Genomic DNA, 57,671 nt, shown 5'->3' on the forward strand with positions numbered 1-57,671 from the left:
ATCAATGTTTTATTCAAACTAATAAAACTAGACATACCTGACCTCTTATCAAACGACCCCAAAGAAAAAAAGACGCCGTTAAAAGAATACTAAACACAGCACAATCAAATTTAGTAGAAAAAAATAGAAAATTATATTAACTAAATTAAATAAAGTATTAAAATAAATCTAAAAAAAAGGTGATAATATGGGATTACTCGATAAAGTAGTAGGACATGCAGAAATAGGTGGAGACACAGCAATCGTAGAAGAATACCTCGCTCCAGGCGAAGAAATTATCCAATCATTTCATTTCATAAGAGATGCAGTCATATTAACCAATTACGGAATATATGATATTGATGTACAAGGATTAAGCGGTAAAAAAGTGCAAGTTAAATTTTATCCTAAAAAAACAATTAAAACCATTTCTTTTGAAACAGCAGGATCTCTTGATTTTGATGCAGATATCAAAATAGGAGTAAGTAACAATCCAATTGTTTTAATGGAAGGTGGAGCAATGAATGTACCAATATCATTTAAAGTTCCAAAATCCCAAGCTGAAGAAGCAAAACAAATCATACACTTAGTAAAAGAACACTATTTATTATAAGCTAATTACTAGCTTATACTCTTTTTTAATTTTAAATAACACAAGAGGATTTGAATTTAATTACTTTAAGTAATGCATTCGTTAAATTTAGACAAATAATATCATCACAATCATAATGAACCTGACAATCCATTTCCATTGATTACTTTGTTTTTGATGAATTATAAAAATGTTTATCCTCAATAGTTAAGAATTAACTCTTAATGGAGCATATCCCGTCCCACAAGAAAAAGGAGAGAAATAAAATCAAATTGACTTATTCAAACTACCAAATCTGTAAAATTACAGTTATAACTGCAATACACTACATATACAAACCTAAAAATGATATACAAAAAACAAACAGAATGCAGAATGAAAAATATTCAAAACCAAATAATTTCAGCCAACACTCCAAATTAAAAAAAAGATATGGAAGTAATTATCTTATTACTTCAACAATCATATCTAAGTTTTCAGATTGTAGGATATCTACTTTTTTACCAGATGCTCCAACAATCTCTTTTTTGATATTTAACATGTCTTGGGAAACTACAATCTCACCAATTGCAAGTTCATGATTAGCATCTAAAACATCCCCAATTTTATTGATTGGAGTGGATTTTAAATATCCAATGATTTTACCCGCATCCCCTTTGAATTTAGGTCCAATTTGAGACATGTCCGGTTCTACTTCAATGATTTTTTCATGAACTTCAGGTTTTCCAGAGCCAATAGCTAATTTATTGATTTTTAAAGTTCCTTTCAGATCATCTTCAAATTCATTGAATATGACCGCCAAACCTTCATCTGAAGTATAAACATTTACTTCAGAAAGTTCTGCATTCAATGGTATTTTTGAAGCTGATTTAAATCTTCTAACTTCATCAATTAACTCAACAGTGGTTTCGCCTTTCCTTTCCATTTCTTCGTTGATTAACTCCTCATGTACTTCAGGCCATAAAGTAGTGTGAATTGATTCATCTGAGAAGTATTGGTAAACTTCTTCTGTAAAGAACGGTGCAATTGGAGCCAATAATTTTAAAGAAGTTTCAACAACTGTTTTTAAAGTGTATTTTGCAGTTCTTCTTGATTCGTCTGAAACATCAGAGTATAATCTGTACTTTACAGCTTCAATATATTCATCACAGAAATCATGCCAGAAGAATCTTTCAATAGAAGTTATAGTTTCAGCAAAGTTATATTCTGCAAATGCCTTATCAACAGTTTTATTTAATTTGTTTAATTTTGACAACATCCATAAATCCAATGGGTTGAAGCTGTCTTTAACTTCATCATATGTAATTTCCTCGTCAAATATCTGCATGCTAATAAACCTAAATGCATTCCAGAATTTTCTAAGGAATCTGTAACCATGCTTGATGTCCTTCCAATCAAATATTACATCAGACCCCGGAACACTGTTAGCGGCCCAGGTTCTTAAAGAATCGGCGCCGTATTTTTCAATGACCTCTTCAGGTCCGACTACAAACTCAGGCCTTGATTTACTCATTTTGTTTCCGTCTTCACCAAAAACCATTCCATTGATTACAATATCATCAAACGGTTTTTCTCCAGTTAAAGCTAAGCATCTAAGAGTAGTGTAAAATGCCCATGTACGGATAATGTCGTGACCTTGTGGACGTATGTTTGATGGGAAGTGATTTGCATAATCCTCATCAGGCCATCCTGCAATAGACAATGGTGAAATAGATGAGTCCATCCAAGTATCCAGAACATCCTCTTCAGGGATAAATTCCTCACATCCGCATTTGCATGGATGCTTAGGTTTATCGGATGTTGGATCTACTGGCAAATCTTCTGATTCTGGTAAAATTACCTCCCCACAATCTTTACAATACCAAACAGGAATTGGAGTTGCAAATATTCTCTGTCTTGAAATGCACCAGTCCCATTCCATGGAATCCGCCCAGTTCATCATACGGGATTTCATGTGTTCAGGCACCCAGTTCATTTCATCTGCCGCAACCTTGGTTTTTTCGATTAGTTCGCGAACTGCTACAAACCACTGTTTCTTAACAAGAATCTCGATAGGAGTTTTGCATCTCCAGCATTGACCTACATTTTGATCCACTTGTTCTTGTTTAACTAAGTAACCTTCACTATCCAAGTCTTCAATAGTTTGCTTTTTACAAGCCTGCAAGTCCATTCCTTCATATCTTCCAGCAGCTGCAGTTAATGTGCCTGTTTCGTCAATAGCATTGATAATTTCTAAATCGTATTTTTGAACCCAGCTTACATCTGTTTTATCCCCAAAAGTACAAATCATTACTGCACCGGTACCGAATTCAGGATCCACTTCCCCATCTGCAATAATTTTTACTTTTTGATGAGATAGGGGAACTTCAACATATTTATCCAAAAGATGAGTGTATCTTTCATCTTCTGGGTGAATTACAACTGCCACACATGCGGACATTAATTCCGGACGAGTAGTTGCAATTAAAATGCCCTCATCTTTAGGGTTCGCTTGCTTGCCTGAAGCTTGTGAGGATACAATTCCATCATATACGTCCCCAGTAGCTGGCGGGAAGTTAACATAGTTTAAAAATGTAGTATTATCCGAATATTCAACTTCAGCAAATGCAATGGCTGTCTCACAGCGAGGACACCAATTTACAGGGTGAATTCCTTGATAAATTAATCCATCTTCATACATTTTTAAAAATGAATATTGGGTTTTTCTCATGTACTCAGGAGTCATTGTAACAAACTCACGAGTCCAATCTTGGGAATAACCCATTGCCCTCATTTGCGCTTTCATTTTTGAAATATTACCAATAGTTAAATCAACACAATACTCTCTGAATTTAGTTCTTGAAACATCATTTTTCTTGATGCCATGAGTTTCTTCAACTTTCACTTCAGTCGGAAGACCGTGACAATCCCATCCTTGTGTAAATAGAACATCCGCACCTTTTTGTCTTCTATATCTTGCGTTCATATCAATGTAAACCCAGTTTAAAACATGACCTAAATGAATTGAGCCTGTTGGGTATGGTGGGGGAGTATCAATAATGTATCTAGGACGTGAACCCTCTCCAATGTATTTGTAGATGTTTTCATCTGCCCATTTTTCCTCCCATATCTTCTCTTTTTTAAAATCATAGTCTTTAGGAATTTCTTCATTTGACATATATTTTCTCCTAATTAATCTAAGTAAGAATAATATTATTAGGTATGTAGCTTATTATTTAAAAAGATTTATAGATAACTATATTATATAATAAAATTAGAATAATAATATTATGAATTAAAAAAGGATTGTGTGAGAAATGGAATTACTATGGTTTTATATTGCAGTTGTATTAGCTGTAAGTGATGTATTGCACACCACTTTAATGTGGAAAGTATTAAATAACTTCTACATACTATTAGGTGGTTTAATTCAACAATCCACCCATTCTACATGGCAAACTTGGCTTTCCCATGAAGCGATGGAAGCTGGATTTCATTTTATAGTATTGTCAATAGTTTTCTTAAATCCGGTTATTGGAATACTAGGAGCACTAGTCCACTTTACAATTGATGTAACCCATACTGTCTTTATACGAGATATGGGTGAATTAGAACATAGAGCTCTTCACTTTGTAATTGAGTCTCTATTTTTCATTTTAATATATGGATTATAATAAATTAATTAATGGAGTTATTGAATGCCAGTTATAACATTTAAATATAAAGATTTAAGAGATTTAGGTATCAACATGGAAAAAGATGAATTAATAGACACTTTACCAATGATGTCCAGTGATATTGAGGACTTTGATGATGAAGAAATCAAAGTAGAATTCTTCCCAAACCGTCCGGACAATTTATCTGTTGAGGGAGTGGCTAGATCTTTTAAAGGTTTTATTGGTCAGGAAGTAGGATTAGCAAAATATGAAACAATCCATTCAAATGAAGAGGTAATTGTTGAAAACGAAGTTGCCGAAATCAGACCATACATTGCTTTTGCTAAAATCGACAATGTTGATTTTGCTGGTGATAAACTCAAATATATTATGGATTTCCAAGAAAACCTTCACTGGGTTATTGGAAGAGATAGGAAAAAAGTAGCTATCGGCATTCATAATGCGGATGTTGTTGAAGCTCCATTCAGATATATTGCTACACCAAAAGATGAAAATGCTTTTGTTCCGCTGGAAAAAGACTTGGAAATGACTCCTGAAGCAATTTTAAAAGAGCATGAAAAAGGTAAAGATTATGCCCATTTAATTGACGAATTTGACAAATACCCATTAATTCTGGATAAAAACAACAATGTCTTATCTATGCCTCCGATTATTAACGGAGAATTAACAAAACTCCATGAGAGCACAAAAAACATTATTGTCGATGTAACTGGAACTGATGAGAAAGCGGTTAATCAAACATTAAACATCATTTGCTCTTCATTTGCTGAAGTTGGAGGTCAAATCAAAAGCATGGAAGTTAAATATGATGATAAAATAATTGTTAGTCCGGATTTGACTCCACAAGAAATGAACATTCATGTTGATACTGCAAATGAATTAATCGGCGGAACTAATTTAACTGCCAAAGATATTGAAGGTTTGCTTAAAAAAGCTCGTTTTGATGCTGAAATATTAAATGATAATGAAGTTAAAGCCATTATCCCCCCTTACAGAATAGATATTTTACATGAAGTTGATATTGTTGAAAATATTGCGGTGCAATACCGCATTAATGATGTTGTAGCAAAATTGCCTGACATCAATACTGTTGCTTATGAAAACAATTGGTTTAAATCAGAAAGCAGCATTCGTGATGTGATGGTTGGCTTAGGTTTCCAGGAAGTAATGAGTCTAATGCTTACAAGCGAAGAATCACATTACAGAAACATGAATCAGGAAGAAAAACCTCATGTGCAAGTTGCAAAACCAATTACAATTGATAGAACCATGATTAGAACTAGCCTAATCAATAGTTTAATGGAATTTTTAGAAGACAACAAACATGAGGATCTGCCTCAAAAAATATTCGAAATTGGGGACGTTTTATACTTAGATGAAAGTAAAGAAAATAAAACCGTTTCTTCCAAAAAATTAGCTGGAGTAATTTGTCACTCAACTGCCAACTTTACCGAAATAAAATCTGTTGTAACTAGTGTTTTATCTAACCTTGGTTACTCAATGGAAATTAGGGATAGTGAAAATAAGACCTTCATTAGCGGTAGAGTGGCCGATGTTGAAGGTGGTGCAGGCAACCTTTCTGTTAAAGGTTTCTTTGGTGAGGTATCCCCTGAAGTAATCAGTAATTTCACCCTTGATTATCCTGTTATTGCATTTGAAATTGAATTTTTAAATTAAAATTCTTTTTCAATACCATAATTTTCGCATTTGTGTTTCAATATAAGAGTAATTATCCCCAGTTGGAGAAGCATCATAATTATTGAAAGCAAATATCATAATTAACAATACAATTATAATTACTACTAAAATTATCACCCCTCTTCTCAATTAAATCACCAATACATTGAAAAAATAGCATCAATCTACAAGTTTAGCTAAGGAGTCAATTTATATTTTCTCTATTTTTACGTTTTTCCTCATTTTCACATACAACTACACCACATTCCTTAAGTTCGCGCAAAACTTTAGAAACATGATTTGTTCTAATTCCAATATCCTCTGCCAAATCTGTTGGAATTTTCTTACCATCACTTAAGGATTTAACCGATTTTTCCCTGTAGGATGAACTAATTACATAACCATATGCTTTAAGTGTTTCATCATCCATAAAAATAACCTCATTATCCACATATTAATAATATATTATTCCCCAAGTACTATTAAACTTATGGTTCCATTACTTCTAGACCCATCAAGTTATATAAAAAAAATACAGACTACCAGTTTCCCAAATCCATTTTAAAATTATGCTTTCACTTGAAGAGAGTAAAAATGACTTTAAATATGATGAATCATTATTATCAATGATTTCATGATTACACTGATATTTATATCACCCAATACAAATTTTAAATCATTCAACAACCCACATTCCTTTTCATTAACCGTAATAGCTGAATTTTAAAGATCATATGTTAAAAGTAGCCAATAAATAAAAAAAAAAGAAAAAGAATTTAATCGCAGTTATCTCTACGCCAGTATCCGTAAATAAGCATTCCCATAATGGAAATAATACTTAATACCACAAGACCTGATGTATCGGTGATTTCTTTTGAAATCTTGCTTTGAGGTACGACTTCATATGCTTCCCCTTCTTTAGATACTTCACCTTCACTTGCATCTCCTGCATCAATATCCCCATTTGTCAAGGCACTTTCACCATTATCAGATGAATCCCGATAACTGCCAGATGCATTAGTTCCATAAACTCCTGATTTATCAGAATTTGCATAATGTGCACTGTTGGAAGTTCCATTCCCCCCATTGCCTTTAGCAACACCAGAACTTGAACTTGTGGAAGTTTGCGGATTAGAACCTGATGATCCTTTTTTTCCACCAGTATGGTCTGTGGTAGAAGAGTCTTTATTTTCACCAGTTTTGCCAGAAGCAACTTTATATTTAAAAGTTACAGGTTTTCCACCAATATTAACTTCAATATCATATTCCCTATCAGGATCTAAATTTGCATCGATTGTGGCTTTGCCATTTACAAATTTCGCAGTGTAGGTATTACCATCAACATTTACTGTAGTATCAAATGTTCCAAACTCCTTTACAGGCTGGCCTTTAGTATCATACATCTGAAGACCTATACCGTTTTTAACAGATACTGTTCCCATTTTCATAATGCCCGCCAAAAGCATAGGGCAGACAAAGGTATTCTCATCATCAGTAGAATCGAACCAATTTTCTCCAAGTTTGAATGTCGGCAATTCAGGATTATTTTTAGCTTGATAACCTTCATTATGTGCTAAAACATTATATTTAACTTCCAATCTAGCAGAACTATCTTCTTTGGAAGTTCTGAAGTTCTCTCCAAAAAGTAAACCATTACCAGATTCAAAAGCACCTAATTCATAATCTGTGTCTTTTCGATTGTGGATAAATGAATTTGCATTTATAACATCATATGAAGATTTTGAATTAATATAAATGCCATTTGGATTTTCATAAGCCTGATTGTGTTTAATTACATTTCCATAAGATATATTGAACAATGAAATTCCATTAAAATTATTATGATGAACAGCATTATTAGTTATTTCACAATGATAAATATTTGAAGATTCAATTCCTGATCTTTTATTGTGAGAAATATCGTTTTTTGAGATTAACGAGTTATAAACATTCTGAAGTTGAATTCCATTTGCTGTTGCTTTTGAAATATTGTTATTTATTATAGTAATGTCTTGGGAGGTTTTAATTAAAATGCAATTTTTACCACCCGCAATTACATTATTATTGATTGTTACATTTCTAGCTGAATCAACAATTATTCCGCAATCGCTATTTGAAGAGACAATGGTAATTCCCGATAAAACACTGCCTGCACCAGCAGATGTGAAGTAAAATCCAAAGGAACTAGTGATTCCTAATTTTCTTGCACTGTCACTTAGCTGACTTGAAGTATAAACTTTAGAATTGCAATTAGATACAATATTCAGCTTTTTATCCACAATTAAAGACATGTCATTATAATTGGAATCTGTAAACTCGAATGTATCCCCATCACTAGCTCCATCAAACATACTTTGAACATCATCATTTGACAAATCAGAAGTAACTTGATAGTGGGTATCAAAACCGGCAATTGCATTATTGGTTTTACTTTCATCAGCTGCTGCGCTAACTGCCGAAATTAGAAATAAACTAATTAGACATATGAACAAAATTATTGAAAATCTCTTATCCATATTTTTACTCTCCAATATGTAATTGTAATCAATACATGCCATTCAGTTATATTATTATATGAAATTAATTGACTATTGATAATGAACTATCCAATTTAAAGGCATAATCATACACTTAAATTAACGAGTTAACCGAACATGAATATTGATTATACAATAGAATATCATAGCAATAATATATAAACTTTATTAAAAAAATCAAAAAATATGGATTTAAAAGTGTTTAAATTATGTTTTACAAATATTAACAGTGTTATATAGAAATTTTAAGACATTTTAATTTAAATATAATGAAAAATACACTATATCATAAGTTGCTTAATCTTAATTTTATGAATTTCTAAGCAATGGTTAAAATTTAAATAAAAGAGTGAAATAATGAATAGAAAGAATTTTATTCTAGCTATTTTATTAGTATATGTTGTAATATTAAGTTTAAATTCTGTATTTGCTGAAGAAATTACAGAAGATGTTCAGTTACATCAAACTAATGACATAGCAACAATAAGTCAAAGCGACGATGATATGTTATCATCACAACAAACTATTACAGCAGGTTCAAATAGCTCTGTAATCCAAGAAAAAATCAACGGTATGCACGATGGTGACACATTATCATTCGAAAGTGGAACATATAATGACATCTGCATTTACATTGACAAAAATATTACAGTAAACGGCAATGGAGCAAAATTAGTAGGATACGATACCCCTTCCAAAAATAACACACCTGAACTCATTTGGGGAAACACCAGTGGTGGAGGATATTCTATTAAAAACTTTGCAACATTATACATTTTAAAGACAACCGGAGTGACTATTAATGGATTAACTATTGTCGGAGGTGCAAACAGCTCTTCGAATTATTTAAATACTTTAGTATATGCCTATCAGGCAAAGAATTTGACTTTTGAAAATAATACCCTGGACGGATCCTCCTGGGGATTATATTTCCAATTTTGTGAAGATGGAATTGTGAAAAAAAATACTGTTAAAAATCAGGCAGTAACAGGATTTTTAAATTTCGGATCTGCCAAAACTTTAATTGAACAAAATAAAGTCTCCAATGCCATAAACCACGGTATTGATGTGAGACATGGTACTGGACCAAATGTGAAAGTTATAAATAATACAGTAATTGGTTCTAAAGAAGGAATTTACTTAATGCATTCAAAAGGACACACAGCATCTTATAATACATTGATTAACTGTACCATAAGTTCTATTACTTGTTATGGATCATCAAACATAAATATCTATAACAACACTATGAAAAAATCCCGAATTGGAGTATTGTTAGGTGGGGGATACAACAATATCGCCATTGGTGAAAATGAATTTGATTTAGATAACCTGCCAATGCCTCCAACCTTTGTATATTATGTTGCAGAAGCAAAATCTGATTATCAAGACACTGCAGATATAATGGGTACCTATTCTGACAGTTCAAGTTACAGTCCAACTTACACTGAATACAGTGAAATTAAAGCTCCTGCAGGAATCGGCATTGATTATGCTACAATTTTAGAAAAGACTGGAACTATATACACCGTTCCAATTGGAACATCCAGTGCTGAGATTCAAACCATAATCGGCTCAATGAATGACAAAGACACATTAGAATTCGAAGCAAATGGAATTTATGAAAACATTTCCATCTACACTGATAAAAACATTAAAATAATCGGCAACAATGCAACTTTAATTGGATATAACAATATCAGCTTAAATTACATTCCTGAAAAAGTAAGGGCAAGCACTAACAATGGAGGATATTCAGTTGCATACCGTGCAGTATTATATGTATTAAATAACACCAATGCAGTTGTCAGCAATTTGAATATCATTGCATTATACCCAGGATATGATACAACAAAGGTAACACCAAAAACAGATGAATATAAGACTTCCGGCCTTTATGCTGAGTCTACAGTTAATTTAACAATTACAGGTTGTGATATCAAAGGCGCATCCTGGGGTATTTTCCAACAACATTGTAACCACAGCATTATTACAAACAATAATGTACATGACCAATACACAACAGGCATAATGAACTTTGGTTCCCCTTACAGTACCATTGCAGGCAATACAATTACTAATGCCATAAACCATGGCATTGATGTAAGGCACGGAACCGGACCCAATGCAACCATATTTAACAACATCGTCTCAGGTTCCAAAGAAGGAATTTACTTAATGCACTCAAGAGGACATGCTGTATACAACAACACCATTTTAAACTCTAAAATTGCTTCCATCACATGTTATGGCTCAGGCAATGAATGTTTATTTAATAATACATTAAAAGGAAGCAGAATTGGTATTTTACTTGGTGGAGGATATTACAATGTAACAATCGGTGCAAACACATATAACTTAGACTCATTACCATACCCTCCTACTTTTGCAACTTATCTTGCAAAAGCAGAAAACAAATATCAATCTGAGGATAATGTAGTGAGAACCTACTCCGATAAAGAAACTGTAACTATCGATGCGGCTGATGTGACTGTTGGTTATAAGAAAGGAACTCTTGAAATTACACTGATTGATCAAAACAACAAAGCGATTCCAAAACAAACTGTGATTGTTACAATTAACGGAGTTAACTACACAACCGCCACTAATGCCAATGGTATTGCAACAGTCAATTTAAGTTTAACCGCCGGCACTTATGAAGCAGCAATTAGATATGAAGGTAATGACAATTATGCATCTGCAAGTAGAAATGCTTCAATTACCGTGAAAGATGATAGAGCTGCATCTGCTTTAACTGCCGTTAGCAAAACTGTTCATTTAAAATCTATTGCTTCAGGTTACAAATATACTGTAACCCTTAATGATGCTAATGGAAAGGTTTTGACCAATAAAGTTATTACCATAGTATTCAACGGTAAAACCTATAAGGGAACAACCAACTCAGAAGGTGTTGCTACCGTAACCTTAAAAGCTATTTCAACCGGATTTAAAAAAGCCTTTGTTACTTTCTCTGGAGACAATGCCAATAAAGCTGTAAGTAAAACAACAACTATTAAAATCACCAAAGAAGCAAGCAAAATAACTGCCAAAAAGAAAACATTCAAAGTAAAAACTAAAAATAAAAAATATACAATTGTTCTGAAATCAAAAACCGGTGCGAAAATTGCTAAAGCAAAAGTTGCCATCAAAGTTAAAGGTAAAATTTACTATGCTAAAACCAATTCTAAAGGTAAAGCTACCTTTAAAATTAACAAATTAACTAAAAAAGGTAAATTTGAAGCTAAAATTACTTTTAAAGGCAATAAATACTATAGCAAAGTAACCAAACAGATTAAGATTAAAACAAAATAAGAAGAGATTTAAATAATCTCTTTTTCTCTTTTTTTTAAAAAATTAATAATATTTTTTTCTGCGGTCAACTGCAGCATAAATAATAAACAATCCAATGATTATCAATACTACCTGTGGAAATATAGCTGCAACAATCGCCGGGATTACCCCCAATGTTACAAGCAACCATAAAATACCATAAAGGACTACTAAAGCACCGAAAACGATCGCCAGTTTATAGGTTAAATCTATTATGTCTGGAATATCAAACATAGACATGTTATCACCTATAATTCTTTTGTACCCTCTTTGGTTCCAACAATTACTTTATCAACCATTTGTGAGAAGATTCCATTTTCAACTACTCCAGGAATTGAGTTCAAATCAATCTCTAAGCAATCCGGAGATTCTATTTTATCAAATTTAGCATCTATTACAAAATTACCATTATCAGTTATTACAGGCCCGTCTTTTCTTTGCGCCATTCTTATCTCACAATTTGCACCCATATCCTCTAAGGTTTGAATTACCATACGAGATGCATCAGGCAGGACTTCCACAGGTACTGGAAATGATCCAAGCTCTTCCACACATTTTGATTCATCAACAATTACTATGAATTCCTCTGCAGCATAATCCACTATCTTTTCTTTTGTGTGAGCCGCGCCTCCACCTTTAATTAAATTAAACTCAGGATCTACTTCATCAGCACCATCTACTGATAAATCAATATCATGTTCTTCCAAAGTGGTTACTGGAATATTCCACTGTTTAGCAATTAATAATGATTGAAATGATGTTGGAATTCCCATTACATTAATTCCTTCTTCTTTGATTCTCATGCCTACTTTTTCAATAAAGTAATGAGTTGTAGAACCTGTACCAAGTCCTAAAACCATTCCATCACAAACATATTCAGCAGCCTTATAACCTGCATTTTTCTTACTAGAATCATTACTACCAGCATTTTTCATTTATACCACAAATCCTAAAGTTAACTTATTAAGTTTATAACCTTTTTTACATTTTCCTTCATGTTTGCCATCATTTTTTAAAACAAGGCATTTATCATTTTCCACCAAACCATCAGGGAAACATAAATCATGAAATTCGCAAATCTCTTCACAATTTGGAGAATTATATGTGAACGTTGAACCTTCAAATATATTTTTTGAATTGGTAAGTAAACCAATTGATGCTTTTTCCACTTCTACAGGCACTACCTTACCTTCACCATGTATAAGACATTTTTGTTCGTTATCACGAACATCAGTGACCACATATTTTCGATTTAACTCCAATTTGCTTACACAAGATGATTTAAATCTACATTCTTCACATTCGGGTGCTGGACCTAAAAATAGAAATTCTTGGCCTTCTTTTGCAATTTCTATACCAATTAATGTAATCATTCAATCACTCCAGTCTTTTGAGCTAAATCATAAGCCGCCTCTTCAGAGATTCCGTTATCTCCAAGTATTGTGTATCTGGCAGGCCTGATTTTATGAGCCATCATTAATGCTTCAATAATGTCCTCATCAGCAATACCCACTTCACGGGCAGTAGTTGGAGCTTTTACACCCTCAAGTGCTTTTTTTATCGCTCTCCAATCCCCACTATGAAGATACATCATCATTATTGTGCCTATACCACATTGCTCCCCGTGCAATGCAGGTTTATCTAAAATCTTATCTAGAGCATGGGAGAATAAATGCTCGGATCCGCTTGCAGGTCTTGATGAGCCAGCAATGCTGATTGCCATTCCGCCACTGAATAATGACTTCATCACAATTCTTGCACTAGGTTCGAGATTGGGTTTAATATTAGCTATATTGTCAGTGATTAAATGAGCAGACATTATTGATAATGCTGCTGCAGATTCACTAAACGACTCATGTTTAAGTCTATGGGCCAGTTCCCAATCTTTAATAGCTGTAAAGTTCGAGATTAAATCTGCACAACCTGCAGAAAGTAATCTGAATGGAGACTGTGCAATAACTTCTGAATCAGCAATGACCGCTATTGGCGAGTGTGCACTAGCGGATATTGAGGTTTTTGGATTTTTTATTGATGCCAAAGGAGATACGATGCCGTCATGAGAAGCTGTTGTTGGCATAGATACAAAATATACATCCTGATTATATGAAGATATTTTAGCCACATCAATAACTTTTCCTCCACCTACACCTAAAACGGTAGTGTCAGGTGTAATGAATTCTTCAACTTCGGATATTGAGTCGTAAGATGCATTGTCCACTTTAACAACGTCACATGCAATATCTGCTTTTTCAAGGCTTTCAATTACTGGTTTTGCACCGATATAGTATGTATGAAAACCAGTAACAATTAAAATCTTTTTATCCAAATGCAAAGACTTGCAAATATCCCCAGTGTCTTTGATAATACCAGGATCAATGTAAACTTCACGAGGCATTTGTATTTTCCTGTTACTCATAATATCTCCTAAAAATAATTATACATCATTATATTTATAAATAGTAATTATAAATAGATTTTTATAATGTGATAATTCTGACTTAAATTAACCTACTTAAATAAAAATTAACTCAAGAAATTATGCTAATTTAAAAAAATAATCAAACTTGAAGCATTAAAATCCTTAAAATAGAATATCTTTTTCTTCTTTTTTGTTCAACAATTTCATCAGTAATTTTTCGACCTATCTTTGAAACTCCATAGTTTTCAGGCCTATACATTACAATTATCCCACTTGTACATAAATTAGAAAATGCATGATTATAATTTTTTAAATCCTCATTACTTAACTTCTTTTTCAATGTTTTCTCATTAAAATTCTTTTTAACGGAAATTCGCATTTTTCCCAAAATATACAAAATATTTTTTTCGGATGCCGATAATTCTTTGATTATCTCTTTTGGATCCTTATCAATATTTATCATATTGCCTCCAAAAAAATCAAAAAATTAGCCATCACCATATTTTTTTAATTCTTTATCTAATAAATCTCTTAACTGCTTTGCAACTATAGGAGACATGATAATTTCAGTTTTAGCTGTGCGAACCATTCCCACTTTTGAACCATCTAATATATTATTGTTTCTTTCAAGTTCATCTGTAAATAAAATTAATCTCAGGTCAACAGGAGAAGAGGCTATTGCCCCACCTGTAATATAATATTCGGTTAACTCTTCTGGGATTAACATATTCAATTCTTGTTTTTCATTATTCATAATTATCAACCCGATTATAATGTTGTTGAAAACTCTAAAATAGGTGCTTCGTCAAATAACAATTCCACTTGATTGAAATCTGAATATGTTTTAATATTTTCAGAAGAGCTGATTTCGCTGATTTCAAATGATAACTCTAATCTCTCAGACCTTCTTAAAAATTCATTAGCTTCAATCAATCCTAATGCCAATACCCTTTCATCATTAGCATCTAGTTTGAATTTCTTAGCTCCTTTCTTTTCAACATCCAATATTCCAATTTCTTCTAATTGATTCATATGAATATAAACTGTTTTTATAGAAACATCTGACATCCTAGATATCTCATCTGCAGTTAAAAATGAATCAACATATGTTAATAATTCCTCCAATATTTTTATCCTCGCATTTTCACCAAACAATTCATTTAATAACATTAAATCATCTCATATCCTAAGCTAAACTATATATTATAATTTCACAACAATGATATAAATATTTTTACTTTTACTTCTAAAAAAATTGTAATATACTTCTAAAAATTACATTGTATTGAGAGAATTGATAAGGCAATTGGAAATGAAAATTAATTGTTACATAATTAAAAATTTAAATAAAATAAATCCCCATTACCCTTTTAAATAGCAAATAAATAACTTTAATACTTATTAAAAACAGAATAATTTATATTATAAAATGTTATTTAGGTGATATGGTGGAAAATTTTGATGAATGGTTTCATGACATATTAGAAAAAGCGAATATTACAGATTCAAGATATCCTATTAAAGGAATGGCAATTTGGATGCCATACGGTTTTCAAATAAGAAAACACACAATGGAAATAATTAAAAAATTACTGGATAAAGATCACGAAGAAGTATTGTTTCCAATGCTTATTCCTGAAACTGAACTTGCAAAAGAAGGGATACATGTAAAAGGATTTGAAGAGGAAGTATACTGGGTTACCAAAGGTGGGCAAAGTGAATTAAACGAACAGCTAGCTTTGAGACCGACCAGTGAAACTGCAATTTATCCAATGTATGCTTTATGGATTAGATCACATATTGACCTTCCAATTAAATACTACCAAATTGTAAATACCTTTAGATATGAAACAAAACACACAAGACCTTTGATAAGAGTTCGTGAAATCACTACTTTCAAAGAAGCTCATACTGCTCATGCAACTAAAGAAGAGTCAGACGAGCAAATTCAAGACTTCATTGAAATATATAAAGAATTCTTTGATGATTTAGGATTGCCATATCTAATTTCAAAAAGACCAGAATGGGACAAATTCCCAGGTGCAGATTACACTATGGCATTTGACATCATTATGCCAAATGGTAAAACATTACAGATAGGAACAATCCATAATTTAGGCCAGACATTTGCAAAAACATTTGACATTACCTTTGAAGACAAAGATGGAGAGCACAAATTAGTTTACCAAACATGTGCTGGACTTTCAGACAGAGTTATTGCATCCATTATTGGAGTTCATGGTGAAGAAAAAGGATTACGTTTACCACCTAAAGTATCACCAAATCAAGTAACCATCATTCCAATAATATTTAAAAAAGGAAAAGAAGAAGTTTTAACTAAGTGTATGGAAATTAAAGAACAATTAGAAGCTAAAGGTCTAAGAGTCAATATGGATGACAGAGACATTAGGCCCGGTAAAAAATTCTTCGATTGGGAAGTTAAAGGAACCCCTGTTAAACTTGAAATCGGACCGCGTGATTTGGAAAACAATATTGCAATAGCCATGAGGAGAGATGAAGAAGAAAAAATAGAACTTCCTCTTGACGACAGCCTAGCAGATGCAGTTGTGGAGTTATTAGATAAAACAACTGAAAAATTATCTGATACTGCATGGAACTTCCAAAAAGAACATGTCAAATTCACAGAAAACATTGCCGAAATCCCGGAACTTGTTGAAGCGGGCAATGTTGTCAAGTTCAGATGGTGTGGAGACGAAGAGACAGGTAAAGAAATTGAAGAAAGAACTGGCTATGACCTTTTAGGCATTCAAGAGGAAATCTCAGAAGGCAAATGTATAGCCAGTGATAATGATGCTAAATTCATGGCTTTAATTGCTAAAACTTATTAGTGATAATATGGACAACATTTATGCAATAATTCCAGTTTCTAAATTCAAAAATGCAAAAACCCGATTATCCCCTTTTTTATCAGAGGAGGAAAGGGAAAAACTATTGAAAGTGATGCTTAGAGATGTAACCGACTCGTTAAAAAAATATGTTGATAAAATATTCATCATAAGCAACGATGATGATGTTTTAAGTTATGCTAAAAGCTTAAACTTGAATATCATTCTTGAAAATGAAAAATCAAACTTAAATAAAGCATTAACTCAAGCAATGAAATACTGCAAAGGAAAAACTAGAAAAGTCCTTATTGCCCCTAGCGATGTTCCTTTAATTGGAAAAACTAATGTGCAAATGTTAATTGATGCATCTAAAAACCTAGAATTCATCATTGTTCCATCTAAAGGTGGCGGAACAAATATGATAATTATGAAGCCTATGGCAATACGTACCAAATTCGAAGGTTTTAGCTATACAGAACATGTAAATGCTGCTGAGAATAAAAAATTAAATCCGCAAGTCCATGATTCCTTTTTCATGGCATTGGACGTCAATACTGCTGAAGATTTAGGCGAAATCATGATTCATGGTGAAAAAACCCACACAAGACAATACTTAAAAGAGTTAAAGGTCAAATTTGAACCATATAGAGGCAGTGAGCGAATAAAAGTAACAAGAGATGATTAAATGATTGTAATGAGCATTGCAGGTGTTGATCCGTCAGGAGGAGCAGGTGTTTTAACCGATATTAAAACGTTTCAAGCTATTGGTGTTTATGGAACCGGAGTGGTAACAGCCTTAACTGCTCAAAATCCTTATAAATTCTTTTCCACATTGCCAATTGATGAAAATTATATCTGCGAACAAATTGACAGCGTTTTTGATTCTTATGAGATTGAGTTTATAAAAACAGGTATGCTTTATTCCCCTGAAATTATTAAATTAGTAGCTAAAAAAATCGATGAATATAATCTGAAGGCAGTAGTTGACCCTGTTATGGTGGCAACTTCAGGTGGAGATTTAACTAAAAAAGACATTGCACGAGTCTTAAATAAATATCTACTTCCAAAATCAATTTTAACCACACCAAATATTTCTGAAGCTGAAAAATTAGCAAACATGCCCATTAACACAAAAGAAGACGCCATTAAAGCATCAGAAAAAATTGTTTGCAATAACATTATTACTGGAGGCCATTTAGATGGAATAAACACTATTAACATCAATGGTGAAATTTCAACCATAAAACAAGAATTAATTGAGACTGATAATCTTCATGGAACTGGTTGTAATTTATCCGCTGCAATAACCGCATACCTAGCAAAGAATAATGATTTGCACACAGCTATTTCGAAATCTCTAGATTATATATATGAAAGTATAAAAAACGGAAATTACGGAACATTAATACAGCAAAACGTAAAAGAATAGTCACATGCATAATTAAAAAAAGAAGTTTGAAAATTAGTTAATAGTTAACTAATCTCCCATGTCCAATTTTTCTACAATACCTTCCTGAAGGTCAATGAATTCTTGGGACTCACGTTTTCTTGGTCTTTCAATGTCAACTTCAATTATTTTTGAGATTCTGCCTGGATTTTTATCGAGAATAACGATTTTATCTGCAAGATAAACCGCCTCATCAACATCATGAGTTACAAAAACTATTGTGTTTTTGAATCTTTTCCAAACCCCAATAAGTTGTTCTTGAAGTTTATGTCTATTTTGCATATCCAATGCAGAAAATGGTTCATCCATAAGTAAAATTGGAGAATGGTTAAGCAGAGAACGAATAATTGCAACCCTTTGTTTCATGCCCCCTGAAAGTTCATGAGGATAACTATCTTTAAAGTCTATTAAGCCAACACTTGTTAAGTATCTTTTAGCGGCAGCAATATTTTCCTCTTTAGAATCTTTTTTAGTCATTTCCAAACCAAAAGTAACATTCTGCAATACTGTTAACCATGGAAATAGGGAGTATTGCTGGAAAATTACCGCTCTATCCCCTGAAGGTTTTGTAACTTTTTCTCCATTAGCAATTATTTCCCCAGAGGTAGGTTGTTCAAGACCTGCAATCAATCTTAAAAGAGTTGTTTTGCCACAGCCAGATGGGCCTAAAAGACAAATTAACTCCCCATCATCAATATTTAAATTAATATCTTCTAAAACAGATAACTTATTAGTTTTTTTACTATTAAAAGATTTATTAATATTTTTAATTTCAATTGGAATACTTAACACCTACCAGAATATCTTCTCTTGAGCTTTGGTGAATACATAATCAAATATGATACCAATTAACCCAATATCTAACATACCAACAACTGTTGTACCTGGATCGAATAAACTTGTTGCTGTAAGAATCATATAACCTAAACCACTACTTGAACCAACCATTTCAGCAGAAATAGTACACATTAAAGCAATACCAATTCCAACTTTAAGTCCTGAAATAACATAAGGGACAACTGATGGCAATATTACTCTTTTTAATACATTCAAATCATTAGCTCCTAAAGTTTGAGCTGATTCAATTAAAACTTTGTCAGTTCTTTTAACTCCATCAATTGTATAAACCAATATCGGAAAGACACATCCCATGAATATAATGAATACTGCAGGAAACATACCTATACCAAACCATAAAATAGAAAATGGAATCCATGCTACCGGAGGAATTGGTCTTAAAACACTGATTATCAAAGTTGCAATGTCCTCCAAGGTTTTATACCATCCAAGTAAAATTCCTAAAGGAATTGCAATAATAGATGCTAAAATTAGACCTCCGAACACTTTATATAAAGTATCTAATGTATTTGCAAGAAGTTTGCCATTTAATATTAATTTCCAGGCAGATTCGCAAACTGTAATCGGACCGGGCAATATATATGGACTAACCATACTTAATCCTTCAGTAATTAAATACCAGAAGATTATAATGCAGATTGGTAAAATTAATGGAATGAATTTATTTTTATAATTTTCAAACATTACATCACTTAATTAAAATTTTTACACACTAATAGTTATTAATTTAATAATATAAAAACTTTAAAAAAAAATTATGAAGCATCAGCTACCTGAATAGCTTCTACTTCAATATCATTTGAAATATCTCTGTCGGATAATACAGATTTAGTACTCATTGCACCGAATATCATTGTAGATAAGTTATGCAACATGGAAGATGTTGCAGGTTGAATTAAACCCATAACTCCTAAAACTAAAAGGGAACCATTGAATACAAGAATATTGCGGTAGTTAGTATTAATTTTATCCAACATTCCAACACTTAACTTTCTTAAAGTGACAAGATCATATAAATCATCGGACAATAATGAAATATCAGCTACTTCACGGGCAATATCAGAAGAGTGCTTCATTGAAACTGATACATCAGCGGCTGCCAATGCTGGTGAATCGTTAATACCGTCACCAACCATGATAACGGTTTTACCTTCAGCTTTAAGTTCTTCAACAATTCTGGATTTGTCTTCTGGAAGTACTTGAGATCTGTATTGGGTAATACCTAATGATTTAGCTCCTGCCTTAGCACCGCTTTCACCGTCTCCTGTAAGCATTATGACATTTTCAATACCTAAGCTTTTAAGCTCTTCAATGACATATTTTGCTTCCTCCCTCACAGGGTCATCAATGCAGATCAATCCTTCAAGTTTACCATCGATAGCTAAATAAACTACAGAGTGTTCTGCGGCTTCTTTTTCGATTTTTTTCTCTTGAGTTTTAGTTAATTTAATTTTCTCATCATCAAATAAGAAGTGTCTGGATCCTATTACTGCACGTTTACCATCATATTCGGTTACAATACCATGAGCTACAATATATTCAACTTCACTGTGGTCTTCATCATGTTTAAGACCTTCCTCTGCAGCTTGATTTACAATAGATGTAGCGATACTGTGTGCGAAGTGTTCCTCAATACATGCCGCCATTCTTAAGATTTCATCACGCTTATATCTTCTAGACATTGGAATTACATCAACAACTTTTGGAGTTGCATTAGTTAAAGTTCCGGTTTTATCAAATACAATTGTGTCAGCATTTGCATAGTGTTCAAGGAATTTACCGCCTTTAACCATCATTCTATTATCAGATGCTTCACGCATTGCAGAAATTACGGATAATGGAGTAGTTAATTTAATTGCACATGAGAAATCGACCATAAGTACTGATAGTGCCTTGGATGCATTTCTTGTAATTAAATATGTTAAAGCAGTGGCAAGGAAACTATATGGAACAATTGAATCAGCTAATCTTTCAGCTTTGCCTTGTGTTTCAGCTTTTAGATCTTCTGAGTTTTCGATTAAATCAATGATTTTGTTTAATCTAGTCTCTTTATTCATTGAGTAAACTTCAACAACAATGTTTCCTTCTTCCATAACAGTTCCCGCATGAACTGTTTTTCCATTTGTTTTATGAACAGCCAATGGTTCTCCAGTCATTGAAGCTTCATTAACCATACCTTCACCATCAACTACTTTTCCATCCACAGGAACTACATCGCCCATGCGAACTTTAATTCTATCTCCCTTATCAATGTCCATTGCTGGAACTTGTTTCTCTTCACCATCATCGTCAACTAGCCAGACTGTATCAATATTTAAAGCCAAACTATCTTTTAATGTACTTTTAGCTTTTTGTACAGTATAATGTTCTAGTTCATCGGAGATGGATAATAAGAACATCATGGAACTTGCAGGGTCATATTGTCCTTGTAATAAAGCACCAGTTACTGCAGCACCATCAAGTAAAGCAACATCGACACGGAAACTGGTCAAACTATCCAAACCGTTCCAAATATATTTTATAGCCCTATATAAAGTTATTGCATTTCTAATTGGCATAGGCAAGAACCATTTTCCAAGTAACCTACGTCCAATCATTCCACTTATGTTCCAATAGAAATCATCAGTAATTTCTTTTGAAACTTGAGTTTGAGTTGGTTCGGCTTCAAATAAATCATCGATTGTGATTCCGTCTAAAATATCGAATATCCTTTGTTTGTTTTCAACTTCCCCATCATAATAAATTAAAATACTACCATTTCTGTAAGAAGTGAAAACATCATGAATAAAATCTTGATCTAAAAGTAATGAAGCGAGACCATAGCCCTCTTCTTTAGTGAAAGCCCATTGACCAGCACGGACTCTTAAACGAGGTCCACTATCATGCATTACTTGATATTTCATATTTATCACTTAAAAAAAATTAATCATCTATTTTTTTGATTCAACATAAACTTCTTTTTTGACATCAGCATTTTCATCTACAACAATGTCCTCAGCATTTTCTTTCATATTTTGGAAGCATTCTTCAGCATCTTTTTTAGCAGACATTACAGTTGCCATTCCTTTAGTTGCAGCATCCTTAACAGTTTTAGATTCGATTATTTTTTTACCTACAATAGCTGTTGCAATTCCTGCTGCAAAAATTAATGCATGTTTATGTTCTACAGTTGCTTTAATAATATCTTCACGTCTCATTTTTATACCATCCTTTAAATTTTTATATTAACTGAAGTTTTGAATACTTCAATTAAATATAGTTTGTTTTTAAACATATTTAATATTTTAGGACTTCCTAAAATATTCATTTTTTATAACTGGAAACAAAATACTTCCAACTCAGCAAGAAAGTTTTTTGAACCTGATCTCAAAACTTATGTAAACCTAAAAACTATACTGAGTTTACATGAGTTATCTGACAATACAATATTAATTAGTCATATTATATAAAGTAATCGATTTTTAAGACCCTTATAGGTCAAACAAAGGATTTTTATTTAGTTATACAAAAAAATAATTTACGTGAATCAAAATAATTTTTAGCAATGCCAAAAAATGTCTTAAACTTAAAAAAATGCTTAAAAACAGGAAGAACAATAAAAGGCATGAAATTTAAAAAAGCAAAGGTGTGTACTTGAGGTAAAATCATGTAAAAACATGAAGTAGCTAATTTAAATTTAAAATGCCTTAAATGTATAACTTCTGGTTATACTATTAATAAATAACTTCCTCTTCATATTTAAATTAAACGGTTTAATTTTTAATTATACCTAAAAAAACATGACAGATTTTTAGTTATACCCAAAAAAACATGGAAAATTATGAATAAAAATAAGATGAATTTCAAAAAAAATATATGACAATCATGTGAAATACTTAACATATCAAAGAAATCCAAAACGAGCATTGGCCAAAATTAATCATATTTTAACCTTAAAAGAATAATAAATGTATTCTGGCAAATACTCGAAAAAAATAATTAAATTATTTTTTAATTATTTCACGAACAATAAATGCGCCTAATGCAACATCACGAACCAATCCAAGAGTAGAACGTGGACGTAAGTGAAATAAACTAGGTGATCTACCGCGTCTATGTCTGTGACCCATATAACAACCCTCCGAAATTTTAAGTTACACACCAAGTTAACTACATATAATATGTTAAAAAATCATTATATATAAATTAAACGGATAATATGGAGTTTTTTATATAACAGAGTGATAAAAATAAGTAAAAAAAGAAATAAAATTTTTATATGCCTAAAAATTTTATAAACGGACTTGTGTTAAACAATGAGTCGGACACTTAACAGCACAATTAAGGCATTGAGTACATCTCCTATTATTTAAAGTCCAAGTTTTATTATGTACACTTACGGTAATGGCATTAACTGGACAAACTGCTTGACATCTACCGCATAAGGAACATCTTTGAATTTCATTTCCAATACGCCATCTTGACTTATGTGATGATTTTAAAAATTCGGAAAATATATGCATTCCAATCTCTAATGCAGATATTGAATTACCAGCACCGTATCTACCTCTCAAATTACACCCCTCCCATAATATTTAGGTATTCCTAATTTTATTTTCCATAGTATATAAATATTTTGGAATGCCTAAACTTATATTAAACGAATAACATATATAATGCAAAATTCAAAAAATGATATAGGTGAAAAATTGAATATCAACAAAAAGTTTTTCTCAAAAATAGGCGCTAATTATTTAATATATGTTATATTAACCTTGATTTTTCAAATAATTCTGGTGAATATCATATCTCTAATACAACCTGAATATTTAAATGACATTAATATGCAAACTATATTATCATCAATAGCTTGTTATATACTTCCATTTCCAATAATTTATTGGCTAATGAATAAACTAGAGCATGTGGAAATCGAAAAAAGAAGTGTTGATGCTAAAAAATTTATCATATATATCGGAATCACATGTGTATTGATGATGATTGGAAATCAAATTGGATTAGGCATAACCGCACTATTGGGCGGTGCAATACAAAATGACATTGCAAATCCAGTTCACAACCTAGTTAATAATACAAACATATGGTTGAACTTAATATTGCTGGGAATTATGGCTCCCATTTTTGAAGAATTAATTTTTAGAAAATTATTAATTGATAGAACACTTAAATATGGTGCTAAAGTGTCGATAATATTATCTGCAGTATTATTTGCACTTATACATGGTAATTTAAATCAATTCTTTTATACATTGCTACTTGGCGGATTTTTCGCATATGTATATATTAAAACCGGAAAAGTTACATATACCATAATATTACATACTATTGTTAATATAATGGGATCAGTAGTCAGTTTAATCTTTTCAAGCTCCCTGATGAATATTCAAAATAGTTACAGTACAGTTGATTTGATAATTGTAATCGGATATACCCTATTTGTATTAATATTTTTCATCATAGGAATTTACGGACTTAAAGACTTTAAGCGAGCAAGGTTTAATGGCATCAAAACTCAAATTCCACTGAAATACCCATTTAAAACAATGTTTTTAAATTATGGGATGATTTTATTTGTTGGATATTTTATATTGCAAATAACTGCACAGGCATTAAGCTAAAAAAAATAGAAATTACAATAGATAACTTATTTATCTATTGTTTCAACAACACTATTCAATATTTGTAAAGAATTAGAAAAAGCGGGCATGCCAGAAGTCAATAGTACAATTCTTAAAACATCCACTATTTCTTCTTTGGTAATGTCCAACTCTTGAATAGCACTTTGTATTTGATTTTTAGTGGCTTTTGCATCTGAACGAGAAGCGGTAATGCCGATAGCTATTAATTTTTGAGTTTTATAATCTAAAGTTTTACCATTCCATAAAGTTTCATTTAAAGCGTTTACAAGCTCATATAAATCAGGATTATTGTCTTTTAACTGATTAATACCTTTTCCATAATATATTTCGCCTTTCATAATATACCTCCAAATATAATAATAGTTTTGTTTTAGAATTATAAATAACTATTTAGCCCCAACAGCAACGGTTCCTTCATATTTGCATCCCTGATATTTTCCATTACCTGCAAATGTAAAGTTGCCATAATAATTTTCACTTTGCCTATCCGGCAAATAATCAGCATGTTCTATTGTAAACTCACCATTTTCATCTGTTTGAGCTACAACTAATGTTCCTATCTCATAACTGGGTTTGTGAAAAGATATTGTTTGATTTGGAACGCCATAACCATATGCATCCATTAACATTCCAGAAAAAGATTCGTTTTCCACAACTTCAGTTTCATTAATTATTATGAGAGTTGCCACATCATTATTAAATTGGAACCAGAATACGCCAATGCTGATTACAAGTGCAACTAATAGAATCAATAAATAATAACTCTTCTTTTCCATTTAACCATCACCTAAAAAAGCATTACGAACTTTATCAACTGCAATTTGTTTTTTTGCAGGATAAGCAGTAATCTTAATTTTAAGATGTATTGCATCACCTTTATCCAGGACAGTTAATTTTTCATCCAGAGCGTCGGATTTATCAAATCTTAAAAACCAGTTTCCTTTTTCATCCATTTTACGCTCTAAATCCTCATTTAATTTATCCAAATCAACACTTTCAATAAGTGTGTTAAAAAAAGTTCTTGTGTATCTTTTTTTAGATACTTCGCCAGATAAAATTAATATTTTATCTTCAAGTAATCCTTCAGCTTCTTCCACTTCAATTTCAGCTTCAGGAAGTAAGTTTAAAATAGCTTGATTAATATCATCAATGCTTTCATTTTCATATACGAAAACTCTAAATTTAATATTATGAATCATTTTAATCAAAAAAGGAATGAAGAAAATTATAATTTTCTTCTTCTAGCTTGTTCAGAGCCTTTTCCTTTAGATTTGATTCCACGTCCTTTGTTACCAGCACTAGTCAAGCCTCTAAGAGCTCTGTTAGTATGCTTTTTGGAACAAATCCAATTGATTTTTTTATCGTTGACGATAGAAGGACTTTGCGGATCTACTAAAATTACTTCAAAATATTTATATTTTCCGTCAGCCCATACCCAGTAGGAGTTCAATACTTCTAAATTAGGGTATTTTTTAGCTACACGTTCTTCAGCAATTCTTTGAATAGATTTTGCTTGAGTAATTTTGTTTACACCCATTCTTTTAGGTTTACGACCATTGAAACGACGAGTTTTTCTTCTTCCACCACGTCTTACTCTAGTTCTAACTAAAACAAATCCTTTTTTAGCTCTGTAACCTAAACTTCTAGCTCTATCAAGTCTAGTAGGTCTTTCAATTCTTTGAACTGCTTTTTCTCTTCTCCATTTAGGAGCTCTCTGCCACATGAGTTCACGTACGTAAGACTCATCTGGGTTTTTCCATGCATCTCTTATATATTTGTACATAATAACACCTTTTGTTCAGCCATGAAGGCCACATCCATATGGGAACTTATCCCAAAAAAAGTATTTTGAAACTGTCATTAAAATAACAGTAGTCAAATATTTGTTTTATGTATTTATAAATATATCGTAAAATTGGTGAAAAATAAGAAAAAATTAAAAAATAAAAAATTAATTTAACCCGATACCATTACAAGCTTGCCTGTAGTTGGATCCTCATATACCTTTCCAACTTCACTGTAGCCACTATTTTCAAGACCTCCACCAGCATCAGAGTAATTTTGAGTGAAATTATCAGCTGTTGAAACATCCTGGGTTGCTTGAGATTGGGTAATCATATCCGGATTAGCGGACAATGACAGTATTGCAAAAATTAAAAACCCTAAAGCAAGAACAAGCATTGCATCTGAAAGATTACTTAATCCTCCCATCGGATCATCATCCGCAGATTCTGAAATTCTTCTTTTTTTTCTAAGCATATCATCACCATTTATTAATAGCTTCAAGAGCTGTTTCGCAAACAGTTTCAACATCTATCAATTCAGATTCGTACCATTGTTTTTTATATTTAGAAATTAAAAAAGCAACAGCACCGACAGATAATCCGGTGACAGTCGTATCAAATGCAATTATTAAAGATTGGGCAAGAGTTGCAATATTCCCGGTTCCAAGTGCTGCAAGACCCGGACCTAAAGGTATTAAAGTACCTAATAAACCTAAAATAGGACCTACACGAACTAAAATATCTGTCTTATTAGTTTTTTTAATTAATTTTGTCTCTTGAGCAGATATTAACTCTCCTGCCAATGCCTTTCTTGCATCAGGCCCAATATCATAATTATTAGCTATTCTAGTCAATATTTCTTTTTGATAATCGAATAAGTCACTATTATTTATTTCATTTTTCATTTCATCAACATTAGTTGAAAATGAAATTCTTCGGATTAAATCTTCCAAATCACCTGATTTAATTGCTTTTCTTGAAATAAATTCATTAATTAGTCCTCCGAATGCTAAGATTACAATGATTATTGAAATTATAAGCAATATCACCACCGGCGTTAGTAAACTTTCAGAGATTATGTGAATTAATGATGTTAAAGTTTCAGTTCCCTGAATTATCATGAATTTCCCCCTTTAGTATCATTTATTAAAACACCAATGACTAAAACAACAACTATTCCTATAATAACATAGATTAACTGATATGTTGGAGTCAGTATTAAAAATGACCTGAACATTGTGTAATCTAAATTTCTTGTTGAATTATAGGTCAATGCGAAAATAAACATCAAAACAGCGAACAATGACATATATTCTCCAATTATTACTGGATACTGTCGTTTAGCATGATGCAGTAATTTAGTGAGTTGATAAACAATAAAAATGATTATAAAACTGAATATAGAATATAACGCTGTGTTTAAAAAGTCCAAATTTGTTTGAGATGCAAATAAAACAGCAGATATCAAAAATATTGTAGCTATCGAATATAAAGCGGGTTTAAAATCATCTGTTTTAGAATAATGTATCATTGAAGCAGATATCACTATTGCAATTATCAGGAATATTAATCCTAAATAATCCAATATGAATGACAAGCCAGCATTTAAATAATTTGAAAGATACATTAAGGCAAAAGTAATAACCGAAAATATTAATGACATCAATATTGACTTAGAACTATTAAATTCATAGTTTCCGAGTATCAAAGCAATGTTTGCTGTGAATAACACTAAAAGAATTAATAAATATCCCCCAATCAAATCCATTCTTTTCAAACCTATATTAATTTATCTAATTAAATATTATCCAGTTGAATATATAAACATATCGTAAGAAATAATTAAAATATAAATCAATATCTTTAAATTAACTAAATTAACTAAAAAACTATTAAAAACGAAGAAAAAACAAAATAAAGTAAAAATTTTAATAAATATGATGAAAAAAATAATATTAAAGAATAAATAAATTACAACATGAATATCTATTCTTCAATTAGTTCGTAGTAGGAACCTTCAGCACAGGAAATACAATAAGGTTTACCTCTTTTAATAACGTGCCTTCCATCAGAAACCTTCTCACCACACTGGCAGCAAAATGTTGTGGTATAAGGCTTACCTGGCATATCCCCTTTGGATAGCTCAATTTTAACTTTATCCACTTTGAATAACTCTTCAGGAGGTGTTCTTCTAAAACGGGCAATCATTTCCCCTTTAGTTTCTTCATCTTTGAATTTTTTATTTGCATCAGCATCGGTAATTCTTAAGGCTTCACCAGTATCCTGATTATAGAATGTTGCTGCAAATTTACCATAATACATTTGTTTTAGACTTCTTTTACCCATAGAACATCCAGTGACTGATTGAACAGCATCAGACATGCATCTGTCGATTTCTAAAAATACTATTAAATTTTTATGCCTTTGGTTTAATTCCATTCCAAGCAATTCCAGGCCATACATTGCAAGTTTTGTTCCAATAGCTATTCCGCCGCAGATATGGCCGTGAAACTCCGCAGCTTTTTCTAATTGTTCATCATAATCTTTTTCATTCATAATATCGTCTTTATAAATTTAATTTTAAATCTGTTTTCATTGGTACACAGACTTTTCGACTGTCATCCAATTCAATGAGTTTAACATCAATTGAATATGCCTTCTTTAAGTTTTCTTCGGTTACAACACTTTCAGGACTTCCAAAATCAATAAATTGCTTATTTTTCATAATAGCTACTTTTGTCGAGCTTAAAAATGCATGATCCGGGAAGTGCGAAGACATTATAATTGACAATCCATTTTTTGCAAGATTATCAATTATTTCCAATAATCTAATCTGATTTCCAAAATCTAAGTGTGAAGTTGGCTCGTCCAATATCAACAGGTCTGGTTTTTGACACAGTACTCTTGCAAGAAATACTAATTGGCGTTCTCCACCACTTAAGTTAGTGTATTCTTTATTTTTCAAATCTTCAATTCCAAGAGTTTTCAAAGCATCAAAAGTGATTTCAACATCTTCCTCCTTAGGAGAGTCGGTTAAATTAAGATAAGGTGCCCTACCCATCAAAACAACATCAAACACTTTAAATGGAAATGAAGGAACATGAGATTGGGGAATATAACCAATATGTTTGGATATTTCTCTAAATGATAATTCTTTCATATTTTTGCCATTAATTAGGATTTCACCCGTGTCAATATCATGCAAAGCATTGAGACATTTGATTAATGTGGTTTTTCCCGTGCCATTCGGCCCTAAAATACATAATACGTCACCTTTATCAACTGAAAAACTAATGTTTGAAAAAATCTCCTCATCATCATATGAAAATGATATGTTCTTAACTTCAAAGAGTTTATTGTCTATGACCATTCTGAATACCCCTGTTTAAGTAAGTATAAAAATATTGGAACGCCTATGATAGCTGTCAGGATTCCGATTGGAATTTCAATAGCAATGACTGCGCGAGATATGTTGTCGATTAACAATAGGAAACTTGCACCTAAACTCAATGATGCTGGAAGCAATATTCTATTATCAGGCCCCACAATCATACGGGCCATATGAGGAATGATTAAACCAACCCAACCAACGATACCGCTTATTGATACTGCGGCCGAGGTCAGTAAAGTACATCCTGCGATTATTAAAAATCTAATTCTTGAAGGGTTTAATCCTAGGGATTGTGCTTCCTCATCACCCATTGCAAGTAAATTCATATGCCATCTTAAAATTAACAGTATTGCCAATCCAATGATAACTGGTATTGCAATCATGAATAGCTTATCAGCATTAATGGAAGCTATAGATCCCATTAGCCAATAAACAATTTCTGGAAGCTTATCATCAGGATCAGCGATGAATTTAATCGCGGAAATCAATGAATTGAAAAATGCCGAAATTGCAACCCCCGACAGTACAAGTACAAGTATTCCTCCCGCATTATATGTTCTAGATATGAAATATGTAGTTGCCACTGAAATTAACCCAAAAAGAAATGCGAATATCTGAGTGATTATATTAGCTCCACTAATTAAAATTCCTAAAGCTGCTCCAAATCCTGCACCATTTGATACTCCAAGCAAATCAGATGAAACAAGGGGGTTTTTGAATATTGATTGGAAAGCTGCTCCTGAAATTGCAAGGCATGCTCCAACTACAATTGCTCCAATTATTCTTGGAAGCCTTATTTCAAATACGATTGTTGTAATAGTCGGAGATACTTCTAGAGATGGAAATATTGTAGACAATAATGTACTAATCACATCGAATGGACCAATCGGATATCTTCCAATTAAAAATGAAGCAAAAAATAAAATTATTGGAAAAAAGATTAAAAGTATGATGCCCATAATCTCTTTTGATTCGCTATCCATATAAATCACTGTAAATTTGATTCCTTGAGTCCTGAATCTAAAAGAATCTGTTTTGCATTATCATCGCTTAAATCGATATGATAAAAGTTGGAGTAAAATTCTTTAGTTGCATCAACCATGTCAATATCCTTATAATCATCAGGATAGATTACTTTTGCAGCCCATGGAACTCCAATAATCATATTTGCTCCAACAGGCCTATCAAACCATTTAAATGGAGATTGTGGAGATAAGTATACTTCATGATTTTTAACTGCATCAAGTTTCCCCCAATTAGAATCATTATAAACACTTGCGTAAAACTCAGGGTCATTTGTAATGATTATATCCGGATTCCAACTAATTACTTGCTCTATCGATACTTGAACACCAGAGGTAGTGTTTCCTTGACCTAAAGAATCAACAACATTGACTCCACCGACCAAATCGATTAATTGACCATGACTAGATCCGGATGGGTTTGTTTGAAGTCCATCATCACTTTGAGCATAATAAACAGTTTTTTTATCACCCTCAGATAATTTAGATGCCCGGTCATGAACCAAATCCAAATATTTATTGTTGAAATCATTTAACTGAGAGGCTTTATCTTCAGCCCCGACAATTTCCCCCATAAATGTAATGGACTCTCCTATTTTTTCCACATCCGTAGTGTCTTTAACTGCAACAACAGGTATTTTTCCAAATTTTTCCTGACGCTCTTCAACAGTTGATGCATCACCATCGCCGCCTTCATCAATTGACTCTATAATGATATCAGGTTCTGATGCAATAAACTCCTCATAATTTCCATCCTGTGCACCATACCATCCCCCCACAACTGGGAAGTTTTGATATTGGCTTGGAACATATTTTAATTCCTCTTCTGTCCATTGGAAGTTTACGGCTTTAAGTTTATCCGGCGCAATCATATATAACACAGTAGTCATTGGAGGACTGGTTGCCACCACATTACTTACAGAATCAGATATTTCGATATTTCTTCCTAACATATCGGTAACATTTTTAGAGCCTTCAGTTTCCACAGTCGAAGGTGTTAAAAATAAGTGTGTAGCTACTCCCATTATAACTAAAACAGCAAGTAGCAATATTATAACTTTGATTTTCTTTTCCATTATTATAATCCCCAAATATAATTTTCGATAAGAATATATATTCAGTAAGTTATTTAATAACTTTTCTAAAATATTATATTAATCAGCAAAATTAACTTAAAAACTTAATATCCTATTAAAAATAGTCAATATTGGGTGATTAGACAAATAAAAAAAGAAAATATTATCATGAAATAGATTACAGCAATTTTTTCATTGCTTCTTCAAACTTGTCAGTGATGACTTCCCAATCATTAGATTTTACATACTCTCTTGCATTACCTGCAATTTCGCCATATCTCCCCTCATTTAAAATCTTTTCAACCGTTGGGAGAACTTCAAAAGCTTCTTGAATGTATTCAATGCCGTTTCCATAGCCAAATTCTTTTGATAGCCCCGGCAATTCAGATGCTATAACCACTTTCTTCATGGCCAAATACTCATAAATTTTAATCGGCACGATATCTTGCATAATTGGCTCATCAATATGTGCAGGCAAAAGACAGAAGTCCGCTGAAGCTAAAAATTCAGGTATTTTTTCAAAAGCCTGTTTTCCGGTTAAAATAAGTTGATCCCCAAATCCATATTCGTCACGGATTTCTAACAGTTCATCAAATGCATCTCCATCTCCAACAACTAAAATCTTATAATTTGGATATTTGTCTTTATTTTCACCTAATGCTCTTGCAAGCTCTTTCATACCTGCAAACTCATAAATCCAGCCCATAAAGAACAATACGATATCATCTTGAGCAATTCCATATTCCTTTCTTATTGCTGAATCATCTAAATTAGGATCATAACTATTCAAATCAATTCCAGCATCAATCAATATTGTAGAATCATGTTTTGCACCCACCGAATAAGCAAATTCGGATAGTTTTTTATTGATTGTAATAACCAAATCGGCATTTCTTATGGTTTTTTCAGTGAACCGTTGTCCAAGTTTTTGAAATGATTTTTCTGGAATTAAAGCATAAATAACATCAATAAAGTAATATACAAATGGGATATTGTGTTTTTTAGCAATTCTTGAAGCGTTATAGGAGTTTAGGATTCCTAATGCTAAAATCACATCTGGTCTGAATTCTTCAACTTGTTTTTCAATTTCTTTTTTATGAGTAAAAAACAATGTTGCGTAGTTTAAACCTTTTATTTTAATAAAACCCGGCCTTATAACTTGAATATTTGTATCTTCTTTAATTTTTGAAACATTTTCATGGACTTCCTTGTGATAAATCAAACCGCCCACATCATCATTTGGCCAGTCTATAGGATAGTCAATGACTTTTATTTGATGACCTCTTTCTGCCATTCTCTCCATCAAATGATGTTGCTGGTGAGGATTTCTCTCTAACCAATCAGACTCTTGAACAATCAAAATTTTCATGAGGTAATATTTATTATTGAATAAATATATAACTTTCTTTATGAAAATGCCTGAAACTTTAGATTCAAAATTGCTAGCCCCATGTGGAATTAACTGCATTAGTTGTGAAAGATTCCAAAACCCTTGTGGAGGATGCTTGATAAATAATGATGGTAAAAGCAAAGCTAGTTTAAAATGCAAAATTAGGGCTTGTTTTGATAAAAAGAATTTCAGCTATTGCGGGCGTTGCAGTGAGTTTCCATGCCCTCAGATTAAAAAACATTCTAAAAAATATATTAAAAAACAAAATTTGGATACTTTAAACTCCGCCAAACGTATCAAAACTATGGGTATTGGCCGTATGATGAATGAGGATCGTGAAAAATGGTTATGTCCCAAGTGTGAAGGAGTTGTGAAATTCCAAAATAAAACCTGTTCCGAGTGCGGATTTGAGATTGATTAAATTGAATATCTGATTAATTATTTTAATAGTTCGATTAATATCAACTGATTTAATGATAGTTAATGGCAATGAAATGATACTTGTTTTAAAAAATAGCTTTAAGAAATATTTTATATCCATGAAATAATAAAAAGGGCAAATATGTTAAAAACATGTTCACCCATCATTTATGAACTCATAGGAATAGGTTACTTTAAATACTCTTGATGTAGAATAAAATAAAGACCCAATGGAAATATCAATAGTGTTATTTCCAGCAATATAGTTCTGTGAGTCTAAAGCAAATGTGCCTACTCCATTAACTACATTGAAAATAACTTCAACAGCACTCTCATTTTCTTTATTTAATGTTGCATACATATCAAACTCTGGAAGATTTGATGCCAATTCTCCATTTTTATAAAAGACAATGCTGTAACTATCATGAGAGTTACGGGTCATGTTAAAAATGATGTTTGTAGTATTAATTCTCGGACACATTGTTCCATAACCAATCACGCCAGCATCATAATCCCAAGTAACCAAATTATTTGTACCATACCAGTTTGCTTCAAGTTGTAATTTATCCCCATCATTATATAAACCATTTCCATAGATTCCTTCAGGATTTGCACTTAACTCACCTAAAATCATCATGCTTGGACCACGTGCATTTCTATAAATTGCATTATCAGTTACATGAGGTTCAACTGCATTTAGAGCTAAATCATAACCTGCATTAAATCTAATGCCCTCTAACACATTATCAGTTATGGTGTTTTGAGTAATCACAATACCTGTTGTGTGATTAGCATCAAGAGAAATGCCAAGATGATTTGAATAAATATGATTATGATTAACAGTTACATTTACAGCAGAATTATTGAAAAATATTCCATAGCCGCTTGGACCTTCAGGAACTGTCATAATATACAATCCAATTTGATCGGTGATTTCATTGTAGAGAATCTCGGTATTTGCAACACCATAACCATATTTAATACCGTAATTATTTTCTTTGAGAGTATTATTATTGACCAATAAATTTGAAGAGTATTCAGCAAAGATTCCACTTTCAAACAAATTAATAGTGTTGTTGCTTATAGCTACATTACGCGAATTGGAAATTTCAACACCGCACCCAGGCATATTAACTGTTGCATTAAGATAACTTCTCATTTTTGATTCGTCCAACATATTTGAAATATTGTTCCCATAAATATGCACATTATCTCCATTATTAACAGATATTGCACTATCAGAGTTTCCCCGAATTATAAATCCGCTAATATTAATATTATTTCCCGAGATTGCAAATACAGGAGTATTTGTTTTTGCAGTTAATGTAGTATTTTGAGATGAATAAACATTTAATGCATTATTAATAGTTAAAGCAATGGATGAATAATTATCTCCTAAAAATTCAACATCAGATCCATTTGAAGCACCATCCAAAATACTTTGAATTTCGGAATTTGGAAGATTGTTATCAACAAATACTGTGTTTAATTTACCAGAAACCTTAATTTTATTAGTTTTAGAAATTGATTTATATTTGTAAGTACCTCCAAAAGTGGTTACAATATCAAATGAACCTTCTTCCAAACTATCAAGACCAATATTGGCTACACCCTTTGAATCTGTAGTTTTATTGTAACTTCGGTTATTAATCTTAAACATGACAGATTGACTTGGAATTGCATTACCTGATTTGTCCTTTAATGTTATTCGATAATCTTTTTGACTATTTTTAGAGTAAGTTTTATCATAACTTGTAATTCGACTTGCTACTTTTGAAACAGTGACTTTTCCAGTAGCTTTTGAAGCTTTGTAAATTTTATTTCCTTTATACACGACATTTACGGCATATGTATTTTCACCATCAAAATTAAGACCTACACTAGCTTGGCCTTTTGAATCAGTGGTTTTAACATAAGTGTTACCATTGACTTTGATTGTTAATCTTTGTTTGGCGAATGCTTTATTATTTGCTTTTAAAGTAACAGAATATGTTTTAAATTCATTAGGAACCATAGAAATACTGGGAGCAGTGATTGAAGTAGCTGTTTTATCCACTTTAACTTTACCATTAGAAACAGCCTTTTTATATATTTTACTTCCTTTATAAACTGCTTTTACTTTATAAGTTTTTAATTTACTAAATTTGACTTTTATTTTAATCTCGCCTTTAGAATTAGTCCTTTTAGTGAATTTTTTGCCATTGATTTTAATAATAACTTTTTGTTTAGCTATTCCTTTTGAATTTCCATCTTTCAATGCAATTTTATAATATTTAGCGATTTTTGGAGGAATAGTTATCTTTGGAGTTATCAACTTGGCGGTTTTTGAAGAATATTTAACTTTGATTTTATTTGTTTTTGAGATTGAAGCGTATTTGTTGGATCCTTTGTAAGTGATTTTAATTTTATAATTTTTATTGTTTTTATTAAATCTGAGTTTGACTTTTGCAACACCCTTATTATTAGTGGTTTTGGTGTAAGTTTTGCCATTGACTTTGAATGTAACTTTTTGATTAGTTAATACTCCACCGAATGCATTTTTTAGAGTAATTGAGAAATATTCAGCCTTTTCAGGAATCATATTCAAATTATAAGAAATCATTTCAGTAGCTGTTTTTTTAACGACAACACTGGCAGATGAAGTATTGCCATTATATTCCACATCATCCCCTTCGTATTTTACTTTCAGAGTATAATTTCCCACTTTTGACTCAGAGATTTTTATTTTAGCTTGACCATTACTGTCAGTTGCAACATTACATGTTTTCGAGTTAATTGTAAATGTCAATACTTCTCCAGCAACAGCCGCTCCATATTGATCAACTAATGTAGCTATTATTTGTTGATTTGAATTTGGATAGGTGTTTAAATTATAAACTTTAATTGAAGTGTTTAATGGAATTCCCGGAATTTCAGAATCCTTAACATTGAATGTTTTTGATACTTTAGCATCGAGTGTTGTGCCAGGTGTTGGGAAAACAGCCGTTATAACATTACCGCTTTGTGTGAATTCATCCATATAAAATCTGACAGTTGCAGTTCCATTAACCAGCATTACAGTTTTATAAATCTCCCCCTCTTGAGGAGAAACGCTATTTCCAACCTTATTAAGATAAAATGTTACTGGAACAGAGCTCAAGTCAGTTGCAATATTGCCTTTTGCATCTACAATTGAAATTGAATAAATTCCTTTTTTAATTTGTTTAATATTGCTTAATAGGAGTTCATAGTTTCCACTTTTTGACCATATTTTAGCTGGAGAGTAATAAATATTCGGGCAACTTACAAATTCATTTATTTCAAATACATAACCTAAATACATTATTCCCTGATGACCGTAATATTGGCCATTGCCATCTCCAACATATACATAAACGTCTTTACTTTCATCGTAATTATAATTCCCTATATTAGGATTATATTCATAAATCTGAGTCCAAACCGGCCTATCAATATCTGCAGTACCTCCTCCACCATAGTTAATCATATAATTGTTTGTAATTACTTCTAAACTTTCTACATTCTTAAGAGATACATCATTTATATTCAAAACATGGAAATCATTGAAAACTTCCCATAAATGATTCTGATTAAAGAAATTTCCTTTAATTTCGATTTTTGTAATGTTATAATCAACATAAACTCCATTATTTGTATTGAAAGCGATGTAATTACTTAAAATATATGCATAGTTAGAACAAGTCAAATTAATTCCATTAAGATTACTTGTAATATTATTATAATTTACAGTTAAATGTTTACCATTTCCTGAAAATGCAATTCCCGAAACTGTATTGCCGGAAATATCGTTATAGGCAACCGATGTTGATATGGAATTGATTATTTTAACTCCAATTTTTGAATTTTTAATGCTGGAATTTTTTACATTGAATCCCTGACAATCAACAATTCTAATTCCATTGTTAGCATTAAAAAGAGTCACATTTTCAACTAAAGAATTTTTTGCATTTTCAAACCTTATAGCATCTGAAGAACCCCTGTGGACAATTGTACAATTTCTTATTATAACATCAGATGCTCCATTTACAAAAACGCCATAATCATCTGCATTTGAAACATCATTATTGATTGAAAAACCCTCTATAACTGTTCCACTAGCACTTGGAGATATGTAAAATATCCCATGATGTCCTGAACCTTGAGTATTGCTTGGACAAACCTTCATAGTAGTTCCAACATTGCTTAGAATTGTTAACTTTTTATCAATTACAAAATGGCAATGAACATAACTTTTTCCATTGACAATAATTGTATCTCCAGCACCAGCCTTATTTATTGCAAGTTGAATTGTTGAATCCGTCATCTCATTGTGATTTTCTTCAACTTCATCAACAACCCATGTTTTAGAAGAAGACAATGTAAAATTATTTTCACTAACACTGCCCAACACATCATCATTATTTTTTAAGTCTTCATTTAATATGTCATCATCCTGATTCACCTCTAAATTAATATTAGATGAATCAGTAGTTAAATTATTATCCATATTCCCATCAACTGCCATGACAGACCCCATGAATAAAAATATAATTAATAAAAATGACAACACAACTAACCTTTTATTAAAATTCATTTTATACCTCAACTTATTTTTTCAAACATTGAAATTATCAATATATACATATATAACTATCGATATATATTAAATATTTCTATTTGATTAAAAAAACAAGGAAAAATAAGAAGATTAAAAAAATGAAATGAAAATAAGTACATAAAGATAAATAATATTCACACAATTATTTAAATTTAAGTTGGTTTTAACCTTTGATTAACAGCCATTTTATATTTACCGACTTTTAAGTTTTAAAAACAAACAGCTGCAATGCCTTATTTATGGGTTTAACAAAAAAAATAAGTGAAGCATTTGAAAATGCTTCCACTTAAACAAGTTTATCGTATATTTTTTTACCTAAAGCTGCAGCTAAAGCCAAACCTATTATACCAATTGGCCTAAGTGAATCAACGTGATTATCCACAGCATCTCCAAAAATCAATATTAATATTATTGACATTGCAAGAAGCAACAGAAAGACAATAATTATACTTATAGTTACTAACCAAACTTTTATTATAGATGTCGGATAAATTATAAAATATGTCTGGAAAATCTAAAATTAATGTTTTTAACAAAATGACAAAAATCGCTTTGGATGAAGAAATCAGCAATTGTGTGGCTTACCATAGGTATTATCAAAGGCTAATTGCAGTCAAAATAGTTAGTGAAGGAAATACCATAACTAATACCGCAAATATATTGGAAAATCCTACCAAACAGTTCACAGATGGATTAAAACATGTGAATCTGATAGGATTAGAAAGTTTAAAACCATCTTTTAGTGGTGGAAGACCATCAAAATTAACTTATGATCAACTAATTGAATTAGATAAACTCATTGAAAAAACACCCAATATGTCAATGAAAGACGTACATAAACTTGTTAATGAAAAATTCAATGTAAATTATAGTTTAAAGCAAATAGGAAAAATTATAAAGAAATTAGGATACAATTATAGCAAAGCATATCCTAAATTTTCAAAATCCCCTGGATGCTGAAGAACAGTTAAAAAAAAAACTTAGAAGAATATAACGTAACAACAAACGATATTATAGTCTTATTTGATGAAGCATCATTCCAAAATGAATCCTATACTCAAAAATCACTATATAAACAAGGAACAAAACACACACAAACTGTAAATCCATACAAATTCAAAATCAACACCACAGGGCCACTAACAATAAATAGAAATTCAACCATCACAATCACAAATTCATCAACAGCACCAGAAATTGCAATAACACTTTTAAAATTAAGAATAGCAAATACAAACAACAAAAATACAGTAAAAATATTAAACAAAATAATATCCAATGTTAATCTAACTGATAAAGACATAAACAAATTATTAATGGAAAATAACGAAAATAATGAAATTTTTACAGCAAAAATTTTAAAAACATTAGAAAAAATATAAAGACAATACAACATCCACAATCACTAGAATCATTGGAAAACACAGCAATAGAGAATCCCTCAATAATGTGAAAAAAAGAAGAGAAATAAGAAGAAAAATAACATTAAACCTATTACAAAAAGAAGACATAATAACAAAAATACAAACCGAACAAAGAATATGTTTAATTCTAGATAATTACAATGTCCACAAATCCGTATTTATCAAAAAAAATAGCATTATATCTTAATATTGAACTAATATACCTTCCACCATACTCTCCTCACCTAAATCCAATCGAACAAATATGGAGACAAATTAAAAAAGAAATAAAACATTATTACCTTAAATCAAAAGAATTTCTACAAGAATTAACTATAAAAACATATAATGAATCGATTTCTGGAACAAAAGTTTATGACAAATGGCTCGAAACATTTATACCAAAAGTTTAGTAATTAACTATAAATCAAGATATTGTTCTTTTGAAATATTATAACCCAAAATCACCAAATTATCCGGCAAATTATGATAATTTTCAATATGTTTTTTAATCTCACAAGCAGATGTTTCAATGTCATCTAAACCAAAAGAAATAGCTTTAGAAGAATTTCCCATTATTTTAACATCACAGGATTTACTAGAAGCAGCATAACAATTATCATCATTAAACTTAATAGTTGGATTATATTTTCCTGGATCCATATTAATTCTAATTGATGTTTTACCTGCATTATCTGTAGTTCCACTACCATAACTAACACTACCCACCATTAATGAAACAGTTTTACCATTAAGAGGCGTGTTTTTATTATCATATAAATAAACAATAAAACTACTCCCATCACCATAAACCATGTTCACATTATTAACTACCAATTTTATACTTCTTTTTGTAACTTTTACTGTTACTGTTTTACTAGATTTTGCATAACCTGATGCACCTGCAAAAACAATAGAAGTAGAATAACTTTTAGAATCAAGTTTCAACGGCAAATACACATATCCTTTGGAATTTGTAGTTTTACTATATGACTTACCATTTATTGTTATCTTAAGCGTTTTACCAGAAACCGCTTTATTAGCACTTGTTAATAAACAAACAGTTAATGAATCACCATAAACAACAGAAGTACTACTAACAACAATTTTAGTTGAAGTTGTAGAAGCACTCAAAATTTTATTATCATTGATTGACAAAGACAAACTACCATTATCTTCATGATTTAATAATAATTTATCATTAAATTTCTGATAATGGAAATTATCCGAAACATTACATTCATCATTAATTTCTATATTATCATTTTGATAACTATTATCCATCTTCATATTATCCGATGAATTAGCAGATAAATTATTATCCACATTGCCAGCAGCAGAAACTGAACCAATAATAATCAAAAGACAAAAAAAATATTAGAATTAAAAATAATTTATCAATATTTTTATACATATAAATACCTCCAAAAAAATAAATTAAACAAATTCAAGCAATTAAAACTAAAATAACCATCAAATAATGATAATTAACTTAAATTAACCACATTAATATTTAATTTTAAAAATATATAAAATTAACCAACAATTGGCTCTTGTCTCTTTCAAAAACTTGTGTGATAAATAGTTTATTCGATTAATCTATTCATTTAAAATTTTCAAAATAACTGATAAATTAGCTTTAAATTATTAAAAATAACTCCAAATATTAAGAAAAAGTTTTTAATAAAAAAACTTGCAGATATTTAAATCCCTAAGTTTTTGAAAGAGCCGGATTTTGGACTTAAAATTAACAATGAAACTCAAGAAGAAAAACTATTTTTCATTGCTAAACATGAAAATATGCTGTTAAATTTTGTTGAATTAACCTATAACTATTTCCAAATGGATTTTTCCAAAGTATTCCTGTGATTACAGCAATCATTTGTACGATCAACCACAATTATTCACTATTTTAGCAATGAAAACTTATTTAAAGACAACCTATCGCGAGATAATTGAATGTTTGGAACTTATGGATAAAATAAGAAAATTCCTAGGTCTTAATAAGCTACCACACTTCACAACTATTCAAAAATTCTTTGTAAGAATGTCAGACACCATAATTAAAAGATTTAAATGACTTAATTAATTTTTATGCATCCATCAGAATGTAAAATTAGTTGCCATTGGATGGAACTGGGCACACAAGCGACTATGCTGATAAAATTATTATGCACAAATAAGAGGCAAATCACGAAAAAGCTTACATTAAAAACCAATATTGCAATCAAATGTTGACACACGAATGATCCTAAAATTACGCAGCAAATAAAAGTCCAAAACATGATACACAATTCGCATTACCTTCAATTAGACAATTAATACCATACAAACCCCCTATTACATACTAGCAGACAAAGCCATATGATTTCCGAAGAAATAAGAAAAATGCATAAAATGAAGAAGTAGGAGCATTCGACCAAATACCATTAAAAAAAAGGTGCGACAACAGGACATTATAGATTAAATAGCGCTACAATCTTCTGGCATGATGTCTATGCACGAAGAATGAATGTTGAAAGCGTAATTTCCGTAATAAAAAGAAGAATTTAATGGCGTTAATTTTAGTAGAAGTACAAGACTACAGAATAAAGAAACAAAACTCAAAGATGTATTATATAACATTTATAGCCATACAAGTTTTTTAGAAGAGGGTTTCTACAAGGTTATTATTTAAATAAAAAAAGCAAAAAAATTCGATATTAATCTAAATTTAAACATGGTTTCTACAATGTTCAAAATAATTAATTTTGACAACATCCAATTAAAAAAATAAAAAGAAAATAGTTATTTTTTAACAACTATTTTACCAGTTTTTGATATTGCTTTGTAGGTAGCGTCACCAGCAAAGTTAACTTTGTATTTGAAAGTGCCTTTTTTCTTAAGTACAACTTTAAATGTGACTTTACCTTTAGAATTAGTAATACCATAGTAGGTTTTACCTTTAACTTTAAGAGTGACTATTTTACCTTTAATAACATTACTGACAGTTTTTAAAGTAATTACAACTTTTTTAGTCTTTTTAACTTTAAATGTCTTATTAGGAGCAGTGAGTTTAGTTGTTTTTAAAGTTGGTGTAACAGTCTTAGTATTTAAAGTAATTGCTGTTTGGGAGCCTGCATATTTACTAGTTTCAGCGAAATTAATAGCAACTTCTTTACCAGATTGTCCAGTAATTGTGAAAACACCATTTTCATTAGTAGTAATAGTTTGAGCACTTCCACCACCAATAGTATAAGTAATATTTTGGTTGTTTAAAGCCTTACCATAAATATCTGTTAAAGTAGCAGTAATTATCATGTCTTTTACATTGGTTACTTTAATTTGAGTTTGAACTAAATCAGCAGCAGGAATTACAATATCATCGCCGTTTTCGGTACCCCATTCAGTAGACCATACAACAACGACATTTACACCTTTAGCAACATCATTTCCAGTAACTGTAATATTAGCATACGGGTTTAAAACACTTTTTTTACAATTAATATGTAATAAAATGATAGAACCTGCAACAACATCACTACTGTTTAAAGTTACTTTGTTATTAGTTACATTAATGTCACCAAGACTACTTGCATAACCATGAGCAGTGTTACCTTGTTCAGCAGCAATTAAGAAGTTATTATTGATTGCTTTAAATGTGTTATTGTCAATGTAAACCCCAGATGCAGCTTTTTGAATACTGATTACCGGGAATTTGTCCCAGTAAATACTATTTTCTTTAAAATAACCGCAAGTATCAAATATGTTATTTTTAATAAAAGTGCCCTCGGTTGATGCTCCACCGAAGAAAATTGAATAGACATTATTTATAAATTTGTTTCCGATGATTTTAGCATCTCCACTACCTCCTGCAATAGAAATTGCATCAAGTACTGAACCATTAAAAGTATTGTTCTCAATATGGGCGAAATAAGAACCCATAATACTAATTACTTTAGAGCCTTTTTCCTTGTTTACACTAGGATCATTAACAAGTTTAGTAGCATAACCACCATCAAAGTAAGAATTTTTAACAGTGATATTGTTTGCAGATTTAACTACAACAGCCTGATTGAAGTTTTTGAAATAACAATTATCAACTACTCCACCCATAGCAGATCCTCCATTGAAATTAACACCAAAACCTGCTACAGTACCGTTATATGTAAAATTATTTTTAGGATTGTTATCTATAAATTTAATTCCTTGAATTGTGACATTTTGAGAAGTAATATAAAAAAATCCATCATTGTCGCCATAACCAAAAATAGTTGTAGTACCATTACCTTTAATAACTAAATTATCTTTATCAGCAACCTTTATAGTATGATTCTTAATATCATAAGACGCAAAATCACTTAAATCAACTATGCCTCCCGCAGTAGCTGTATCAACTGCTGTTTGAATAGCATCTGAAGTATTAGTGGTAGGTGCAACAGGATTAGCAGCCAATACATCCGCATTATCACTTCCAGATGAGATATTCAAGTTTTCATCCATTGCCACAACATTAGAAGCATCATCTGATGATACAACATCAGATACGTCTTCAGCTGAAACTGAACTAAGAGATAAAGCAATTAAAACAACTAAAAGGAAAGATAATAAAATCTTTTTGTTATCCATAATTTATTTCTCCATTTTTAAATTAACTAATAAAAATAAAAACTATTCATTCCAATATCATCTTTATTAATATCAGTTAATTTAATATTATATCGATATATAATATAAAGATTATTATTTATTGAAAATTTTGAAAATTCTTAAAATAAAATTAAAAATGAAATTAATTATTTTAAATACTTATTTTAATATATAAAGAAAGATATTGAATTAATATAATTATTTATTTATTTTTTTAAAGTATTTAATTAAAATAAAAAAATATACTAAAAATTAAAAATATGAAATATAATTCATAACGATTAAAAATGGATTTATCTAAAAAATTATCCAATAATATAAAAATATAACTAATAAAAACTTATAAATATTAAATAATTTACAAAATTAATAGATTTATATAAAAATAATTAAAAAAAAATATTTAATTAAAAAAAATCGAAGTAAAACTTATTATATAACAAGTATAAAAATTAAATTAACAAAATAAAAAGAATATTTAAAACCTAAAAGGAAGTGGTAAAAATAAAATTGACTAACATATTGTTTAATGTTACTAATTATCCTAATATCTTTAAATTCGGTTAATGCAATGGAGGATAATCAAACATCAACTATGAATATGAATGAAATTTCATTAGATGATAATCAAATATTAAGAAATTCGACTTTAAATCTTGAAAAAGAAATTTTAAATAGTGACAATCATGCAACAATCAAACTTAATCCTGGAACATATTACATTAACCATCTTGAACTAACTAAAAATTTAACAATTCAGGGAAACGGCAATCCAAGAGAGATTATTATTGATGGACAAAATAAATCTGGTATTTTTATAATAATGAATGACTCAATTCATATAACATTTAAAAATATCACATTCACAAATGCAAATAGTGAAAGATTTGGTGGAGCAATATCTATTGAAACTGGACATGTATATGTTGATAATTGTATTTTTGCCAACAATAGAGCCGGTGTTAATGCTGGAGGCATTTCAAATTATGGAACTGATGAAAATAAAGGTTATCTGTTAGTGAATAATTCATTATTTATAAATAATCATGCCGAACATGATGGTGGAGCCATAACAACCTGCTATGCAGATTCATATATTTATAATTCTGTTTTTATTAATAATTCAGCGCATAGAGATGGAGGGGCTATTCGGGTTAGTGTTTCCGGATATGGGAATGTTGAGGATTGTATTTTTATGTTCAACCATGCTGATGAATGGGGTGGAGCATATTATAGTTGGTCAGGCATCTCCCACATCAATAGATGTGTTTTCTTAAACAATAGCGCTGGAACAAATGGTGGAGCAGTAATGGTTTCTGGAAACTTGGATCTTAAAAACTCCATAATCATGAACAACAATGGGAAAAAAACTGGCGGATCATTTTACATTCAACAACCAATGTATGATGCTAAAACCATTATAAATGTACATGACAATCTCATAACAAACAACACTTCACCATATGGTCGGGAAATATTTATTAAATGGGACGACATTGGAAATTTATATACCAAATTTAACAATAATGATTGGGGAGATGAAAATCCTAATGATTCATCCATAATAGATCCGAACAATGTTACAAGTAGAAGTAAAGTAACTTCAACTATTAAATCTGATTTATTAAAAATTTTAAACTTAAATTTATTAGATAAATACGGTGATTTGATTAATAGTTACTTCCCAAATAATTCACTTAATGAATTTAAAAGCCTATTTAATAATAAACACACAAATCAGAATACAATTGAAAGTAAACCTAAATTAAGCACTATTAACCAATCTATTATAAATAATGAAGAAAAAACCAATATTGCTGGTAAAAATGATAATATAGATAAAGATAATAATTTCCATATTGTTAATTCCAGTGATAAAATAATTATTGAAAACACAACCAGCCATGGCAATGATAAAGAAGTTTATGAATTAAATGAACCTGACAGTTCAGTATCTAAACAAGTTAATGTTGTTTTAAGAATATTTATCATAGGCATGGCGGCAATGGTTATTTTATTATCAGTTGGATATAGAAAACAAAAGAATAAGAGTAAATAGTTAAAACTATTTACTTATTTACAATTTTTTTATTTAAGCTTCTCGCAAGTAAGTAATAATATATATAAAAACCACACCATGAAATAGCCGCAAATACACATGCAATTAAAATCCATGTTATTACTGGACCAACACCTAAATTAGTAGGCATCCACTTTAAATATATTGCAACTAAAAACAATACAGTCATTCCTATAAGCATTTGGAAAATTACCTGCAAAGGCATGGTAAGATTTTCTTTTTCATATATGAATCCACTTAAAGAAAATGCCCAACCAATAACAATGCCCCCAAGGAACAAATTAATCAATTCAGTACCTGAAAAACTAATATTTTGAGGCCCTGCATGAAGAGATATTAAAACAACTGCTAAAAGACAAATAAAAGCACCTAATGCCAAATGTTTAATTAAATCTGAAATATTCATTTAATCACCTATAAATCCAAAGCCTTTTTAAAATCAGGCAAATATTTTCTAGAGATGTTATCCTTTAAGCCATTTTTAAGTTCAATAAACATCATTCCTTTAAGTGAAGGAGCAACCCTTTTAATTCTTTTCAAATTAACAATAGTTGTTTTTGAAATTCTTATGAAATCTGAAGGCAAATCCTCCTCCACTTGATATAATGGCTTTTTGATTTGATATTGATTGTTTTGCGTGTAAACATTAACTTGCTTATCCTCCACGCGAAACATGAATATCACCCCAAATTCTAAAAGAGTAATATCCAAACCTTTTTTTTACAGCAAACATATCATTTGAATCCTCATTTTCAAGAATTGACATTGCTTTTGTAATATTATCAGTCAATTCATCGGTGTGAATATCAGCATAAGGTTCTTCAACATCTCTTGAAACAAACAAATTCACTTTCATATTTTAATCACTTAATTTTTCCATTTCTTCCTGTATCTTACGTTCTCTGTATTCCTCATCATCAAAACCATCAACAAATACAAATGCTTTTAAGAAATCAACTAAAACTCCGATTCCCCAGAAAAATAATGGGAATACTACCCACCAAAAACTTGGTGATGAAAACCCGTTAATAACTGCTAAAATTGCATTAACAATTAAATATGCTTTAAGATTTCTATAAAATTTAATTTTTTTATCAACTCGCTCTTCAGCTCTTGCACGTGAATCCGACATGATTATCGTCTCCAATTTAAGTTCGATAATAATACTTACTATAACTATATATAAATGAGTAATTATCAACTTTACTAAACTGCAGAATATACAAACTGAAATGCAAAAAGAAGACAATGAAAAATATTTTTAAATTCATATAGTGTTATATACCTATTCAAAAACCATTAATAATCAACCGGATTTTCCATTAAAACCATTGAAAAAATTCCAATTTAGGAAAAATATCTTCGTATAGATGAATTGATTAGATATAAGAAAACAAATCATGTGGATGATATTTATAAAAATAGCTGAATAATATTGCCATTATGCTATTGATTGTTCTAAAAACATTTGAAATGTAAAAAAAAAGGAGATTAGTAGGAGTTATAATACAGCTACTAAATAATACAAAATAGAAGTTATTGCTGGAACTGTCAAATTATCAATTCCACCATAACTAAATGCTTCACAGAGCGTTGCAACTAATGAAATCATAATTATATTAACAATATTAAATTCAGGCATTGTACATCCAATTGAAACGAAAACCATCCACACAAATACACTCATTACATTTGTTACAACAAACATTGTAAGTGATCCTTCAATGGATTTTGTACCTCCAAATACCTTGTATTTGATTTTACCAAATTTTTGACCAATTAATGCTGCAAATCCATCACCATATACCATTGGAACTATTGCTAAAGCAACAATCCAAATAAAGAATTTAAAATCATTTGCTGGTGAAAGCATAGAATATATTGCAATTAATAAAGTCCATATTCCTGCATAAAAAAATAACCCTAAAGCATGTCCGGATTCGGTTACACTATTGTCAATTTTAATTGGAGAATATTCTGTTAAGAAGAATAGCACTATTGTGATAGGAAGTGTTAAAAACCAAACCATTACCCATGGATCTGAGAAAAATGGCATTGCAAATATCATGTTACCTATCATAATATGTAAAAATTTACGTGAAACTTCAGGCCTAGTCTTTAAAACCATTTCAGCCACAATAAAAATAATTACTATATAGATATATACAACAATTAATGCGAGTACATCAAAGAATATCATTCGTCATCATACCCCCATATTCACATCCGGCATTTTCGATTTTTACATGGTCGATTAAAGTTCCATCTTTTTTATATAATTTGAGTTCACCCCAACCATTTCCACCATTCCATAATCGATTATGTCTCTTTTGACCATCTGGAGCTTCATAATTAAATAACATCATTTCATCACGTTTACAATAAAGAACTAACTCCATTTTAGAGTTTTTATTACTTGCATTAACATGCCAACTGTGAACTTCATCTCCCTCTTCAAAGTCAAAATTGATTTTTACAAGATTCCAGAATCTTGCAAAATTGTATTCATACATAGTGCCTTCATAATAAAATCCAATAAGCAATTTACGTGGAATTTCAATACCAAATGCTTTTGGTCTTCCACCACCTGCCTCAAATGCAGAATTATTTAATTTTTTACCAGATATAAGACTGGCCATATTGCATGATGAAATCCATAACCATGGAGAGGTAAAATCCCCTCCCCAGTTTTTATCAGCATAACCATATGATTTTTCAGGAATTACTTCATATTCCTCCCCATCCAACCAAATAGTTCCACTGTATTGAGTTTTGATTCCTTCAGCATGCCAAAACATTTCGAATGAATTTAATTTTCTAAATATTGAACTAGCACCATATCCAACATTAAAAGTGATTTGCTTATCGATGTCTAAATCCCACATCATATCTCCAGCATCACACATGTATTCCGGGTGATTTTTAGCATCTTCTTCAGAAACTCTTGCAAATCCACTCATATGAGTTTCTGTTAAACTACAATCCCCCACCTGAATATTTAACTCATCATCAGGACAGTTAAAGTATTTCATTGAGTAAAAATTGTGAATCTGTTTAGGGTTTTTACCCCAAGTTCCCGCTTTAATCATGCAATATGATGGTTTTTTACCTGTTTTTTGGTTTTCCGGCAATTGTCCGAGTGTTGGTTCTTCTTCAGCTAATGCTGGATTACATACAAAGTATTCTATAAAAAATGGTCTTTCTTCACCAGTTTTCTTATTGTAAGCCGTTAAAGAATGCCACCACCAATCATAACCTTTTTTAGCAAGTGGTCCTTTGAGCATATAATAATCTCTTTTCAAATCACTTTTATTCATATTAATCCTCCAGTAATATAATATAATATTTGTTAAAAATCGTTTTAAATAATTTATTATAAAATTAGAGTTAAAAATAGTAAAAAAAGAAGATAATTATCTTTTGGAATTCAATTCTTTAATATCATCACGATAATAAAAAGCAACAGTTAATATTATTAGCAATATTATGAATGACATGCCGGTGACTCTAAAGAAATCATCTTCATCAAGCAATATTTGCTTTACAACAGATCTGGATTGAGAACCCGAAATACTCTCATCGGAACTTCCTCCGTAACCACTATCTTGAAAAGTAGTGTCTTGTGTTTCATAATTTTGTGAAACATGATTTTCTTGGTTTTTAACATTATTACTCAAATCTTGTTTTTGACTGCGAGTACTGTTTTCCACATTATCATTATTCCCATTACTAGAACCCTGTCCTGAACCACCCTCACCATTCCCATATTCTTTACCTATATCCTCATAAAGTTGATAATGGGGAATATTTGAATAGGAATATTTGGTTGTTTGACCATTAATGGGTTTAGAAGTAGATTTGCTATTAGAATCATATGCATTATTCACCCTAGCATCATCCACAGTGGTTTTAACAATGACTCCATTTGAAAAATCGACATTGAATGTTGCAGCCCCTCCACTAATTGTCATTGTAACTTTATGGCCGTTGTCAATCCAATAGGATAAAGTTCTATCTGGAAGCAAGCTTGCAATATTTCCGTTCGAGTCTGTAAAAGTAGCTTGGAATGTATTAGTTCCTATTTGTGATACAGTAAATTTAAGGTTGTTTGATTTGATTTTAGGGCAAATTACTCCAGCACCCCCATACCAATTATCCCCAATGTCCAATCGTTGACCATTTTCACTATAATAAGTTTCTTTAGCTTCAACTTCACGATGTCCATTACCAATGATTGCATTATAACTAATATCCTGATTTTTAGGTTTTACATAGTCGTCATTGAATTTAATTCCTACATATGCATTATCTGCAATTACATTAGATTGAATAGAGTTGCTTCCAATAGAAGTTATTGAAATACCACTTTTAGTATTAGATTTTATGGAATTGCCTTTAATCTGGATGTTATTTCTGGCATTATAAACATGAACTCCATTATAATCATTTTTCGAAATAGTGTTTTTAGTTAAATATATGTTATCCGGACCACGGCCATAATTTACACCATTGATCTTTTTAGCTAAATAAACACCGTTTTGATTATTATTTGAAATAGTATTTCCATGAATATAGACTTGACTAGATTTTGCTATTTGAATACCGTTTTCACCATTATTCCTAATATTATTATTGAAAATATAAGTATAAGTTGAATCAGCAAGACTTATTCCACTTTTAGTGTTTTTGGAAATATCATTTTTGGAAATATTTAGATACTTTGTTCCTACTGCCACGATACCTTCACCACCTGAAGCAATATCATTATTAATGATTTTTACATAATCCACATCTCTGAGACTAATTCCATCACCACCGCATTTAATTTTGAATCCTTTGACTGTAGTAAGGGATGCGCTTTTTCCTTTAACTGTAATCACAGGATTTGTGGAACTTGTTAAGGTAGTGTCAACATTGCTTAATAATATTAAACTTTTGGTGATTATAAGATTGATATCTGAATAACTTGAACCTTCAAATAATATTACATTGTTTATTTTTGCATTATCTATTATTTGTTGGATTTCCGAGCTGCTTAACCCACTTGCAACTTCACGAGTATTATCCATTGTGATTTTAGTTGTAATGGATGAAGATTTGTAGTTAGAATTTCCCGCAAATTTAGAAACAATTTTGTATGTGCCATCATTTAACCTAATTTGAAAAGAGGCTATTCCATTTGAATCCGTATTTTTGTTATAGCTAACTCCATTTACAGTGAATGTGATTTTAGTATTTTTTAAAGCTTTATTATCCGCGTCTGTTAATTTAACTTTAAAGTAATCTCCAACAACATCAAAATCAACTGTACTGTTAACTGTAATTCGTGTATTTATCTGACCTGAAGTTTTAAGGGTTGTTTCAATTACATCACTTGTTTTTAATACATCCCAATCAATGCTGGTTGGCGAATCATCACTAGTTAAGTTATCAACTTCATTAGCCGCACTAAAATTTATTGTTAATAAAACCAACACAAGCAATGCAATAATAACCTTTTTATTTATCATATTTTCACCTCCTTTACAATCAATTTGTAAGAATTAAATATTGAAAATAATCCTTATAATATAGTATATAATATTTAATAATATATATTATTAATTATTTTTAAGTAAATCCAATATTTTATAAAATTAAGATATAAAAATTAATTTAATATGAAAATAATAAGTTTAATAATAAAAATAAAAAATGACATATACAAATAGTTATATCGAAAAATAAAAAAAATAAATCAGATTATAATGGATTATAATCTGCCGGAACCGGTGCAACAATACTTACAAAAATAAAGTCTTCATCACCAGTATTAGTAGCTCCATGACAAAGTCCTTTAGGAGTTACTGCAACTTGACCTTTTTTAATTGGAATATGATCTCCAACTTCAGGGTAGAATACTCCTTTCCCCTGAATACAAATCCAAATATCATCGGAATTGTTGTGAGTGTGACAAGCTACTTCCTGACCTGGTTTTACACACCATACAGACCCACTTGTTGAATCTGTTGAATAGAATACTGTTTTTACTGCTTCTTTTCCTTCAATTGCAAATTCTAAAATATCATATACTCTTTCATCCATAATAGAACCTCCAAGAACTAGTCAATTATTTAAATATTATTTTATAAAAACTTTTTGTTTAACCATCATATTCGCAATTATAGAATTAATATTGCCATTAATCCATCCAAGAACCATATTTATGATATATCATTAGTATAACGGCCTAAAAATTAATTATAAAATGATATGAATCCCGTAGAAATCTTGCCTCAAAAATAGATGAATCAGACATATCATCAAAAGGATGCGACATGACTCAAAATTTCAAACTTTGTATAAATTATCTAAATAAAATTATACACTATTTAAACAATTCAAAAAAAAATATAATTAATCTTAAAAACAACACCTATGTGGATCATCACTTAAAAGAATTAAAATTAAGTGAAGATTTGACTTCACTATTTCGTTCCATATACTCTGTCACCTGCATCCCCAAGACCAGGTAAAATATATGCATTTTCATTCAATTGTCTATCTACAACTGCACAGAATATTTTAACATCAGGATGCTCCTTTTCGATACATCTAATTCCCTCCGGAGCAGCGACAATGCATAGTAATTTAATTTCAGTTACTCCATCTTGTTTGAGCCTTGAAATTGTCGCTGATGCACTTCCTCCGGTTGCAAGCATTGGGTCAATGACAAAGACCTCCCTTTTATCAATTCCATCAGGCATTTTATAATAATATTCAACAGGCTGAAATGTTTCCTCATCACGATAAAGACCAATGTGACCTATTTTTGCATTTGGAATTACATTTAAAACACCTTCAACCATACCCATACCTGCCCTTAAAATCGGTACAAATGCATACCTATCTTCATTTAACATTCCAGTATCCATTTCTTCTAGCGGCGTTTTGATTGTTCCTTTTTCTAGTTTTGCATCCCTCATTGCTTCATATAGAAGAATTGTTGAGATTTCAGTTACTAATTCTCTAAATTCTTTTGTTCCAGTGTTTTCATCTCTTAAAATAGCTAATTTATGAGTTATCAATGGATGATTTAATACAAATTCATTCATGCTGTTCCTCCGGTATTAAAAGATTTAAAAGTACGCCAATAATTGCTGCAAGAGACATTCCAGATATTGAGATGGATAAATCACCAGACACGATAGATAATGTTGCCCCACCTAAACCTAAAACAAGCATTGTTGCAGCCACTACTACATTTTTAGTATTATTAAAATCAACTTGATGACTAATTAAGATTTTAAGTCCATTTACACAGATAAACCCATATAATAATACTGAAATTCCCCCTAAAACCGGTGCCGGAATAGCTGTTAGGAGTGCTGTCAAATGTCCTGAAAATGCAAATACAATAGCAATTAATGCTGCAAGACCTAAAACATGAGTTGATGCTACACGAGTCATACCAACAACAGACGTATTTTCACCATAAGTAGTGTTTGCAGGACCGCCAATAACAGCTGCTAAAAATGTAGCAAGTCCATCACCAAGAAGGGTCTTATTAAGTCCCGGATCTTCGATTAAATCACGGCCAATAATTTCACTTAATACTTTATGGTCACCTACATGCTCCACCATTGTTACTAAAGCAATTGGAACAATAGTTAAAACTGCTGCAAAGTTTAAATCATAATGCATAAATGGCAGATAGAATTTTGGAACTTCAACAATACTTGCTGTTAAAGCTTGTGAAAAATCAACCATCCCCAATACTGCCGCTACAACATAACCTACAATAATACCTAATAAAAATGGAATAACCCTTATAATTCCTTTTCCATGAATCGCAATAATTGCAGTTGTTAAAAATGAAACAAATGCAACCAATATATTGTTCAATTGGACAGTTGTTAAATTTAATCCAATTTCAGAAATAGCTGTTGGAGCAAGTGATAAACCAATAACCATAATCATTGGACCTACAACAACAGGAGGCAATAACTTATTAATCCAACCAGGACCAGAAAGATGGATTATCAAAGCAATAATCATATAAACTATACCTACAATCATCAGTGCAGTGAATACACTTCCAGTACCTCCTATTGCATATCCTGCAACCATTGGAGTGATGAATGCAAAAGAACTTCCCAGATAAACTGGACTTCTATTACGAGTACAAATAATGTAAATTAACGTACCTATACCTGATGATACTAATGCTACCGGAATTGACAAGATATCTGCTCCAGCCGTTGTATTGACAACAATTGGAACCAAAATTGTAGCTCCGAACATTGCACATACATGCTGAATAGCAAGTAAAATCCATCTAAGTGTAGATGGCTTATCAGCAACACCTAATATCATATTACTATTTTCTTCAACCATACATATCACAAAATTCTCATAAATTGATCAATAATTACCAAAAAATCTATTTAATAATATAAAAATATCTAAAATTTGTAAAAACTTATTTCAAATATAAAATAATAATTTTTGACTATTAATATATCTCTGAATAAAAGTATAAAATATTTATCTTTTTAGAAATGTGATTGAAAAATAAAAAAAAGTTGGGAAAATAAATCCCTAAAAAATTTAAATTTCCACAGATTTTCCTTTTTTAGCCCACCTAACAGTCATTGAAGTAAATGGTTGAGCTATTGCACTCCAAATTAAACTTAATACCCAATGTGAAATAATCATTATTAAAATATCCACTACAGAATATACTCCAACAAATGCCAAACCGATAAATATGAAATTATCTATTAGTTCACTTAAAGCAATAATCCCCAAGTTTTTAACAGAGGAATACTCCTCGCCAGCGTTTACCATAGTAGTAATTCTTGCATTTACAAAGTTACCGATTAAGTAACTAATGTAAGAAGCTATAAGAATTCTTGGAGTTTGAGTAAATACAAATGCAAGGCTTGAATCTCCAGTATAGAATGATGGAGAAGGCAAGAACAATATTAATGTTGTCATAAATACAAATAAAACATCTACACAAAGACCTAGAATAATGGTTCGACGTGCAGTTCTCTCACCATAAACATCTGCAATTACGTTAGTTAAAATATAAACTAAAGGATAAATTAAAACTCCAGCAGGAGTTTGCATACCTATAAAGTCTATACTTATGATTTTAACAGTGATTAAGTTTGCGATTGTGAATGCCATACAGAAAAATGCAGTAATAATTACTCTTTTTTCGGTAAAGTCAAAATTCAAATCCATACAAAATATATTAACTTTAAAAGTATTTAAATTTAATTAAACAAAACTTGACAATATTAAAGTAGAATTCAATTAATATAACTGTTTTTAAAATAAACAATGAAATAATTTAAGGTTATAAAATAGTTTAAAAAGCAATCAAAACCCTAACTCTAAAATCATCTCATTAACCTTCTGCTTTGCCCATTTCATACACAGATTAAAATGTGACTAAAACTTCAATTAGTAGAAATGATTATATTAATGAAGAAATTCCACTTTCTAAAATTCATGAAGTTAATGCTGATTTAAATCATTACATAGAATTTTGTGAACATACTAGTGAAACAGTAAAATATGCAATAGAAAACGTTGAAAAATAATTCCAATGAGGATGTTCACAGGAAGCTAATGAAAAACTGCATAATTTGAAATAAAACTATATACCATGTAGAAATTTCATCCACTCTTCACAAAAAACCAAATTGACGAATGCCTATTAAAATAAATAAGTTTTAAATCCAAAAAAGATGATTGTGAAGTTTACAGCAGCGCTTATCTTAATTTAGAAGAAAGCAAGGGAATAATTGCTGAAGCTATAAAAGTAAATAAATTAGTAACTAGTGTTCAGTGAGATTCTGCAATTTATGGTGCTGTTGGCAAGTAAATTATAGAATTAACAAACAGCATTGAATGATCCATTATTCATGGTGTAGGTTCTTTATTTGGAACTGTTAGCATGCTTGGAACTGAATTAATCTTACAAAACGTAATTATTACAAGACCAGAAGTTAGAACTCAAAAGCAAGATTTGAAAGCATTGCAAGCTTTTCTAAACATCATACCACAATAGGCATCTTATTATTTAAAAACAATGAATTTGCTAAAAACATAATTAACAATGACAACAATGACCTGTATTATAATTTTAGATATAAAATCATTAATAAACAATATATCAATAAATAGATACATGAGTCCGGTATCTAAAACTCCTGAAAAAACCCGACCTCCATAAAATAAAGTTGCTTCTTTAATTATATTATTGCTTTTCCGCTCAAAAACCCAAATTCTATTAGTTACATAAGCAAATAAAACAGAAAAAAACCATGCGAAAATATTAGATATTATATAATCAATATTTAAAAACTTGGCAAAAATTAAATAAACTACAATATTAACAATTGTAGTTAAAATGCCGAATATTAAATAAAGTATTAATTCTTTTTTCAATCCCATTACAATAACCTAGACCGCTATTAATTGATTATTAATTCAATTAACTACTTATTTTTAATAATATAAATATCACTATTTTTTCCAGAAATCTTTATAGTATCTATTTTTTCAAAATTATCATTTACTTTTCCACAACCAATATAGTAAATATTTTTATCATTATTTTCAATAATCAATTGATTTAACTTATTTGAGTTAATATCTTTAAATTCAATGGCATTATGTAATGTATGATTATCTAACACTATTCTATTAGTGTCTCTATTAAAATTATACTCTTCAGTTTTATCTAAATATCCATGATACCTTAAAAGTGTTACTCCATCCTCATAAATAACTGTATTATCTTCCCTATTCATTGTTTTAAATATTTTTTCATCATGAACTGTAGATTTATATATTGAAATATCTTTTGATATCGCTTGAGAA

General features: G+C 30.7%; 58 protein-coding genes (1 of these 58 running past the window's edge). 13 read left to right on the forward strand and 45 right to left on the reverse strand.

Features of this window, described 5'->3' with window-relative positions:
* Window positions 1-187 precede the first annotated feature (187 nt).
* Window positions 188-592, forward strand: coding sequence for a PH domain-containing protein (locus Q9969_RS08990; RefSeq protein ID WP_305556884.1), 405 nt, complete (start codon window positions 188-190; stop codon window positions 590-592).
* Window positions 593-1,013: 421 nt separating this feature from the next.
* On the opposite strand, the gene Q9969_RS08995 is transcribed toward Q9969_RS08990, so the two are convergent.
* Window positions 1,014-3,728, reverse strand: a complete 2,715-nt coding sequence (locus tag Q9969_RS08995; protein WP_305556888.1) for a valine--tRNA ligase — start codon at window positions 3,726-3,728, stop codon at window positions 1,014-1,016.
* 139 nt (window positions 3,729-3,867) lie between these two features.
* On the opposite strand from Q9969_RS08995, the gene Q9969_RS09000 reads away from it, so the two are divergent.
* The gene (locus Q9969_RS09000) at window positions 3,868-4,224 is read left to right on the forward strand and encodes a hypothetical protein (protein ID WP_305556892.1); all 357 of its coding nucleotides are present in this window, start codon (window positions 3,868-3,870) and stop codon (window positions 4,222-4,224) included.
* A gap of 24 nt (window positions 4,225-4,248) precedes the next feature.
* Window positions 4,249-5,904, forward strand: coding sequence for a phenylalanine--tRNA ligase subunit beta (gene pheT / locus Q9969_RS09005; RefSeq protein ID WP_305556906.1), 1,656 nt, complete (start codon window positions 4,249-4,251; stop codon window positions 5,902-5,904).
* A 205-nt stretch (window positions 5,905-6,109) separates the two neighbouring features.
* On the opposite strand, the gene Q9969_RS09010 is transcribed toward pheT, so the two are convergent.
* Window positions 6,110-6,334, reverse strand: coding sequence for a winged helix-turn-helix domain-containing protein (locus Q9969_RS09010; protein WP_305556911.1), 225 nt, complete (start codon window positions 6,332-6,334; stop codon window positions 6,110-6,112).
* A gap of 346 nt (window positions 6,335-6,680) precedes the next feature.
* Window positions 6,681-8,420, reverse strand: coding sequence for a right-handed parallel beta-helix repeat-containing protein (locus tag Q9969_RS09015; RefSeq protein ID WP_305556913.1), 1,740 nt, complete (start codon window positions 8,418-8,420; stop codon window positions 6,681-6,683).
* A 378-nt stretch (window positions 8,421-8,798) separates the two neighbouring features.
* On the opposite strand from Q9969_RS09015, the gene Q9969_RS09020 reads away from it, so the two are divergent.
* Window positions 8,799-11,753 (forward strand): right-handed parallel beta-helix repeat-containing protein, encoded by a 2,955-nt coding sequence (locus Q9969_RS09020; RefSeq protein ID WP_305556915.1) that lies wholly within the window; start codon window positions 8,799-8,801, stop codon window positions 11,751-11,753.
* A 42-nt stretch (window positions 11,754-11,795) separates the two neighbouring features.
* Here the strand turns inward: Q9969_RS09020 and Q9969_RS09025 are convergent, their stop codons facing one another.
* The 7 genes from Q9969_RS09025 to Q9969_RS09055 form a co-directional block, all read right to left on the reverse strand.
* Window positions 11,796-12,011, reverse strand: coding sequence for a hypothetical protein (locus Q9969_RS09025; RefSeq protein WP_305512264.1), 216 nt, complete (start codon window positions 12,009-12,011; stop codon window positions 11,796-11,798).
* Between the two features lie 8 nt (window positions 12,012-12,019).
* A complete protein-coding gene (gene rpiA, locus Q9969_RS09030) occupies window positions 12,020-12,706 on the reverse strand; it encodes a ribose-5-phosphate isomerase RpiA (RefSeq protein ID WP_305556920.1) in 687 nt (228 codons plus the stop codon).
* Window positions 12,707-13,144: a UPF0179 family protein gene (locus tag Q9969_RS09035; RefSeq protein ID WP_305512267.1), complete on the reverse strand. Its 438-nt coding sequence runs from the start codon at window positions 13,142-13,144 to the stop codon at window positions 12,707-12,709.
* Window positions 13,141-14,187 (reverse strand): NAD(P)-dependent glycerol-1-phosphate dehydrogenase, encoded by a 1,047-nt coding sequence (locus Q9969_RS09040; protein WP_305556952.1) that lies wholly within the window; start codon window positions 14,185-14,187, stop codon window positions 13,141-13,143. The genes Q9969_RS09035 and Q9969_RS09040 overlap by 4 nt, the downstream gene beginning before the upstream one ends.
* Before the next feature lie 142 nt (window positions 14,188-14,329).
* The gene (locus Q9969_RS09045) at window positions 14,330-14,653 is read right to left on the reverse strand and encodes a hypothetical protein (protein WP_305512271.1); all 324 of its coding nucleotides are present in this window, start codon (window positions 14,651-14,653) and stop codon (window positions 14,330-14,332) included.
* Between the two features lie 24 nt (window positions 14,654-14,677).
* On the reverse strand, window positions 14,678-14,944 hold the full coding sequence (locus Q9969_RS09050) for a hypothetical protein (RefSeq protein ID WP_305556967.1): 267 nt from the start codon (window positions 14,942-14,944) through the stop codon (window positions 14,678-14,680).
* A 14-nt stretch (window positions 14,945-14,958) separates the two neighbouring features.
* Complete coding sequence (locus Q9969_RS09055; RefSeq protein ID WP_305512275.1) at window positions 14,959-15,360, reverse strand: transcriptional repressor; 402 nt, start codon at window positions 15,358-15,360, stop codon at window positions 14,959-14,961.
* A 275-nt stretch (window positions 15,361-15,635) separates the two neighbouring features.
* Between Q9969_RS09055 and proS the strand changes: the two genes are divergently transcribed.
* The 3 genes from proS to thiD are packed head-to-tail and all read left to right on the forward strand — an operon-like array spanning window position 15,636 to window position 18,465.
* Entirely contained in the window at window positions 15,636-17,039 is a 1,404-nt protein-coding gene (gene proS / locus Q9969_RS09060) for a proline--tRNA ligase (protein ID WP_305512276.1), read from the forward strand.
* Between the two features lie 7 nt (window positions 17,040-17,046).
* Entirely contained in the window at window positions 17,047-17,721 is a 675-nt protein-coding gene (gene cofC / locus Q9969_RS09065; protein ID WP_305556970.1) for a 2-phospho-L-lactate guanylyltransferase, read from the forward strand.
* Window positions 17,722-18,465, forward strand: coding sequence for a bifunctional hydroxymethylpyrimidine kinase/phosphomethylpyrimidine kinase (thiD, locus tag Q9969_RS09070; protein ID WP_305556973.1), 744 nt, complete (start codon window positions 17,722-17,724; stop codon window positions 18,463-18,465).
* A gap of 48 nt (window positions 18,466-18,513) precedes the next feature.
* Here thiD and Q9969_RS09075 read toward each other — a convergent pair whose 3' ends face one another.
* From Q9969_RS09075 to Q9969_RS09100, 6 genes are all read right to left on the reverse strand, one after another.
* Complete coding sequence (locus Q9969_RS09075; RefSeq protein WP_305557314.1) at window positions 18,514-19,266, reverse strand: ABC transporter ATP-binding protein; 753 nt, start codon at window positions 19,264-19,266, stop codon at window positions 18,514-18,516.
* Between the two features lie 9 nt (window positions 19,267-19,275).
* On the reverse strand, window positions 19,276-20,025 hold the full coding sequence (locus Q9969_RS09080) for an ABC transporter permease (protein WP_305512279.1): 750 nt from the start codon (window positions 20,023-20,025) through the stop codon (window positions 19,276-19,278).
* Between the two features lie 71 nt (window positions 20,026-20,096).
* On the reverse strand, window positions 20,097-22,244 hold the full coding sequence (locus Q9969_RS09085) for a heavy metal translocating P-type ATPase (RefSeq protein WP_305556989.1): 2,148 nt from the start codon (window positions 22,242-22,244) through the stop codon (window positions 20,097-20,099).
* 27 nt (window positions 22,245-22,271) lie between these two features.
* Entirely contained in the window at window positions 22,272-22,538 is a 267-nt protein-coding gene (locus tag Q9969_RS09090; protein ID WP_305512283.1) for a DUF6110 family protein, read from the reverse strand.
* A gap of 786 nt (window positions 22,539-23,324) precedes the next feature.
* On the reverse strand, window positions 23,325-23,450 hold the full coding sequence (locus Q9969_RS09095) for a hypothetical protein (RefSeq protein ID WP_305512285.1): 126 nt from the start codon (window positions 23,448-23,450) through the stop codon (window positions 23,325-23,327).
* A 162-nt stretch (window positions 23,451-23,612) separates the two neighbouring features.
* On the reverse strand, window positions 23,613-23,894 hold the full coding sequence (locus Q9969_RS09100) for a 4Fe-4S binding protein (protein ID WP_305512287.1): 282 nt from the start codon (window positions 23,892-23,894) through the stop codon (window positions 23,613-23,615).
* Between the two features lie 135 nt (window positions 23,895-24,029).
* Here Q9969_RS09100 and Q9969_RS09105 point away from each other — a divergent pair, with 135 nt between their 5' ends.
* Window positions 24,030-24,959 (forward strand): type II CAAX endopeptidase family protein, encoded by a 930-nt coding sequence (locus Q9969_RS09105; RefSeq protein WP_305556999.1) that lies wholly within the window; start codon window positions 24,030-24,032, stop codon window positions 24,957-24,959.
* 26 nt (window positions 24,960-24,985) lie between these two features.
* Here Q9969_RS09105 and Q9969_RS09110 read toward each other — a convergent pair whose 3' ends face one another.
* The 12 genes from Q9969_RS09110 to Q9969_RS09165 all read right to left on the reverse strand — a co-directional run bounded on the left by Q9969_RS09110 (window position 24,986) and on the right by Q9969_RS09165 (window position 33,622).
* Window positions 24,986-25,318, reverse strand: coding sequence for a carboxymuconolactone decarboxylase family protein (locus Q9969_RS09110; protein ID WP_305512291.1), 333 nt, complete (start codon window positions 25,316-25,318; stop codon window positions 24,986-24,988).
* A gap of 48 nt (window positions 25,319-25,366) precedes the next feature.
* Entirely contained in the window at window positions 25,367-25,756 is a 390-nt protein-coding gene (locus tag Q9969_RS09115) for a hypothetical protein (protein WP_305512292.1), read from the reverse strand.
* Complete coding sequence (locus Q9969_RS09120) at window positions 25,757-26,179, reverse strand: RNA-binding protein (RefSeq protein ID WP_305557002.1); 423 nt, start codon at window positions 26,177-26,179, stop codon at window positions 25,757-25,759.
* A gap of 26 nt (window positions 26,180-26,205) precedes the next feature.
* A complete protein-coding gene (locus Q9969_RS09125) occupies window positions 26,206-26,763 on the reverse strand; it encodes a 50S ribosomal protein L15e (protein WP_305512297.1) in 558 nt (185 codons plus the stop codon).
* A 173-nt stretch (window positions 26,764-26,936) separates the two neighbouring features.
* Entirely contained in the window at window positions 26,937-27,239 is a 303-nt protein-coding gene (locus Q9969_RS09130; RefSeq protein ID WP_305512299.1) for a DUF2149 domain-containing protein, read from the reverse strand.
* Between the two features lie 4 nt (window positions 27,240-27,243).
* Entirely contained in the window at window positions 27,244-27,885 is a 642-nt protein-coding gene (locus Q9969_RS09135) for a MotA/TolQ/ExbB proton channel family protein (protein WP_305512301.1), read from the reverse strand.
* Window positions 27,882-28,532 (reverse strand): hypothetical protein, encoded by a 651-nt coding sequence (locus Q9969_RS09140; RefSeq protein WP_305512303.1) that lies wholly within the window; start codon window positions 28,530-28,532, stop codon window positions 27,882-27,884. Before Q9969_RS09140 ends, Q9969_RS09135 begins: the two co-directional genes overlap by 4 nt.
* Before the next feature lie 218 nt (window positions 28,533-28,750).
* A complete protein-coding gene (locus Q9969_RS09145) occupies window positions 28,751-29,323 on the reverse strand; it encodes an FmdE family protein (RefSeq protein WP_305557317.1) in 573 nt (190 codons plus the stop codon).
* 7 nt (window positions 29,324-29,330) lie between these two features.
* Window positions 29,331-30,134, reverse strand: coding sequence for an ABC transporter ATP-binding protein (locus tag Q9969_RS09150; RefSeq protein WP_305557027.1), 804 nt, complete (start codon window positions 30,132-30,134; stop codon window positions 29,331-29,333).
* Window positions 30,125-31,138 carry an iron ABC transporter permease gene (locus Q9969_RS09155; protein ID WP_305557047.1) on the reverse strand — a complete coding sequence of 338 codons (1,014 nt, stop codon included), beginning with the start codon at window positions 31,136-31,138 and terminating at the stop codon, window positions 30,125-30,127. The genes Q9969_RS09150 and Q9969_RS09155 overlap by 10 nt, the downstream gene beginning before the upstream one ends.
* A 5-nt stretch (window positions 31,139-31,143) precedes the next feature.
* Window positions 31,144-32,253, reverse strand: coding sequence for an ABC transporter substrate-binding protein (locus tag Q9969_RS09160; protein WP_305557050.1), 1,110 nt, complete (start codon window positions 32,251-32,253; stop codon window positions 31,144-31,146).
* Window positions 32,254-32,431: 178 nt separating this feature from the next.
* Entirely contained in the window at window positions 32,432-33,622 is a 1,191-nt protein-coding gene (locus tag Q9969_RS09165; protein ID WP_305557052.1) for a glycosyltransferase, read from the reverse strand.
* Window positions 33,623-33,662: 40 nt separating this feature from the next.
* On the opposite strand from Q9969_RS09165, the gene Q9969_RS09170 reads away from it, so the two are divergent.
* Window positions 33,663-34,064 (forward strand): DUF3795 domain-containing protein, encoded by a 402-nt coding sequence (locus Q9969_RS09170; RefSeq protein WP_305557054.1) that lies wholly within the window; start codon window positions 33,663-33,665, stop codon window positions 34,062-34,064.
* A 156-nt stretch (window positions 34,065-34,220) separates the two neighbouring features.
* On the opposite strand, the gene Q9969_RS09175 is transcribed toward Q9969_RS09170, so the two are convergent.
* Window positions 34,221-38,657 carry an Ig-like domain repeat protein gene (locus Q9969_RS09175; RefSeq protein ID WP_305557056.1) on the reverse strand — a complete coding sequence of 1,479 codons (4,437 nt, stop codon included), beginning with the start codon at window positions 38,655-38,657 and terminating at the stop codon, window positions 34,221-34,223.
* A 525-nt stretch (window positions 38,658-39,182) separates the two neighbouring features.
* Between Q9969_RS09175 and Q9969_RS09180 the strand changes: the two genes are divergently transcribed.
* Window positions 39,183-39,641: a winged helix-turn-helix domain-containing protein gene (locus Q9969_RS09180; RefSeq protein ID WP_305557058.1), complete on the forward strand. Its 459-nt coding sequence runs from the start codon at window positions 39,183-39,185 to the stop codon at window positions 39,639-39,641.
* Between the two features lie 97 nt (window positions 39,642-39,738).
* On the opposite strand, the gene Q9969_RS09185 is transcribed toward Q9969_RS09180, so the two are convergent.
* Window positions 39,739-39,924: a hypothetical protein gene (locus tag Q9969_RS09185; RefSeq protein ID WP_305557060.1), complete on the reverse strand. Its 186-nt coding sequence runs from the start codon at window positions 39,922-39,924 to the stop codon at window positions 39,739-39,741.
* Window positions 39,925-40,245: 321 nt separating this feature from the next.
* On the opposite strand from Q9969_RS09185, the gene Q9969_RS09190 reads away from it, so the two are divergent.
* Entirely contained in the window at window positions 40,246-40,497 is a 252-nt protein-coding gene (locus Q9969_RS09190) for a transposase (protein ID WP_305557062.1), read from the forward strand.
* A 7-nt stretch (window positions 40,498-40,504) separates the two neighbouring features.
* Here Q9969_RS09190 and Q9969_RS09195 read toward each other — a convergent pair whose 3' ends face one another.
* Entirely contained in the window at window positions 40,505-41,410 is a 906-nt protein-coding gene (locus Q9969_RS09195; protein ID WP_305557065.1) for a hypothetical protein, read from the reverse strand.
* Window positions 41,411-42,871: 1,461 nt separating this feature from the next.
* Window positions 42,872-44,692 (reverse strand): hypothetical protein, encoded by a 1,821-nt coding sequence (locus tag Q9969_RS09200; RefSeq protein WP_305557067.1) that lies wholly within the window; start codon window positions 44,690-44,692, stop codon window positions 42,872-42,874.
* 592 nt (window positions 44,693-45,284) lie between these two features.
* Here Q9969_RS09200 and Q9969_RS09205 point away from each other — a divergent pair.
* Complete coding sequence (locus tag Q9969_RS09205) at window positions 45,285-46,772, forward strand: hypothetical protein (RefSeq protein WP_305557069.1); 1,488 nt, start codon at window positions 45,285-45,287, stop codon at window positions 46,770-46,772.
* Window positions 46,773-46,782: 10 nt separating this feature from the next.
* On the opposite strand, the gene Q9969_RS09210 is transcribed toward Q9969_RS09205, so the two are convergent.
* The 11 genes from Q9969_RS09210 to Q9969_RS09260 all read right to left on the reverse strand — a co-directional run bounded on the left by Q9969_RS09210 (window position 46,783) and on the right by Q9969_RS09260 (window position 56,024).
* On the reverse strand, window positions 46,783-47,199 hold the full coding sequence (locus Q9969_RS09210; protein WP_305512228.1) for a DUF3021 domain-containing protein: 417 nt from the start codon (window positions 47,197-47,199) through the stop codon (window positions 46,783-46,785).
* Window positions 47,200-47,207: 8 nt separating this feature from the next.
* Window positions 47,208-47,468: a LytTR family DNA-binding domain-containing protein gene (locus Q9969_RS09215; protein WP_305557072.1), complete on the reverse strand. Its 261-nt coding sequence runs from the start codon at window positions 47,466-47,468 to the stop codon at window positions 47,208-47,210.
* Window positions 47,449-47,649: a hypothetical protein gene (locus Q9969_RS09220; RefSeq protein ID WP_305512230.1), complete on the reverse strand. Its 201-nt coding sequence runs from the start codon at window positions 47,647-47,649 to the stop codon at window positions 47,449-47,451. Before Q9969_RS09220 ends, Q9969_RS09215 begins: the two co-directional genes overlap by 20 nt.
* 3 nt (window positions 47,650-47,652) lie before the next feature.
* Window positions 47,653-47,925: a 2TM domain-containing protein gene (locus Q9969_RS09225; protein ID WP_305557074.1), complete on the reverse strand. Its 273-nt coding sequence runs from the start codon at window positions 47,923-47,925 to the stop codon at window positions 47,653-47,655.
* Between the two features lie 369 nt (window positions 47,926-48,294).
* A complete protein-coding gene (locus Q9969_RS09230) occupies window positions 48,295-48,921 on the reverse strand; it encodes a diacylglycerol/polyprenol kinase family protein (RefSeq protein ID WP_305557076.1) in 627 nt (208 codons plus the stop codon).
* A 58-nt stretch (window positions 48,922-48,979) separates the two neighbouring features.
* The gene (locus Q9969_RS09235; RefSeq protein WP_305557078.1) at window positions 48,980-50,110 is read right to left on the reverse strand and encodes a tocopherol cyclase family protein; all 1,131 of its coding nucleotides are present in this window, start codon (window positions 50,108-50,110) and stop codon (window positions 48,980-48,982) included.
* A 96-nt stretch (window positions 50,111-50,206) separates the two neighbouring features.
* Window positions 50,207-52,303: a right-handed parallel beta-helix repeat-containing protein gene (locus tag Q9969_RS09240; RefSeq protein ID WP_305557080.1), complete on the reverse strand. Its 2,097-nt coding sequence runs from the start codon at window positions 52,301-52,303 to the stop codon at window positions 50,207-50,209.
* A 232-nt stretch (window positions 52,304-52,535) separates the two neighbouring features.
* The gene (locus tag Q9969_RS09245) at window positions 52,536-52,877 is read right to left on the reverse strand and encodes a cupin domain-containing protein (RefSeq protein ID WP_305557082.1); all 342 of its coding nucleotides are present in this window, start codon (window positions 52,875-52,877) and stop codon (window positions 52,536-52,538) included.
* A gap of 383 nt (window positions 52,878-53,260) precedes the next feature.
* Window positions 53,261-53,887: a uracil phosphoribosyltransferase gene (upp, locus tag Q9969_RS09250; RefSeq protein ID WP_305512245.1), complete on the reverse strand. Its 627-nt coding sequence runs from the start codon at window positions 53,885-53,887 to the stop codon at window positions 53,261-53,263.
* Complete coding sequence (locus tag Q9969_RS09255) at window positions 53,880-55,169, reverse strand: uracil-xanthine permease family protein (protein ID WP_305512247.1); 1,290 nt, start codon at window positions 55,167-55,169, stop codon at window positions 53,880-53,882. Before Q9969_RS09255 ends, upp begins: the two co-directional genes overlap by 8 nt.
* A 213-nt stretch (window positions 55,170-55,382) precedes the next feature.
* Complete coding sequence (locus Q9969_RS09260) at window positions 55,383-56,024, reverse strand: queuosine precursor transporter (protein ID WP_305512248.1); 642 nt, start codon at window positions 56,022-56,024, stop codon at window positions 55,383-55,385.
* Between the two features lie 206 nt (window positions 56,025-56,230).
* On the opposite strand from Q9969_RS09260, the gene Q9969_RS09265 reads away from it, so the two are divergent.
* Window positions 56,231-56,386, forward strand: a complete 156-nt coding sequence (locus Q9969_RS09265) for a hypothetical protein (protein ID WP_305512249.1) — start codon at window positions 56,231-56,233, stop codon at window positions 56,384-56,386.
* Between the two features lie 478 nt (window positions 56,387-56,864).
* Here the strand turns inward: Q9969_RS09265 and Q9969_RS09270 are convergent, their stop codons facing one another.
* Together Q9969_RS09270 and Q9969_RS09275 are read right to left on the reverse strand one after the other, a co-directional pair.
* Entirely contained in the window at window positions 56,865-57,242 is a 378-nt protein-coding gene (locus tag Q9969_RS09270; RefSeq protein WP_305557084.1) for a GtrA family protein, read from the reverse strand.
* Between the two features lie 44 nt (window positions 57,243-57,286).
* Window positions 57,287-57,671, reverse strand: partial view of a hypothetical protein gene (locus Q9969_RS09275; RefSeq protein WP_305557086.1) — the final stretch only. It continues 1,154 nt past the right edge of the window; the window shows 385 of its 1,539 coding nt (coding positions 1,155-1,539); its start codon lies off the right edge, out of view — the gene reads right to left on this strand; the stop codon is at window positions 57,287-57,289.

It is taken from the genome of Methanobrevibacter sp. V74, from assembly GCF_963082495.1.
Classification (GTDB): domain Archaea; phylum Methanobacteriota; class Methanobacteria; order Methanobacteriales; family Methanobacteriaceae; genus Methanocatella.

Excerpts from the sequence above, each read along its gene's own strand:
- Q9969_RS09270 (WP_305557084.1), bottom strand. The coding sequence starts at position 57,242 with ATGGGATTGAAAAAAGAATTAATACTTTATTTAATATTCGGCATTTTA.
- Q9969_RS09040 (WP_305556952.1), bottom strand. The coding sequence starts at position 14,187 with ATGAGTAACAGGAAAATACAAATGCCTCGTGAAGTTTACATTGATCCT.
- Q9969_RS08990 (WP_305556884.1), top strand. The coding sequence starts at position 188 with ATGGGATTACTCGATAAAGTAGTAGGACATGCAGAAATAGGTGGAGAC.
- thiD (WP_305556973.1), top strand. The coding sequence starts at position 17,722 with ATGATTGTAATGAGCATTGCAGGTGTTGATCCGTCAGGAGGAGCAGGT.
- Q9969_RS09255 (WP_305512247.1), bottom strand. The coding sequence starts at position 55,169 with ATGGTTGAAGAAAATAGTAATATGATATTAGGTGTTGCTGATAAGCCA.
- Q9969_RS09025 (WP_305512264.1), bottom strand. The coding sequence starts at position 12,011 with ATGTCTATGTTTGATATTCCAGACATAATAGATTTAACCTATAAACTG.
- Q9969_RS09115 (WP_305512292.1), bottom strand. The coding sequence starts at position 25,756 with ATGGAAAAGAAGAGTTATTATTTATTGATTCTATTAGTTGCACTTGTA.
- Q9969_RS09215 (WP_305557072.1), bottom strand. The coding sequence starts at position 47,468 with ATGTTTCGCGTGGAGGATAAGCAAGTTAATGTTTACACGCAAAACAAT.
- Q9969_RS09035 (WP_305512267.1), bottom strand. The coding sequence starts at position 13,144 with ATGATTACATTAATTGGTATAGAAATTGCAAAAGAAGGCCAAGAATTT.
- Q9969_RS09150 (WP_305557027.1), bottom strand. The coding sequence starts at position 30,134 with ATGGTCATAGACAATAAACTCTTTGAAGTTAAGAACATATCATTTTCA.
- rpiA (WP_305556920.1), bottom strand. The coding sequence starts at position 12,706 with ATGAAAAATGCTGGTAGTAATGATTCTAGTAAGAAAAATGCAGGTTAT.
- Q9969_RS09015 (WP_305556913.1), bottom strand. The coding sequence starts at position 8,420 with ATGGATAAGAGATTTTCAATAATTTTGTTCATATGTCTAATTAGTTTA.
- Q9969_RS09210 (WP_305512228.1), bottom strand. The coding sequence starts at position 47,199 with ATGAATATTTCAGATTTAATTAAACATTTGGCATTAGGTGCTTTTATT.
- upp (WP_305512245.1), bottom strand. The coding sequence starts at position 53,887 with ATGAATGAATTTGTATTAAATCATCCATTGATAACTCATAAATTAGCT.
- Q9969_RS09235 (WP_305557078.1), bottom strand. The coding sequence starts at position 50,110 with ATGAATAAAAGTGATTTGAAAAGAGATTATTATATGCTCAAAGGACCA.
- Q9969_RS09135 (WP_305512301.1), bottom strand. The coding sequence starts at position 27,885 with ATGATAATTCAGGGAACTGAAACTTTAACATCATTAATTCACATAATC.
- Q9969_RS09240 (WP_305557080.1), bottom strand. The coding sequence starts at position 52,303 with ATGATAAATAAAAAGGTTATTATTGCATTGCTTGTGTTGGTTTTATTA.
- Q9969_RS09125 (WP_305512297.1), bottom strand. The coding sequence starts at position 26,763 with ATGTACAAATATATAAGAGATGCATGGAAAAACCCAGATGAGTCTTAC.
- Q9969_RS09130 (WP_305512299.1), bottom strand. The coding sequence starts at position 27,239 with ATGCTTAGAAAAAAAAGAAGAATTTCAGAATCTGCGGATGATGATCCG.
- Q9969_RS09190 (WP_305557062.1), top strand. The coding sequence starts at position 40,246 with ATGTCCACAAATCCGTATTTATCAAAAAAAATAGCATTATATCTTAAT.
- Q9969_RS09020 (WP_305556915.1), top strand. The coding sequence starts at position 8,799 with ATGAATAGAAAGAATTTTATTCTAGCTATTTTATTAGTATATGTTGTA.
- Q9969_RS09175 (WP_305557056.1), bottom strand. The coding sequence starts at position 38,657 with ATGAATTTTAATAAAAGGTTAGTTGTGTTGTCATTTTTATTAATTATA.
- Q9969_RS09230 (WP_305557076.1), bottom strand. The coding sequence starts at position 48,921 with ATGGTTTTAAAGACTAGGCCTGAAGTTTCACGTAAATTTTTACATATT.
- Q9969_RS09080 (WP_305512279.1), bottom strand. The coding sequence starts at position 20,025 with ATGTTTGAAAATTATAAAAATAAATTCATTCCATTAATTTTACCAATC.
- Q9969_RS09090 (WP_305512283.1), bottom strand. The coding sequence starts at position 22,538 with ATGAGACGTGAAGATATTATTAAAGCAACTGTAGAACATAAACATGCA.
- Q9969_RS08995 (WP_305556888.1), bottom strand. The coding sequence starts at position 3,728 with ATGTCAAATGAAGAAATTCCTAAAGACTATGATTTTAAAAAAGAGAAG.
- Q9969_RS09045 (WP_305512271.1), bottom strand. The coding sequence starts at position 14,653 with ATGATAAATATTGATAAGGATCCAAAAGAGATAATCAAAGAATTATCG.
- Q9969_RS09260 (WP_305512248.1), bottom strand. The coding sequence starts at position 56,024 with ATGGATTTGAATTTTGACTTTACCGAAAAAAGAGTAATTATTACTGCA.
- Q9969_RS09180 (WP_305557058.1), top strand. The coding sequence starts at position 39,183 with ATGTCTGGAAAATCTAAAATTAATGTTTTTAACAAAATGACAAAAATC.
- Q9969_RS09170 (WP_305557054.1), top strand. The coding sequence starts at position 33,663 with ATGAAAATGCCTGAAACTTTAGATTCAAAATTGCTAGCCCCATGTGGA.
- Q9969_RS09200 (WP_305557067.1), bottom strand. The coding sequence starts at position 44,692 with ATGGATAACAAAAAGATTTTATTATCTTTCCTTTTAGTTGTTTTAATT.
- Q9969_RS09120 (WP_305557002.1), bottom strand. The coding sequence starts at position 26,179 with ATGATTCATAATATTAAATTTAGAGTTTTCGTATATGAAAATGAAAGC.
- Q9969_RS09140 (WP_305512303.1), bottom strand. The coding sequence starts at position 28,532 with ATGGATTTGATTGGGGGATATTTATTAATTCTTTTAGTGTTATTCACA.
- Q9969_RS09055 (WP_305512275.1), bottom strand. The coding sequence starts at position 15,360 with ATGTTATTAAATGAATTGTTTGGTGAAAATGCGAGGATAAAAATATTG.
- Q9969_RS09050 (WP_305556967.1), bottom strand. The coding sequence starts at position 14,944 with ATGAATAATGAAAAACAAGAATTGAATATGTTAATCCCAGAAGAGTTA.
- proS (WP_305512276.1), top strand. The coding sequence starts at position 15,636 with ATGGTGGAAAATTTTGATGAATGGTTTCATGACATATTAGAAAAAGCG.
- Q9969_RS09245 (WP_305557082.1), bottom strand. The coding sequence starts at position 52,877 with ATGGATGAAAGAGTATATGATATTTTAGAATTTGCAATTGAAGGAAAA.
- cofC (WP_305556970.1), top strand. The coding sequence starts at position 17,047 with ATGGACAACATTTATGCAATAATTCCAGTTTCTAAATTCAAAAATGCA.
- Q9969_RS09205 (WP_305557069.1), top strand. The coding sequence starts at position 45,285 with ATGGAGGATAATCAAACATCAACTATGAATATGAATGAAATTTCATTA.
- Q9969_RS09085 (WP_305556989.1), bottom strand. The coding sequence starts at position 22,244 with ATGAAATATCAAGTAATGCATGATAGTGGACCTCGTTTAAGAGTCCGT.
- Q9969_RS09160 (WP_305557050.1), bottom strand. The coding sequence starts at position 32,253 with ATGGAAAAGAAAATCAAAGTTATAATATTGCTACTTGCTGTTTTAGTT.
- Q9969_RS09010 (WP_305556911.1), bottom strand. The coding sequence starts at position 6,334 with ATGGATGATGAAACACTTAAAGCATATGGTTATGTAATTAGTTCATCC.
- Q9969_RS09000 (WP_305556892.1), top strand. The coding sequence starts at position 3,868 with ATGGAATTACTATGGTTTTATATTGCAGTTGTATTAGCTGTAAGTGAT.
- Q9969_RS09165 (WP_305557052.1), bottom strand. The coding sequence starts at position 33,622 with ATGAAAATTTTGATTGTTCAAGAGTCTGATTGGTTAGAGAGAAATCCT.
- pheT (WP_305556906.1), top strand. The coding sequence starts at position 4,249 with ATGCCAGTTATAACATTTAAATATAAAGATTTAAGAGATTTAGGTATC.
- Q9969_RS09220 (WP_305512230.1), bottom strand. The coding sequence starts at position 47,649 with ATGAAAGTGAATTTGTTTGTTTCAAGAGATGTTGAAGAACCTTATGCT.
- Q9969_RS09155 (WP_305557047.1), bottom strand. The coding sequence starts at position 31,138 with ATGGATAGCGAATCAAAAGAGATTATGGGCATCATACTTTTAATCTTT.
- Q9969_RS09095 (WP_305512285.1), bottom strand. The coding sequence starts at position 23,450 with ATGGGTCACAGACATAGACGCGGTAGATCACCTAGTTTATTTCACTTA.
- Q9969_RS09110 (WP_305512291.1), bottom strand. The coding sequence starts at position 25,318 with ATGAAAGGCGAAATATATTATGGAAAAGGTATTAATCAGTTAAAAGAC.
- Q9969_RS09225 (WP_305557074.1), bottom strand. The coding sequence starts at position 47,925 with ATGTCGGATTCACGTGCAAGAGCTGAAGAGCGAGTTGATAAAAAAATT.